45 protein-coding genes, 3 pseudogenes and 1 riboswitch are annotated in these 57,671 nt (G+C 61.7%); of the genes and pseudogenes, 26 read left to right on the forward strand and 22 right to left on the reverse strand.

What is annotated here, in order from left to right; all coding sequences use genetic code 11:
* Window positions 1-117: 117 nt before the first annotated feature.
* From M1E12_RS00005 to M1E12_RS00020, 4 genes are read left to right on the forward strand one after another with little or no spacing between them, the layout of a single operon-like run.
* Window positions 118-1,122 (forward strand): ABC transporter permease subunit, encoded by a 1,005-nt coding sequence (locus tag M1E12_RS00005; RefSeq protein ID WP_113460000.1) that lies wholly within the window; start codon window positions 118-120, stop codon window positions 1,120-1,122.
* A 14-nt stretch (window positions 1,123-1,136) separates the two neighbouring features.
* Window positions 1,137-2,045: an ABC transporter permease subunit gene (locus M1E12_RS00010; protein WP_113459999.1), complete on the forward strand. Its 909-nt coding sequence runs from the start codon at window positions 1,137-1,139 to the stop codon at window positions 2,043-2,045.
* A gap of 2 nt (window positions 2,046-2,047) precedes the next feature.
* Window positions 2,048-2,896, forward strand: a complete 849-nt coding sequence (locus M1E12_RS00015) for an ABC transporter ATP-binding protein (protein ID WP_113459998.1) — start codon at window positions 2,048-2,050, stop codon at window positions 2,894-2,896.
* Window positions 2,893-3,744, forward strand: coding sequence for a dipeptide ABC transporter ATP-binding protein (locus M1E12_RS00020; protein WP_136543200.1), 852 nt, complete (start codon window positions 2,893-2,895; stop codon window positions 3,742-3,744). Before M1E12_RS00015 ends, M1E12_RS00020 begins: the two co-directional genes overlap by 4 nt.
* A gap of 48 nt (window positions 3,745-3,792) precedes the next feature.
* Here M1E12_RS00020 and M1E12_RS00025 read toward each other — a convergent pair whose 3' ends face one another.
* Both M1E12_RS00025 and M1E12_RS00030 read right to left on the reverse strand, forming a co-directional pair.
* Window positions 3,793-5,493, reverse strand: a complete 1,701-nt coding sequence (locus M1E12_RS00025; protein ID WP_479563297.1) for an alpha/beta hydrolase — start codon at window positions 5,491-5,493, stop codon at window positions 3,793-3,795.
* 217 nt (window positions 5,494-5,710) lie between these two features.
* Window positions 5,711-6,181, reverse strand: coding sequence for an Lrp/AsnC family transcriptional regulator (locus M1E12_RS00030; RefSeq protein WP_113459995.1), 471 nt, complete (start codon window positions 6,179-6,181; stop codon window positions 5,711-5,713).
* Between the two features lie 169 nt (window positions 6,182-6,350).
* On the opposite strand from M1E12_RS00030, the gene M1E12_RS00035 reads away from it, so the two are divergent.
* Both M1E12_RS00035 and M1E12_RS00040 read left to right on the forward strand, forming a co-directional pair.
* A complete protein-coding gene (locus M1E12_RS00035) occupies window positions 6,351-7,523 on the forward strand; it encodes an amino acid aminotransferase (protein WP_479563298.1) in 1,173 nt (390 codons plus the stop codon).
* 4 nt (window positions 7,524-7,527) lie between these two features.
* On the forward strand, window positions 7,528-8,154 hold the full coding sequence (locus M1E12_RS00040) for a DUF6198 family protein (RefSeq protein ID WP_479563299.1): 627 nt from the start codon (window positions 7,528-7,530) through the stop codon (window positions 8,152-8,154).
* Between the two features lie 15 nt (window positions 8,155-8,169).
* Here M1E12_RS00040 and M1E12_RS00045 read toward each other — a convergent pair whose 3' ends face one another.
* The 3 genes from M1E12_RS00045 to M1E12_RS00055 form a co-directional block, all read right to left on the reverse strand.
* Window positions 8,170-8,922, reverse strand: a complete 753-nt coding sequence (locus M1E12_RS00045; RefSeq protein WP_479563300.1) for an ABC transporter ATP-binding protein — start codon at window positions 8,920-8,922, stop codon at window positions 8,170-8,172.
* On the reverse strand, window positions 8,916-9,980 hold the full coding sequence (locus tag M1E12_RS00050) for a FecCD family ABC transporter permease (protein ID WP_479563301.1): 1,065 nt from the start codon (window positions 9,978-9,980) through the stop codon (window positions 8,916-8,918). Before M1E12_RS00050 ends, M1E12_RS00045 begins: the two co-directional genes overlap by 7 nt.
* Window positions 9,981-10,048: 68 nt before the next feature.
* On the reverse strand, window positions 10,049-11,179 hold the full coding sequence (locus M1E12_RS00055; RefSeq protein ID WP_479564943.1) for an ABC transporter substrate-binding protein: 1,131 nt from the start codon (window positions 11,177-11,179) through the stop codon (window positions 10,049-10,051).
* A gap of 125 nt (window positions 11,180-11,304) precedes the next feature.
* Here M1E12_RS00055 and M1E12_RS00060 point away from each other — a divergent pair, with 125 nt between their 5' ends.
* From M1E12_RS00060 to M1E12_RS00075, 4 genes are all read left to right on the forward strand, one after another.
* The gene (locus M1E12_RS00060) at window positions 11,305-12,108 is read left to right on the forward strand and encodes a class I SAM-dependent methyltransferase (protein ID WP_479563302.1); all 804 of its coding nucleotides are present in this window, start codon (window positions 11,305-11,307) and stop codon (window positions 12,106-12,108) included.
* Window positions 12,109-12,246: 138 nt separating this feature from the next.
* Window positions 12,247-12,984: a GntR family transcriptional regulator gene (locus M1E12_RS00065; protein WP_479563303.1), complete on the forward strand. Its 738-nt coding sequence runs from the start codon at window positions 12,247-12,249 to the stop codon at window positions 12,982-12,984.
* Window positions 12,985-13,026: 42 nt separating this feature from the next.
* Window positions 13,027-13,782, forward strand: coding sequence for a 2-dehydro-3-deoxy-D-gluconate 5-dehydrogenase KduD (gene kduD / locus M1E12_RS00070; protein WP_479563304.1), 756 nt, complete (start codon window positions 13,027-13,029; stop codon window positions 13,780-13,782).
* Between the two features lie 32 nt (window positions 13,783-13,814).
* A complete protein-coding gene (locus M1E12_RS00075) occupies window positions 13,815-14,729 on the forward strand; it encodes a sugar kinase (protein WP_479563305.1) in 915 nt (304 codons plus the stop codon).
* 13 nt (window positions 14,730-14,742) lie between these two features.
* On the opposite strand, the gene M1E12_RS00080 is transcribed toward M1E12_RS00075, so the two are convergent.
* Window positions 14,743-14,913, reverse strand: coding sequence for a hypothetical protein (locus M1E12_RS00080; protein ID WP_167495069.1), 171 nt, complete (start codon window positions 14,911-14,913; stop codon window positions 14,743-14,745).
* A gap of 308 nt (window positions 14,914-15,221) precedes the next feature.
* Between M1E12_RS00080 and M1E12_RS00085 the strand changes: the two genes are divergently transcribed.
* Window positions 15,222-16,316, forward strand: a complete 1,095-nt coding sequence (locus M1E12_RS00085) for a PAS domain-containing protein (RefSeq protein ID WP_479563306.1) — start codon at window positions 15,222-15,224, stop codon at window positions 16,314-16,316.
* 21 nt (window positions 16,317-16,337) lie between these two features.
* Here the strand turns inward: M1E12_RS00085 and M1E12_RS00090 are convergent, their stop codons facing one another.
* Together M1E12_RS00090 and M1E12_RS00095 are read right to left on the reverse strand one after the other, a co-directional pair.
* Entirely contained in the window at window positions 16,338-17,630 is a 1,293-nt protein-coding gene (locus M1E12_RS00090) for a TadE/TadG family type IV pilus assembly protein (RefSeq protein ID WP_479563307.1), read from the reverse strand.
* 93 nt (window positions 17,631-17,723) lie between these two features.
* Window positions 17,724-18,131, reverse strand: coding sequence for a winged helix-turn-helix transcriptional regulator (locus tag M1E12_RS00095; protein WP_479564944.1), 408 nt, complete (start codon window positions 18,129-18,131; stop codon window positions 17,724-17,726).
* 180 nt (window positions 18,132-18,311) lie between these two features.
* Here M1E12_RS00095 and M1E12_RS00100 point away from each other — a divergent pair, with 180 nt between their 5' ends.
* From M1E12_RS00100 to atzF, 9 genes and pseudogenes are all read left to right on the forward strand, one after another.
* Window positions 18,312-19,211 carry an SDR family oxidoreductase gene (locus M1E12_RS00100; protein WP_479563308.1) on the forward strand — a complete coding sequence of 300 codons (900 nt, stop codon included), beginning with the start codon at window positions 18,312-18,314 and terminating at the stop codon, window positions 19,209-19,211.
* Between the two features lie 261 nt (window positions 19,212-19,472).
* A riboswitch (guanidine-I (ykkC/yxkD leader) is annotated at window positions 19,473-19,579 on the forward strand.
* 75 nt (window positions 19,580-19,654) lie between these two features.
* The gene (locus M1E12_RS00105; protein WP_479563309.1) at window positions 19,655-20,728 is read left to right on the forward strand and encodes a putative urea ABC transporter substrate-binding protein; all 1,074 of its coding nucleotides are present in this window, start codon (window positions 19,655-19,657) and stop codon (window positions 20,726-20,728) included.
* 71 nt (window positions 20,729-20,799) lie between these two features.
* Complete coding sequence (locus M1E12_RS00110; protein ID WP_113376864.1) at window positions 20,800-21,618, forward strand: ABC transporter permease; 819 nt, start codon at window positions 20,800-20,802, stop codon at window positions 21,616-21,618.
* Window positions 21,615-22,437: pseudogene (locus tag M1E12_RS00115) on the forward strand (ABC transporter ATP-binding protein); the annotation flags it as partial. The gene M1E12_RS00110 and the pseudogene M1E12_RS00115, both read left to right, overlap by 4 nt.
* A 4-nt stretch (window positions 22,438-22,441) precedes the next feature.
* Window positions 22,442-23,269 (forward strand): urea amidolyase associated protein UAAP1, encoded by an 828-nt coding sequence (locus M1E12_RS00120; protein ID WP_479563310.1) that lies wholly within the window; start codon window positions 22,442-22,444, stop codon window positions 23,267-23,269.
* A 14-nt stretch (window positions 23,270-23,283) separates the two neighbouring features.
* Window positions 23,284-23,937 (forward strand): urea amidolyase associated protein UAAP2, encoded by a 654-nt coding sequence (locus tag M1E12_RS00125; RefSeq protein WP_479563311.1) that lies wholly within the window; start codon window positions 23,284-23,286, stop codon window positions 23,935-23,937.
* Window positions 23,937-26,180, forward strand: a pseudogene (locus M1E12_RS00130) (5-oxoprolinase/urea amidolyase family protein); the annotation flags it as partial. The gene M1E12_RS00125 and the pseudogene M1E12_RS00130, both read left to right, overlap by 1 nt.
* A gap of 210 nt (window positions 26,181-26,390) precedes the next feature.
* Window positions 26,391-27,659: pseudogene (locus M1E12_RS00135) on the forward strand (carboxyltransferase domain-containing protein); the annotation flags it as partial.
* Window positions 27,659-29,458, forward strand: coding sequence for an allophanate hydrolase (atzF, locus tag M1E12_RS00140; RefSeq protein WP_479563312.1), 1,800 nt, complete (start codon window positions 27,659-27,661; stop codon window positions 29,456-29,458). The pseudogene M1E12_RS00135 and the gene atzF, both read left to right, overlap by 1 nt.
* Window positions 29,459-29,506: 48 nt before the next feature.
* Here the strand turns inward: atzF and M1E12_RS00145 are convergent, their stop codons facing one another.
* From M1E12_RS00145 to M1E12_RS00165, 5 genes are all read right to left on the reverse strand, one after another.
* Window positions 29,507-30,418: an SMP-30/gluconolactonase/LRE family protein gene (locus M1E12_RS00145; protein ID WP_479563313.1), complete on the reverse strand. Its 912-nt coding sequence runs from the start codon at window positions 30,416-30,418 to the stop codon at window positions 29,507-29,509.
* A 20-nt stretch (window positions 30,419-30,438) separates the two neighbouring features.
* Window positions 30,439-31,389 (reverse strand): ABC transporter permease, encoded by a 951-nt coding sequence (locus M1E12_RS00150; RefSeq protein ID WP_479563314.1) that lies wholly within the window; start codon window positions 31,387-31,389, stop codon window positions 30,439-30,441.
* Entirely contained in the window at window positions 31,386-32,333 is a 948-nt protein-coding gene (locus M1E12_RS00155) for an ABC transporter permease (RefSeq protein WP_479563315.1), read from the reverse strand. The genes M1E12_RS00150 and M1E12_RS00155 overlap by 4 nt, the downstream gene beginning before the upstream one ends.
* Window positions 32,330-33,796 carry a sugar ABC transporter ATP-binding protein gene (locus M1E12_RS00160; protein ID WP_479563316.1) on the reverse strand — a complete coding sequence of 489 codons (1,467 nt, stop codon included), beginning with the start codon at window positions 33,794-33,796 and terminating at the stop codon, window positions 32,330-32,332. Before M1E12_RS00160 ends, M1E12_RS00155 begins: the two co-directional genes overlap by 4 nt.
* Before the next feature lie 88 nt (window positions 33,797-33,884).
* Complete coding sequence (locus M1E12_RS00165) at window positions 33,885-34,901, reverse strand: ABC transporter substrate-binding protein (RefSeq protein ID WP_310240298.1); 1,017 nt, start codon at window positions 34,899-34,901, stop codon at window positions 33,885-33,887.
* 258 nt (window positions 34,902-35,159) lie between these two features.
* On the opposite strand from M1E12_RS00165, the gene M1E12_RS00170 reads away from it, so the two are divergent.
* Complete coding sequence (locus tag M1E12_RS00170; RefSeq protein ID WP_479563317.1) at window positions 35,160-36,404, forward strand: GAF domain-containing sensor histidine kinase; 1,245 nt, start codon at window positions 35,160-35,162, stop codon at window positions 36,402-36,404.
* A complete protein-coding gene (locus M1E12_RS00175) occupies window positions 36,401-37,123 on the forward strand; it encodes a response regulator transcription factor (RefSeq protein WP_054149007.1) in 723 nt (240 codons plus the stop codon). The genes M1E12_RS00170 and M1E12_RS00175 overlap by 4 nt, the downstream gene beginning before the upstream one ends.
* A 15-nt stretch (window positions 37,124-37,138) precedes the next feature.
* On the opposite strand, the gene sdhD is transcribed toward M1E12_RS00175, so the two are convergent.
* Window positions 37,139-37,522: a succinate dehydrogenase, hydrophobic membrane anchor protein gene (sdhD, locus tag M1E12_RS00180; protein WP_479563318.1), complete on the reverse strand. Its 384-nt coding sequence runs from the start codon at window positions 37,520-37,522 to the stop codon at window positions 37,139-37,141.
* Window positions 37,523-37,661: 139 nt separating this feature from the next.
* On the opposite strand from sdhD, the gene M1E12_RS00185 reads away from it, so the two are divergent.
* Complete coding sequence (locus M1E12_RS00185) at window positions 37,662-38,219, forward strand: regulatory protein RecX (RefSeq protein WP_479563319.1); 558 nt, start codon at window positions 37,662-37,664, stop codon at window positions 38,217-38,219.
* Window positions 38,220-38,235: 16 nt separating this feature from the next.
* Here M1E12_RS00185 and M1E12_RS00190 read toward each other — a convergent pair whose 3' ends face one another.
* The 8 genes from M1E12_RS00190 to M1E12_RS00225 form a co-directional block, all read right to left on the reverse strand.
* Entirely contained in the window at window positions 38,236-39,288 is a 1,053-nt protein-coding gene (locus tag M1E12_RS00190; protein ID WP_479563320.1) for an ornithine cyclodeaminase, read from the reverse strand.
* Window positions 39,289-39,477: 189 nt separating this feature from the next.
* A complete protein-coding gene (locus M1E12_RS00195; RefSeq protein ID WP_479563321.1) occupies window positions 39,478-40,758 on the reverse strand; it encodes a TRAP transporter large permease in 1,281 nt (426 codons plus the stop codon).
* Window positions 40,758-41,285, reverse strand: coding sequence for a TRAP transporter small permease (locus tag M1E12_RS00200; RefSeq protein WP_136543385.1), 528 nt, complete (start codon window positions 41,283-41,285; stop codon window positions 40,758-40,760). Before M1E12_RS00200 ends, M1E12_RS00195 begins: the two co-directional genes overlap by 1 nt.
* Window positions 41,286-41,350: 65 nt before the next feature.
* Window positions 41,351-42,325, reverse strand: coding sequence for a TRAP transporter substrate-binding protein (locus M1E12_RS00205; RefSeq protein ID WP_136543384.1), 975 nt, complete (start codon window positions 42,323-42,325; stop codon window positions 41,351-41,353).
* A gap of 61 nt (window positions 42,326-42,386) precedes the next feature.
* A complete protein-coding gene (locus M1E12_RS00210; protein WP_479563322.1) occupies window positions 42,387-43,265 on the reverse strand; it encodes an amidohydrolase family protein in 879 nt (292 codons plus the stop codon).
* On the reverse strand, window positions 43,262-44,401 hold the full coding sequence (locus M1E12_RS00215) for a mandelate racemase/muconate lactonizing enzyme family protein (protein ID WP_479563323.1): 1,140 nt from the start codon (window positions 44,399-44,401) through the stop codon (window positions 43,262-43,264). Before M1E12_RS00215 ends, M1E12_RS00210 begins: the two co-directional genes overlap by 4 nt.
* Before the next feature lie 16 nt (window positions 44,402-44,417).
* A complete protein-coding gene (gene kdgD / locus M1E12_RS00220) occupies window positions 44,418-45,323 on the reverse strand; it encodes a 5-dehydro-4-deoxyglucarate dehydratase (protein WP_310240312.1) in 906 nt (301 codons plus the stop codon).
* Between the two features lie 69 nt (window positions 45,324-45,392).
* Window positions 45,393-46,136: a FadR/GntR family transcriptional regulator gene (locus M1E12_RS00225; protein ID WP_113459963.1), complete on the reverse strand. Its 744-nt coding sequence runs from the start codon at window positions 46,134-46,136 to the stop codon at window positions 45,393-45,395.
* A gap of 149 nt (window positions 46,137-46,285) precedes the next feature.
* Here M1E12_RS00225 and M1E12_RS00230 point away from each other — a divergent pair, with 149 nt between their 5' ends.
* The 3 genes from M1E12_RS00230 to M1E12_RS00240 all read left to right on the forward strand — a co-directional run bounded on the left by M1E12_RS00230 (window position 46,286) and on the right by M1E12_RS00240 (window position 57,669).
* Complete coding sequence (locus M1E12_RS00230) at window positions 46,286-47,083, forward strand: NAD-dependent epimerase/dehydratase family protein (protein ID WP_479563324.1); 798 nt, start codon at window positions 46,286-46,288, stop codon at window positions 47,081-47,083.
* 309 nt (window positions 47,084-47,392) lie between these two features.
* A complete protein-coding gene (locus M1E12_RS00235; RefSeq protein WP_479563325.1) occupies window positions 47,393-55,780 on the forward strand; it encodes a T1SS-143 repeat domain-containing protein in 8,388 nt (2,795 codons plus the stop codon).
* 536 nt (window positions 55,781-56,316) lie between these two features.
* Entirely contained in the window at window positions 56,317-57,669 is a 1,353-nt protein-coding gene (locus tag M1E12_RS00240; protein WP_374725505.1) for a TolC family outer membrane protein, read from the forward strand.
* Window positions 57,670-57,671: the final 2 nt, after the last annotated feature.

Below are 57,671 nucleotides of genomic sequence, written 5' to 3' on the forward strand. Positions count from 1 at the left end.
GTCGTTGATGCGGGATCGTTCTCGCGTCATGCTCGAAGGCTCAGCGGAAGCGGTTCGGGTAACTGGGACGGCCATGGGGCCGCGGTTCGACCTCCTTAGAAACAACAGGTCTCACACATGTTTGGCTTTCTCCTGCGACGGCTCGCCGTCTTGATCCCGACCTTCATCGGTGTCTCGATCATTGCCTTCGCCTTCATCCGGCTTCTCCCCGGTGACCCGGTTGCGCTGCTTTCGGGCGAGCGCGTCATGTCGCCCGAGCGTCATGCGCAGATCAGCGCCCAGCTCGGCCTCGACCGCCCGGTGGTGGTTCAGTATTTCGATTATCTCGGCGGCGTTCTGACCGGTGACTTCGGCACCTCGATCGTCTCCAAGAGCCCGATCATCGACCAGTTTTTCGCGCTGTTTCCCGCGACCGTTGAACTCTCGCTCTGTGCGATCCTGATCGCCGTGGCGATCGGCGTTCCGGCCGGCATCATCGCAGCCATCAAGCGCGGCTCCTTCTTCGACCAGACCATGATGGGCATCGCTCTGGTCGGCTACTCCATGCCGATCTTCTGGTGGGGCCTGCTGCTGATCATCCTCTTCTCCGGCATCCTGCAATGGACGCCGGTTTCGGGGCGCATCTCGCTGATGTTCTTCTTCCCGCCGGTGACCGGCTTCATGCTGATCGACAGCCTGCTCTCGGGCCAGAAGGGCGCGTTCCTGTCTGCCGTCAGCCACCTGATCCTGCCGTCGATCGTGCTGGCAACCATTCCGCTCGCCGTCATCGCCCGTCAGACGCGCTCGGCCATGCTGGAAGTGCTGTCGGAAGACTACATCCGCACGGCGCGCGCCAAGGGTTTGTCGCCGTTCCGCGTCGTCAGCCTGCATGCGCTTCGCAATGCCATGATCCCGGTCATCACCACGATCGGTCTGCAGATCGGCGTCATGCTGGCAGGCGCGATCCTCACCGAAACCATCTTCTCCTGGCCGGGCATCGGCAAGTGGATGGTCGACAGCGTGTTCCGCCGTGACTACCCGGTCATCCAGGGAGGTCTCCTCCTGATCGCCGGCATCATCATGGTCGTGAACCTGATCGTCGACCTGCTCTACGGCCTGATCAACCCGCGCATCCGCCACTAGAAGGATAAAATCCCATGGCAGAGACAACATCCAGCCAGCCGGTTTCAAGCGCGCAGATGCGCCGCCAGATGTTGGCCGAATTCTGGTTCTACTTCTCCGAAAACCGCGGCGCCGTCATCGGCCTCGTGGTCTTCCTCGCCCTCGTCTTCATCGCCGTCTTCGCCGGTGTGATCGCCCCACACTCGCCCTTCGAGCAGTATCGCGAAGCGGTGCTGCTGCCGCCGGCCTGGCTGGAAGGTGGTAACTGGAGCTATCCGCTGGGTACCGATCCGGTCGGACGCGACATTCTCTCGCGCCTCATCTACGGCTCGCAGTACTCGCTCTTCATCGGCGTCTTCGTCACCACGCTGTCGCTGACAACGGGCATCATCATCGGCGTCATCGCCGGCTATTACGGTGGCTGGCTCGACACGGCGATCATGCGCCTGATGGACATCATCCTGGCCTTCCCGTCGCTGCTGCTTGCTCTGGTTCTCGTTGCCATTCTCGGGCCCGGCCTGACCAACGGCATGATCGCCATCGCACTCGTCCTGCAGCCGCACTTCGTCCGCCTGACGCGTGCTGCTGTGATGACGGAGAAGACGCGCGACTACGTCACGGCCGCCCGTCTTGCCGGTGCCAGCCCGCTTCGCCTGATGTTCAAGACGATCCTGCCGAACTGCATGGCGCCGCTGATCGTCCAGGCGACGCTGTCCTTCTCCAACGCGATCCTCGACGCAGCCGCGCTCGGCTTCCTCGGCATGGGCGCCCAGCCGCCGGCTCCCGAATGGGGCACGATGCTTGCAGAAGCTCGCGAGTTCATTCTGCGCGCCTGGTGGGTTGTCACCTTCCCGGGTCTTGCCATCCTGATCACCGTTCTCGCCATCAACCTCATGGGCGATGGCCTGCGCGATGCGCTTGATCCCAAGCTGAAGAGGTCCTGATCATGGCGCTTCTCGATATTCAGAACCTCACCGTCCAGTTCGAGACGGCCAATGGCTGGTTCAAGGCCGTAGACGGCGTTTCGCTTTCGGTCGAGCCGGGCGAAGTGCTTGCGATCGTGGGCGAAAGCGGCTCCGGCAAGTCGGTCGCCATGCTCGCCGTCATGGGCTTGCTGCCCTGGACGGCCAAGATCACCGCCGACAAGATGGAGTTCCAGGGTCGTGACATCCAGAAGATCTCGGCGGCCGAACGCCGCAAGCTGATCGGCAAGGACGTCGCCATGATCTTCCAGGAGCCGGTCGCCAGCCTCAACCCGTGCTTCACCGTCGGCTTCCAGATCGAGGAAGTCCTGCGCCTGCATATGGGCCTTGGAGCCAAAGAACGTCGCGAGCGCGCGATCGAGCTCTTCAAGCTGGTCGGCCTGCCGGATCCTGCCGAGCGGCTCAACCACTTCCCGCACCAGATGTCGGGCGGTCAGTGCCAGCGCGTGATGATCGCGATCGCCATCGCCTGCAACCCCAAGCTCCTGATCGCCGACGAGCCGACCACGGCACTCGACGTGACGATCCAGAAGCAGATCCTCGATCTCCTGATGCAGCTTCAGGCCGAGACCGGCATGGGCCTCATCATGATCACCCACGACATGGGCGTGGTCGCCGAGACCGCGGACCGCGTCATCGTCCAGTACAAGGGCAAGAAGATGGAGGAGGCCGACGTGCTCTCGCTCTTCGAAAGCCCGAAGAACCCCTATACCCGCGCGCTGCTTTCCGCCCTTCCGGAAAATGCCACCGGCGACCGCCTGACCACGGTTTCCGACTTCCTGGCCGCCGCTGAAACGGGAGGTGCAGCATGACCGAAGCGACACAAACCCCGATGCTCGAGATCCGCGACATCAAGCGCGACTACCGCGTGCCGCAGGGCCTGTTCAAGGATGACAAGATCGTCCACGCGGTGAAGGGTGTCTCCTTTAAGCTCGACAAGGGCAAGACGCTTGCGATCGTCGGAGAAAGTGGCTGCGGCAAGTCCACGCTCGCCCGCATTCTCACCTTCATCGACGAGCCGACGGCAGGCGAACTCCTGATCGACGGCCAGAAGGTCGACACGCGTCCGGGCCATCTGACAGCCGACATGCGCCAGAAGGTGCAGATCGTCTTCCAGAACCCCTATGGCTCGCTCAATCCGCGCCAGAAGATCGGCGACGTACTGGGTGAACCGCTGCTCATCAACACCAAGATGAGCGCAGCAGAGCGCCGGGATCGTGCCACCGAGATGCTGATCAAGGTCGGCCTCGGTCCGGAACACTATAACCGCTACCCGCACATGTTCTCCGGCGGCCAGCGTCAGCGTATCGCCATTGCCCGCGCGCTGATGCTCAATCCGAAGCTGCTGGTGCTCGACGAGCCGGTATCGGCACTCGACCTTTCGGTCCAGGCTCAGGTGCTGAACCTGCTCGCCGACCTGCAGGAAGAGTTCGGCCTGACTTACGTTTTCATCAGCCACGACCTCTCGGTCGTGCGCTACATCGCCGACGAGGTGATGGTGATGTATTACGGTGAGGCGGTCGAATACGGCACGCGCGATGCGGTCTTCGCCGATCCGCAGCACGAGTATACCCGCACGCTCTTTGCCGCGACGCCGCGTGCGGACGTGGAATCGATCCGGGCCCGCATGGCGAAGCGCAAGCTGGCCGTTGCCGGCTGAGTTATGGTTTGAGAGAGGGAGCGCCTTTGAGCGCGCTTCCTCTCGCGGTCAGTTCTGACGGGTCACCTGATGGACTGTGTCTTCGAGGATCTCGATCAGCTGCTGCCTGACTGCAGGCGGGCTTAGCGTATGATCGGTATTCTCCAGCAGGATATGCTTCAGGCTTGGAAAGGCGCTGTGGCCTGCCAGTGATTTGCCGAAGTAGAGGCGTTGCTGCTCCAGACTGCCGTCGGTGCGGCACGAGAGAAAGGTCACCGGCACCTTCCTTGCCTCCAGTTTCCGCAAGAGCGCAAACAGCTGGCCGCGCATTCGCCCGAGTTTGGTGAGCCCGCCGAGATAGGGCGATATCTGCCGTGAGACGCGGTCCCTGGCATGGCCTGCAATATTCTTGGCAGCCTTGGGGATATCCACCTTGCCGGACAGCACCCTCTTGTAGGTGCCGAGGCTGAAGGCGCGACGCTTGTAGTCGCTCAGCGGTCGCGCGCCAGCCATCAGGAGCGAGTCTACATCCTCATCCGGATCGAGAACAAGCCTCAGCTGATTGATCGAGATGATGCCGCCGACTTCAGGATTGTCGCCAGCCGCGTAGAGAGCCGAATGCGCGCCGCTACAGATGCCTGCCAGCAGGATCGGGCAGGTGCTGCGCGACCGGACATGGCGGATGACGTCATGCACGTCGCTGAGCTGCTCGCTGGAATAGACGACCTGCTGCTCCCCCGCGGGTCTTGCGGGGCTCTCCCCGATATTCGAGAGATCAACTCTAAGCGTCGCAATGCCCCGCTGCGCCAGACGCCGCGCCGTATCCACCCACAACCCGCCCCAGCCGATATGCGGCGCATAGGCCATGTTCAGAAAGATGATGACGGCCTTCGGGATCTCGGAGTTTGGCGCGCAGAAAATGCCGAACAAGCGCGAGTCGATAACCTCGACTAGTTCAGTAAATGCGCCGGCAGACAGCACCGCAGGTGCGTGAGCATCACTCCTGGCAGCGTCTGACGTTTCGCCCACCGCAATGGTCTGACTGAACCAGTCTCCGATCGTATCGATCAGGGACATCGGCATCGGCGAGGTCACCACGCCATCGAGCATCGCGCCATAGCCGGTGAAGTCGCTCATGTGCACCGAGGCGCCAGAGCGCCCGAGCTGATCGGCGAGCTCCCGATCGGTCCCGTTCTCCGGCCGCGCCAGGACAAGCGTCGGCAAGCCGGCTGGTAGGGTCTCGATAGAGACAGAAACCGATTTCATGTCGGCTGCCAAAGCCGGATCCATGATGAAGGAAGCCAAGACGGTTGAGCCGGCCGGATAGCCAAAATCGATACCGATTCCGTCTTCGATGACCTTCTCTCTCAGCGCGACCTCACGGAGGTAGCGTCGACCATTCAGTGCGGGCGCTGCAAGAACGTAGCCAGCCAACCCGTCATCCCGCTGGCCTGCGCGCAGCGCAACCGCGGCGCCGATGCCCATGCCATAATAGAGGATCCGGGTGCATCCGGTGCGCTCGCGGAGTTCCCGAGCCGCGCGCACTGCGCCCTCGACCCAGGTGTCGAAAGCCGCGCCATTCTCGACGGGCAGTGAATCGCCCTCGCCGGGATAGTCGAACCGGATCACCGGGTATCCCCGCCGCGCCAGATCTTCGGCAATCAGCCTGTGGAATTTCACCGTGCACAGCGCATCGAAGCCCCAGGGCTGGCAGAGCACAACGCCGGTCGTTCCGCCCGCAGGATGCACATGGCCGAGCATGCCATCCATCGTCACCGCCGTGGCGGGACATGTGGAATATCCGTGAGATTGGCCAGAAACTGAAGGCGCGCGGTTGGATTGCATCGCTGGAGCTACCGAATATCGAGGACGGCGGAATGTGCAGCCGTCACGCGCCGACAATGGGACGACATCTCTTAACAGATCAGCAAAACCGGCGCGAAATATGCGAAACTCGGAAAATATCGTGAGGCGCTGTGGCGTTTGTTCAGGGCAGATAACCGTATGAGATCTTGGGACTGTCGAACACCATGGTCGATCGGATGGTCTTGATCTCGGCCAACCTGTCGAATTCCTGCCAGATGAGCCGCTTGAAGTCGGCCATGTCCTTGACCGAGACCTTCAGCAGAAAATCGAAGTCGCCCGCCACCGCATGGATCTCGGTGACCTCGGCGAGCTTGCCCACATGATCGATGAAGCGCTCGCCCACCTGGGGTGTCGTTCGGTCCAGCGTGATCTCCACAAAGGCCTGCAGCCCGAGCCCGACACGAGGTGCATCCACGATGACAGCTTGCCGGATGATACCGCTGGAATAGAGCCGGGCCAGACGTCTCGACAACGGGGCTGCGGTCAAGCCGACGCGTTCGGCGAGTTCGGCGTTGTTCAGGCTCGCATCCTGCAGAAGGCAGGCGATGATCCTTCGATCGATCCTGTCCAAGTTGACGTGTTCAGCTTCCATTCACGCTCTCTCATTTCGGGCATTGCGCAAATTTCTATCGCCAGAGACGGGGATCTGGCAATACGGGTTAAGTTGACTTCCCTTCCCGCGCGAAATCCGCAGAGACTTTGCGCGGATTTATTGATATCTCTGATCCATCTGCACAATCGCTCTTCGCCGAAGGTTTCCGATGTTCGAAAAGCTCGCCTCACAGCCCAACGACCCGCTGCTCGCCTTGATCGGGCTCTACAATGCCGATCATCGGGCGGACAAGATTGACCTCGGCGTCGGTGTTTATCGCGACGATCTCGGGCGTACCCCGGTCATGCGCTCGGTGAAAGCCGCCGAGAGGGAGCTTCTGGAGAAGCAGGACAGCAAGTCCTATGTCGCACCGGAAGGCGACCGCGTGTTCCTCGAATTGCTCTGGGACCTCGTCGGTGGCAAGGGCCACGGCAAGTTTGCAGCCGGCGTCCAGACGCCCGGCGGCTCCGGCGCGCTTCGCCTCGCGTCCGACCTGATCGCACGCGCTGGCAGTGGTCGCCTGCATCTTGGTGTGCCGAGCTGGCCGAACCATGCGGGGATCTTCGGCGCCACCGGCCTTAACGTCGAGACATATCCATACTTCGACGTGCCGACCCAGGACGTGCGCTTTGCCAGCATGATGAAGGCATTGAGCAGCGCGCCCAGGGGCGATGCCGTTCTGATCCATGCCAGCTGCCATAACCCCACCGGCGCCACGCTGACATCGGCGCAATGGGAAGAACTGGCTGCCGTCATCGCAGAGCGCCGTCTCGTCCCCTTGATCGATTCCGCCTATCAGGGTTTCGGTGCCGGTATCGAGGAAGATGTCGCCGGCCTGCGCACGATCATTGCCGCCGCGCCCGAAGCCCTGATCGCCGTCTCCTGCTCCAAATCCTACGGCATTTATCGCGAACGCACCGGCGCCATCTTCGCGGTCGCAGAGACCCAGGAACAGGCCGATATTGCCCGCTCGAACCTCGTGACCATGGCACGCACGAGCTACTCCATGCCGCCGGACCACGGGGCCGCGGTCGTCCGGACAATCCTGTCGACAGACAGCCTGCGCCAGGACTGGATCGATGAGCTGAACAGCATGCGCGATCGTCTGAACGGTCTGCGCCGGGAACTGGCCGCAGCGCTTTCCGATGGCTGGCAACTCGCGCCCCAGATTGCCGAACAGCAGGGCATGTTCTCGCTGCTGCCGCTGAAGGAGGCCGATGTGCTGTCGCTGCGCAAGGAACACGGCATCTACATGCCGACGTCCGGGCGCATCAACATCGCGGGCCTGAAGAGCGAGGATATTCCGCGCGTTGCCCGTGTCCTGAAACCGCTTCTGGGCTGACACCATGACCACGACAACCGTGACCCAGGCGGGCGCCGAGCGCCACCGCCTCTACGAAGACGTGCTTGCGATGATCTCGGGCACGATGTTCGTATCGCTCGGTACGTTGATCTACACCGAGACCATGCTGACGGTCGGCTCGAGTGCCGGCCTCGCGCTGCTTCTGTCCTATGTCAGCGGCTGGGGCTTCGGCATCATCTTCTTCATCGTCAACCTGCCGTTCTACATCCTCGCGGTGAAGCGCATGGGCTGGGCCTTCACGCTCCGCACCTTCACGGCCGTGGCGCTCGTCTCCGTCCTGTCGAAGCTGAACAGCCAGTGGATCGATTTTTCCCATCTCGACCCGCTTTATGCCACCATCATTGGTGGCGGACTGATCGGCACGGGATTGTTGATGCTCTTCCGTCACCGCACCGGCCTCGGCGGCATCAATATTCTTGCGATGTATCTGCAGGAAAAGACAGGCCTGCGGGCTGGCTATTTCCAGCTCGGCGTCGACCTGACGATCCTCGCAATCGCCTTCTTCGTGCTTCCCGCCGATCGGTTGGCTCTTTCGGTGCTCGGGGCCGCCATCGCCAACCTGATCCTCGCGATCAACCACAAGCCCGGCCGCTACATGGGGCTGAGCTGAGGGTGCAGCGCGGCATCACGCCAGCGCTGCATCCACGATGACCAGCGGGCGCCCTTGCGTGCAGGCCTCGATTCGGGCATCCACGCGGTAGACGTCTCGAAGCAGGGCAGGGGTGATGACCTCGCCGGTGGCGCCGCTGGCAATCAACCGCCCGTCTGCAACCACAAGCGCATGGTCGCAGTAGCGCATCGCATGGTTCAGGTCATGCAGCGCGATCAGCACGGCAATACCGCTTTCGGCTGCAAGTGTCCGCATGAATTGCAACACTTCGATCTGCCGGAACAGGTCCAGAGCCGAGGTCGGCTCATCCATCAACAGCACCTCCGGCTTGCGCACGAGCGCCTGCGCGATGGCCACCAGCTGTCGCTGACCGCCGGAGAGTTCGCCAAGATCACGAAACGCCAGATCAGATATCCGCAGCGAGGCGAGGATCCGATCGATCTCGAGAAGCTCGCTGTCGGCCACTTTCCAGCCGGAGCCCTGCTTCGATGCGAGCAGGATGCTTTCGTAGACGGTCAGCACCGCATTGGCACCGGTGTCCTGCGGCATGTAACAGATTGGCCGCATGCTCTCTTCGCCGGAGAGGTGGACGACGCCTTCCCCCTTCAGCAGCCCCGCAATCCGCTTGAACAAGGTCGACTTGCCGGCCGCGTTTGGGCCGATCACGGCCGTCAGCATGCCGCCGGCGATATCGCCGGTCGTGATGTCGGTGAAGACGCGGTGCCGGCCATACTGAGCGCCGACCGCCTCGAGCCTGAGGGCTACCATGCCCGCCTCCTGTTGGTGAAAATGAGGGAGAAGAAGAAAGGCACGCCGACAAGGGCTGTGATCACGCCGATCGGCATGATGGCGCCGGGGATCAGCATTTTCGACACGACGGAGGTGACGGAGAGCAAGAGCGCACCGCAAAGCACGGAGCCCGGCAGGAAAAAGCGCTGATCTTCGCCCAGCAGCATGCGCGCGATATGCGGGCCGACAAGGCCGATGAAGCCGATCGTGCCGACGAAGGAAACAGGGATCGCCGCAAGCAGGCTGACGAGCAGCATGGTTTCGAGCCGAAGCGAGCGCACATTGACGCCGAAGGACGCTGCCTTGTCGTCACCCAGACGAAGCGCCGTCAGGGCCCAGGCGCGGCGGGCAAAGAGCGGCACGCAGAAGACGAGCACGGCGAAGGTGACGGCGACCTTGCCCCAGGTCGCTTTGGTGAGCGATCCCATGGTCCAGAAGACAACGGCGGCAAGCGCCTGTTCGGACGCGAGATACTCGAGCAGCGAGAGCAGCGCATTGAAGGTGAAGACCAGCGCGATACCGAGCAGCACGATCGTCTCGACCGTGACGCCACGCATGGTCGAGACGCCATAGATGAAGAGCGACGCGAGCATCGCCATCAGGAAGGCGTTGATCGGGACCATGTACTGCACAGCGGCCGGAAAGACGGCAACACCCGCAACGAGGCCGAGTGCGGCGCCGAAACCCGCCGCTGCGGAAATGCCGAGCGTGAAGGGGGAGGCGAGCGGATTGGCAAGGATCGTCTGCATCTGGGCGCCCGCAAGCGACAGACACGCGCCTACCGTCACGGCCATCAGCGCGATCGGCATGCGGATATCCCAGATAACGACGCGTAGCTGGTTGCCGGCCGAGGCTGGATCCCAGATCGTCGAGATGACTTCCGACAGCGTGTAGCGTGCAGGGCCGTAAGCCATGTCAACGGCAATCGACAGCACCAGACAGAGTGAAAGCCCGGCGAGGATCGCCAGGCGTTTTGCCGTGAGGCTGCGATAGGTGTCGCTGGAGGCCGGAAGGGCCGTTTCGACGGTGGTAGCCATAAGTGTTTTCCTGTCTTTCATGCCCCTGAGGGCAGGCGGCCGGCGGTTTCCCGCCGGCCGGATGGGTATCAGGAGCCAGCCTTCAGCGAGGCGAAGTAGCCGGGCTGGTAGTCCACCGGCAGGAAGCGATCATGCATTTCCTTGAAGGTGGCGTCGGCATCGAGATCCTTGAAAAGCTCAGGATGCAGCCACTTGGCGATCTGCTGTACGGCAACGAACTGGTATGGGCTGTTGTAGAACTGGTGCCAGATGGCATGGACGTTTCCGTCCTTCACCGCCTTGATGTCGGTGAAGCCGGGGCGCTTCATCAGTTCGGCCAGCTTACGCTCGGCCTCGGCCTTGTCGGCACCCGGGCCAACACCGATCCACTTGCCGCCGGGGACGTAGAGTTCCCAGTTCGAGCCGGTCACGATGACCTGGTCCGGGTTGGAGGCGATGATCTGCTCGGGGTTTACCGTGCCGAAGGTGCCGGGAATGATGTCCTTCGCCATGTTCACGCCACCGGCGAGTTCAACCATCTTGCCGAAGTTCTCGTTGCCGAAGGACATGCAGCAATCGTCGGAATAGCCGCCGGCGCGCTCCATGAAGACGACCGGCTTCTTGAGGTCGGACTGCTTGGCCAGCACGTCCGTTACCTTGGCGATCTGGTCGTCGTGGAATTTGACGAACTCTTCGGCGCGCTCTTCCTTGCCGAACAGCTTGCCGATGATGCGCATGGAATCGTCCGTGTGCTCCATCGGCTTTTCGCGGAAATCGATATAGACGAGCGGAATGCCGACGGCGGCGAGCTTCTCGATATAGCCGCTCTCTTCCGTCGCAGACTTCGCTTCCGTGTTCATGATGATCACGTCAGGCTTCAGCGCCACGGCCTGTTCGATGTCGAAAGTACCGTCCTTCATCCCGCCGAAGGTCGGGATCTGCTCCATCTCCGGAAACTTCTTCAGATAGATGTTGTAGCCGTCGAGATCGGCCTTCTTGAAGTCGTCGCGCCAGCCGACAACACGGCCAAAGGGCTTGTCGGTGTCGAGAGCGGCGGTGAAGTAGATCTGGCGGCCTTCGCCAAGGATCACGCGCTCGACCGGAACGTTCACCTCGACCTCACGTCCGGTGATATCCTTGATCTTTACCGTCTCGCCGGCGAGCGCGACGCCTGAGAAAAGGACAAGCGAAATCGCGGCGGCAGAAGCCACCCTCTCCATTTTGAACACGATCAGTTCTCCTGCTTGTGATTGTGAGGTGATCTATGTTTTTCTGAGTTTGACAGTCAAGAATTATCTTTTAGAAGTGTTCCAGCCTCTTTGCCCCGATCCGGAAGACGACGAAAATGCAAGCTGTTAACACCCTTTCCAACCATGACCTTCGCGACGAAATCAAAGCCTATTGGTCGCTCCGCGCCGAAACCTTCGACACGCAGCCGGGTCATGAGATCTTTTCCGAAGACGAACGCGCGGCCTGGCACGCGCTGTTTCGAAAGCATCTCGGAGAAGGGGAAGGCCGGGCGGCGCTCGATCTCGCCTGCGGCACCGCAGTGATTTCGCATTTGCTCGATGACCTCGGCTTCAAGGTCACCGGTTTGGACTGGGCCGAGCCCATGCTGGAGCGGGCTCGGGCGAAGGCAAAGGCCAGAGGCCGGCAGATCCGCTTCCTGATGGGCGACGCGGAACGCACGATGGAGGACGATGCCACCTATGACGTCATTACCAATCGCCACCTCGTCTGGACGCTTGTCGATCCGCTCGCCTGTTTCCGCGAATGGCACCGGGTCTTGAAGCCGGGTGGCAAGCTGCTGATCGTCGACGGGGATTTCGTCAACACGTCCAGGCTGACCCGTCTGCTGAAGACCGTCACCCGTCTCGCAAGCCGCCTCGGGCTCGCCCGCGATGCCATGCACGGCGCACCGAATTCAGATATGGCGGAGACGCACAATCGCATCCTCTCGCGCGTGCATTTCTCCGGCGGCGCCCATGCGCCGGCGGTGGCGGATCTGCTGAAAGAAGCCGGCTTCACGAAGATCACGATCGACCAGAACATGGGCGCGATCCACAAGGCACAGCGCAAGAACTTCTCCTTCTTCAAAGGCCTCGAGCGCGCCACCCAGCATCGCTACGCCATCTGCGCGGAAAAATAACTCCAGCTTTCCGCGAGACAGGCTGATTCTCCAGCGTGCAGCGCCCGCGGCAAGGGAGTGGGCGCGCCCACTTGCCGCTGCCTACGTTTACAACAATCCGCAACTGATATACTAGTGTGTCAATTGCGGGAGGAAGACATGGCGGCGGGCCAGGAGAGCGCATCAAGACTGCGGACAGTCCCTGCCGAGTCGCAGCGTGGGCGGACGCGATCGGGACGGGCTGCGGCACAGATCCATTCGGTTCTGCGGGATGAGATCGTCCGCATGGAACTGAAGCCTCTCGACATGCTCAACGAGAAGCAACTCGGTCAGCGGTTCGGCGTCAGCCGCACCCCCGTACGCGAGGCGTTGCTACGACTGGCGGACGAGGGGCTTGTCGAAATCTACCCGCAGTCCGGAACTTTTGTCTCGCGCATCCCGCGTCGAGCACTTTATGAGGCGATCCTGATCCGGAAGGCGCTCGAAGCGACCACGGTATCACTGGCGATCGCGGCAATCGGGCAGTCCGACACCTTGTCTGCGCTCGAGCAAAATCAACGCGCCCTCGTCGACGCGGCTGAAGCAGGCGACATTCCGCTCTTTCACAAGATCGACAGCGCCTTTCATCAACTGATTGCCGATATCGCCGGCTATCCCGGCATCTGGGCCGTCATCGCGCAGGTGAAGGTCCACATCGATCGCTACCGTTACATCACCCTGCCGCAGAAGGGGCGTCAGGAGATCGTCATTGCCGAGCACGCCGCCATCATCGAGGGCATCCGGCAACGAGACGACGCAGCGGCAGTTCTGGCAATGAGCCAGCACATCGGGCGCATGACCGAGGAATTGCAGGACATCGACCACCTCGATCCGACGCTCTTCATCGACGGGTCGTGAGGCCTGGGTCCCATCTTCAAACGAAATTTCCGGAGTTCAGCCATGAAGCCATCCTTCGATCTCTCCGGCCGCACGGCCATCGTCACCGGTGCCAACACCGGCATCGGCCAGGCCATCGCCGTGGCTCTCGCCGCAGCGGGAGCTGCCGTGCTCGGTGTTAGACGCTCCGCCATGGCAGACACGGAGCGGCAGATAGCCGACGTTGGCGGCCGCTTTGCCGCCTTTTCCGCCGATCTCTCGACCATCGAGCCCGTCGATGCCGTCGTCGAGGCTGCGATCTCGTCCTTCGGATCGGTCGACATACTCGTCAACAATGCCGGCATTATCCGCCGCGCCGATGCGATCGATTTCACGGAGGCCGATTGGGATGCCGTCATGGACGTCAATCTGAAGACGGCGTTCTTCCTCTCGCAGGCAGCGGCAAAGCGTATGATCCCGAACGGTCGCGGCAAAATCATCAACATCGCATCCATGCTGTCCTTCCAGGGTGGCATCCGCATCCCCTCCTACACCGCCTCGAAAAGCGGCCTGGCCGGACTGACAAGACTTTTGGCCTGCGAGTGGGCGGGCAAGGGCATCAATGTCAATGCCATCGCGCCCGGCTATTTCGTCACCAACAACACCACGGCGCTACGCGAGGATCCCAAGCGCTCGAGCGATATCCTCGGCCGCATTCCGGCAGGCCGCTGGGGAAATCCCGAAGAGCTCGGCGGCGCGGCGGTCTTCCTGGCGTCGGATGCCGCCGCCTATGTGCATGGGACGATCCTGCCGGTCGACGGCGGATGGCTGGCGCGCTAAGCAAGGCACGGAAGAAGAGTGGGGGCGAAAGCATGGGACGGATCGTATCGATTGGCGAATGCATGGGGGAGCTCTCGGAAACGGGAACACCCGGTGCCCTTAGCATGGGCTTCGCCGGCGATACGCTGAACACCGCCTACTATCTCCGCCGCAGTCTGGGCACAGACTGGCAGGTGGATTACCTCACCGCCATCGGCACAGACGGCCTGTCCGACAGGATGCTGGATTTCCTGACCGCCGAGGGCATTGGCACCGACCATGTTCGCCGTCTCTCCGACAAGACGATCGGGCTCTACTACATCACCCTGAAGGACGGGGAGCGCAGCTTCACCTATTGGCGCAACGACAGTGCGGCCAAAAGGCTCGCAAGCGATCCGTCTCTTCTCGCGCATGCCCTTGACGGTGCCGACATGGCCTATTGGTCGGGCATCACCCTGGCCATTCTGTCCAACCAGGATAGGCTGGCTCTCATCGAGGCTCTCAGCCAGTTTGCGGGCCGCGGTGGAACGGTGGTGTTCGATCCTAACCTGCGGCCGCGGCTCTGGGACAATCCGGAAACGATGCGTGGCTGGATCCACCGCGCCGCGGCGGTCAGCAATCTCTGCCTTCCCTCTTTCGAGGATGAGGCCACCTGGTTTGGCGACAACGACCCCGCAGCAACGATCAAGCGGTATCTGGCCGAGGGGTCCCGGCGCGTCTTGGTAAAAAACGGCGCGGCCGATGTGAGCTTCACCGATGGAGCCGGTCAGATATCGACTTGCGCCATCCCTCCCGTGGAGCGGGTCGTGGATACGACTGCGGCCGGCGACAGCTTCAATGCCGGTTTCCTGGCGGCCGAACTCTCTGGCGAAAGCGTCAGGGAGGCAATTGCCGCCGGCGCAAGGCTTGCAGGCAATGTGATCGGAGCTAAGGGGGCCTTGGTGCCCGAGGCGACGCGCCGATCTTGACGCGCCTGATGGCTCAGGCCGGAGCACCCGTTCCGCCGACCAGAGTGTAGTAGCCCCAGACGAGCACCAGAGCGGCAACAATCCCGACCCAGACCATGACCTTTTTCAAGGTCGGTGAGAGCGACTTCTGGGGCTTCGGCGGTTTCTGCTCGGGTGGGCGCTCGAATTTGATGACGTTCGACATTCCAGATTCTCTCGTGTTGCGCTTGGCGCTTTATGAGCTTCCTGCCATGTTCGCACCACCGCGACAAGAGTGCAGACATCGCCTTCTCGCGCACTCGCCGGACGAAAAGCCGCGGCGCAATCCATGGCCCACTAGCCTCGGGCATGGCCGTTTGTCGCAGGGTTGCGACATTGGTTTCACAAGTGTCACATGCCACTTGTCGACAGGCGCCGACGTCGCTAGCGTCCATCGATAAGTTTAGCCGGCGCAGGATCGTGCAGAGTCACGAAGCCTCTTTCAGCCGGCATGTTGGATACGACCAGACGACAATGAAACTCTTCCTAGAAACCTCCGCCCAGGCTGATGTCGGTACCAGTCAGGATGGTGATCTGTCCGCCGCTGCCCGCAAGTTTTCCGGCGTTTCCTCCGCACACTTTCTGAGGTTGGTCGAAGAGCGCGGCACCACCGGCTTCTGGACCTGTGATCTCGCAACCGGTCAATCCTCCGTCAGCCCGGGACTTCTGCGAGTGATTGGAGTTGAGACGCCGCAGCCATTCGCGATCATGGATCTCATCAATCAGGTTCATCCGGATGATCGCCTGCGGTGTGAAGATCTCTGGCCGCTCATTCGCTCGGGCGTACCCGTGAACCGCAGTTTCCGCATCATCCGTGGTGATCGGACGGTGCGGTGGGTCGAGTTCCGCTCCGAGGTGGTTCTCGACGCAGAGCAGCGCCCGGCCAGAGCGATCGGTTTGCTGCAGGATGTCTCGCAGGATCATGAAACCCGGCAGGCGCTCGAAGAGAGCCTGGGGCGCTACAGAGCACTGGTCGGTGCCGTCGCTGCCATGGAATGGCGCGCCACGGCATCCGGCGAACCTGTATTCTCACAAGGCTGGACCGTGCTGACCGGCCAGCGCGAAGCGGATGTTCTGAACGGCAGTTGGGTTGAAGCCATCCATCCGGAAGACCGGCAAGCGGTTATCACCGCCTGGAAGAACGCCGTCTCCAACCTCACCCCCTATGAGGCCTATCATCGCATAAAGATGACGAATGGCGATTATGAGTGGTTTCTCGCCCGCGCGGTTCCCATCCTGCATAAGAGCGGCCGCCTGCACGAGTGGCTCGGCATACTGATCCGCCAGCGTGGGCTCAAAGGCATCGACCCCGTGAACGCCTCTGCCGATAGCCTGCTGACGCCGATGCAGATCAGGGCCGGTCGCGCCATGCTCCAGTGGACGCTGGAGGATCTCTCCCAGCATTCCGGCGTCTCCATCTCGTCGATAAGACGGATAGAAGCCGAGGGAGAGCGGGCCACGCGTCCCGCCTCTCTCAACGCTATACGACAGGCCTTCGAACTGGAAGGATTGATCTTCAACGACGGCAACGGGGTCGCCCTGCAGCGCGCAGAGGGCAGGCGGCTCTGAGCGGTAGGCTTGAGGCCGTCCTCAGCTCGCAAGCCGCGGCGTCGACACGATCTTGAGGAACAGCGCGTTCATGGCGTCCTCGATACCCTGGCTCGGGCTGACCTCGAAATAGAGCCCCGGTGACGCACAGGACTGCATCCGCGTCGGGATCTCGCTCTGGAACGGGCTGATCCACTTCTTGTACCAGTCATTGGTCGGGAGCGGCAGATAGGTGGTGTATAGCACCGCGATCCGGTAGCCCTTGTTCTTCAGCACCTCGCACTGGGTGGTGTCGATGGGCTCCTGACAGCGCCCGCTGGTCGTCTTCTTGGTGCAGGTGCTGGGCTTGTAGGCATCGCCGACACCATCAGACACGAAGAACAGGATTTTTTCGGGGCTGCCCGCCGAGGCGCCAGTACCGGCAGTCCCCATGAGATTGCCGATGTTCTTCAGCGCGCGGTCGAAATCCGTCTGCTGGTCGTTGTCATAGCCCTGCCAGGGGATCGACATCAGGCCGATCTTGGATGCCTTCGTCTGCACCTGATCGAGGTTGTCGGTCAGCGACGAAACCTCAAGCAGCTTCGTATCTTCCGCCTTCTCGCCGAAGGTATAGACGGCCATGCGATACTGGTTGGAGCTCTTGCGCGACGCTTTGGCGGTATCCATCAGCGCTGCCGTCGCCTTTGCCACGACGTCGATGCGGATCGTTACGCCCAGCTTCTTGGCGAGATAATAGTAGCTGTTCTTGTCCTCGACGCCGTCTTTGACGATGTGGCAGGCAAAGGCACATTTGTCTTTTGTGTTGTCCACCATCTTCTTGACGTCGGCCGGAGTTGCCCCGACGCCCATGGATGGCGTGTTGTCGAGAAGAAGATAGAAGTCGCGGAAGGTGTCGGTCTGGAAGACGGCTTCGGCCCGGCCGGCGACCGTCACATCCTTCTGGCCGAGAACGCGGGCAAGTGTCGTCGGCACCTTCGCATCGAAGGTGAAAACCGCCTTGAGCTGCGTGCCGGTCTTTACTACGTCGACGTCGAAATTCTGGAGTTGATACTCCTCCGACATCTTGGCGTGCCCAATGAACACCTTCTTGGCATCCTCGATCGCCGCGGTAAGCTGGCCGTCCGATTTCATCTGCATTGCCTGCATCACACCGGCCGACGTTTCCGCGACAGCCGCAATCGCGGCTGCGTCCGCCGCAGCCTGCAGAGTGCTGCGCACCATCAAAGCATTGCTGATGTCGATCGCCAGCCCGCCGACCCCGATCAAGGGAACAAGCATCAAGGCCGTCATCACACCGAAGTTGCCGCTACGGTCGCGGATAAGTGTACCTAGCATAATTCACCCCCAGAAACTTGGGGTAAATTAGTGGGCTCTTGTGTCGATTCCGTTCATCTTCATGGTTACGAAAATGCTAGCCGCCTCATAGGCTCACGCAGCGGCAACCTTCTTCTTCGCCGGCGGGTTCTCCGCATCATAGACAGCCCGCGCCTCGCGAATGCGCCCGTGATGCTCCGCCGTCCATACCACCAGTGCCGCAACCGGCCCAAGCAGAGAGTACCCCAACTCCGTCAACCGATATTCGACGCTCGGTGGCTGCGTCGGGAAAACTTCCCGGTCGACCAGCCCGTCCCGTTGCAGGCTTCGCAGCGTTCCTGTCAGCATCGCCTGCGAGATGTCCGGTATGGCGCGCTTCAGTTCACCGAACCGGTGGGGCCTTAACCCGAGTGTCTGCAGGATGAGCGACGCCCATTTGTCGCCGATATGCGAGAAGACATCGCGCACCGGGCAATTCCCCGCATCGAACACGGTGTTGGTCGGTTCTCGCATCATCGCCATCGCGGTTCCGATCGCGGCGCTGAAGTCGAGTTGTGTCTTCGTGTGGGCAGTCATGGGTATCGTCCTCAGAACCTGGTTCTAAAAAACTGCCTACTTTACGGCAGATCGGCGATCTGAAATCTAGACCTAGTCTGAAATTTAAACCACCCCCAATTCTGGGGCAAATCGAACGGATCTGTCATGAAAGCCAAGTATCTCGTCACCGGCGCATCGGGCCATCTCGGCCGAAGCGTTCTGCACCACCTGCTGCATACCTCTGGCGTTGCCGCCGGCGATGTCATTGCAGCAAGCCGCAAGCCGGAACAGCTCGCGGAGCTTGCTGCACAGGGTGTGCAGGTTCGCCGTGTCGACTTCGATGATGCCGCATCCATGCAGACCGCCTTCGCCGACGCCGAAAAAGTCCTGATCATCAGCACCGATTCACTCGATCGACCCGGGCACCGCCTCGTGCAGCATCGCGCAGCGATTGCTGCGGCGGAAAAGGCAGGCGTCCAGCATCTTCTCTATACGTCGATGCCGGAGCCCGCCAATTCTCCGCTTCTCTTCGCGCCGGATCATGAAGGAACCGAAGCCGCAATCGAAGCAAGCACGGTGCCGGCCTGGACCATCCTGAGAAACAACTGGTACTTCGAAAATGTCATGATGAGTGCCGGACCTGCGCTCGCCTCCGGCCATTGGTATTCGGCCGCCGGGGACGGCAAGGTGGCGCATATCGCGCGCGACGACATTGGCCAGGCCATCGCTGCCGCATTGGTCGCCGCAGGAGGCGAGAAGAAGGTCTACACGCTGACGGGCGCATCCTCCTACACCCATCGGGACATGGCCGCTCTCATCTCCGCCGCGGCCGGCAAGGAGATCACGGTTGTCGACGTTCCCGTTGAGGGACTCGTGCAGGGCATGGTCGGCGCCGGTCTTCCGGAACCGGTCGCCCGCGTCTACGCCTCGATCGACACGATGATCGGCCATGGTGGGCTCTCGCGCATCACCAATGACTTCAAAACGCTTACCGGCCGCGAGCCGCAGCGCTTCGAAGCTTGGATCGAGAGCCAGGCACCGGCGTTGAAATCGATGATCGCCTGATCCCGCAATCGGCCCCCGCCAGGCCGATCCGGCGCTGCCATCGGCCACACGACGCACGCCGCGCAACCGCTCGTTCCCCTGAACGGGCGGTTTGTCGTTTGCAGCTGTGACGGATTTGCGCACCGCCAGAGACTGCCTCTTTCGCAGGCACGCCTGCTCGCGAGACATGCAGACTGACAGCGTGAAGCAGGCGGCGAGGGCCAATCCTCCTGCCAATCGGGCCTTTTTGCAACTTGGCACGCCCCTTGCTCCTCTACTGGCAGAGTTAGCCGCTAGGGTTCCGACGCAGCATGCGTGGCTGGTCCGAGAGCGGCTCCCGATGGAGAGACATCCCATCGGGTGCACGGCGGGACAAAAGCCCGGGAGACCTCGTAAGCCAAGGGATTGGCGGCGCGATGGTCCATGCCGATCCCTTTTCGAAGACGCAAAAGGGGAATTTCTACATGCAGACTGTCAAGACACTCCTGTCGATCACCGCACTGGCCGGCGCTCTCGCCCTCAGCCAGATGACACCGGCCGAAGCCGCGCCGAAGAAGGATTTCAAGGTCGCCTGGTCGATCTATGTCGGCTGGATGCCCTGGGGCTATGCCAACGACACCGGCATCGTGAAGAAATGGGCCGACAAATACGGCATCAACATCGAGGTCACGCAGTTCAACGACTACGTGGAATCGATGAACCAGTATACCGCCGGTGCCTTCGACGCGGTGACCCTCACCAACATGGACGGCCTGTCCATCCCCGCCGCCGGTGGCGTCGACACAACCGCCGTCATCGTCGGGGACTTTTCGAACGGCAATGACGCCCTTATCCTGAAGGACAAGGACAAGCTGGAGGACGTGAAGGGCCAGAACGTCAATCTCGTCGAGTTCTCGGTCTCCCACTATCTGCTCGCCCGCGCGCTCGAAAGCATCGGCTCCTCCGAGCGCGACGTAAAGGTGGTCAACACCTCGGATGCCGATATGGTCGCCGCCTATCAGACGCCTGACGTGACCGCTGTCGTGACCTGGAACCCGCTGGTCTCCACGATCCTGGAAGACGCCTCCGCGAAGAAGGTTTTCGACAGCTCGCAGATCCCGGGCGAGATCATCGACTTGATGGTCGCCAATACCGATGTGCTCAAGGACAATCCGGACTTCGGCAAGGCGCTGGCCGGGATCTGGTACGACACCATGGCCGTCATGACCGCCGATACCGAAGAAGGCAAGGCTGCCCGCACCGCGATGGGTGCGGCCTCGGGCACGGATCTAGGCGGCTTCGAAGCCCAGATGGCGGCCACGAAGCTCTTCGATAAGCCGGCTGATGCGGTCGCCTTCACGGCCTCCCCGGAGCTGTCGAAGACCATGGATCTCGTCCGCAACTTCCTCTTTGAGAAGGGGCTTCTCGGCAGCGGTGCGCCGTCTGCGGATGTCATCGGTATCGAGCTGGCGGACGGCTCGGTTCTTGGCGACAAGGAGAACGTCAAGTTCCGCTTCACCACCACCTACATGGACGCTGCCGCCAAGGGTGCGCTCTGAGGCCATGATCGCCACCCGGAGGATGATGTCTTCCGGGTGGCGGCTGCCTCCCTGAAATCCTGGAGTGGTCGATGCGCTGGATCAATGCTCATCCCGGAAATGGCGCGCGCCTGACGCTCGTGCTCTTGCCCTTCGTGCTGGTGCTTGGCGCCTACATGATCGGCTCGGCCGAACGGCTGGCTGACAACCCGAACGACAAGCTGCTACCCGGTTTCGCGGCCCTGTGGGACGGGATCAATCGGATGGCGTTCACGCCGGATGTGCGAACCGGCGAATATCTGCTTTGGTCCGACACCTGGGCGAGCCTCTGGCGGCTCTCCGTCGGGCTGGGGATTGCCACAGCGATCGCACTTCTGCTCGGGCTGGTGATCGGTATCCTGCCCTATGCGCGGGCAGCGCTTTCGCCATTTGTCGGCGCTATCTCGATGGTTCCGCCGCTGGCTCTTCTGCCGATCCTTTTCATCGTCATGGGGCTTGGCGAGGCCTCCAAGATCGCGCTGATCGTCATCGGCGTCGCACCGATCATGGTTCGCGATCTGGCGCTCACCGCCATCTCCCTGCCGCGTGAAATGATCGTCAAAGCCGAAACCCTCTCCGCCTCATCCTGGCAGATCGCACTGCGTGTGGTGCTGCCGCAGATCCTGCCGCGCCTGATCACCACACTCCGCCTGCAGCTTGGCCCCGCCTGGCTCTTCCTGATCGCGGCCGAAGCGATCTCCTCCGACAGCGGCCTTGGCTACCGCATTTTCCTCGTCCGTCGCTATCTCTCGATGGACGTCATCTTCCCCTATGTGCTCTGGATCACGCTTCTCGCGATCCTCACCGACATCCTGCTCGATCGCCTGCGCATCGCGGTCTTCCCTTGGTCCGAACTGGAGAAGGGCAAATGAGCGCGCTCTCCATAAAGAACCTCTGGAAGGAATATGGCGACCAGATCGTGCTGGAGAATGTCTCGATCGAGATCGAATCCAGAGCCTTCGTGGCACTCGTCGGCCCTTCCGGTTGCGGCAAGTCTACCTTCCTGCGCCTGCTGCTCGGCCAGGAGCGCCAGACCAAGGGTGAGATCCTGCTCGATGGTTTGGCCCTGCCGAAGGAGCCGGGGCCGGACCGCGGCGTCGTCTTTCAGCGCTACTCCGTCTTTCCGCATCTGACCGTGCTCGGCAATGTCATGCTCGGCAAGGAGCTGAAGGCATCCCGCTTCGCCGCCCGCCTGTTTGGCGCCGCGAAGCGCGCGGTCGAGGACGAAGCCCGCGCCATGATCGCGGCGGTCGGGCTTGCCGGCTCCGAGGACAAGTATCCGGCCCAGCTCTCCGGCGGCATGCAGCAGCGGCTGGCGCTCGCCCAGGCGCTGATCATGCGGCCCAAGGTTCTGCTGCTCGACGAACCCTTCGGCGCGCTCGATCCCGGGATCCGCGCGGAGATCCACACGCTGATGAAGAAGCTCTGGCACGAAGCGCCGATGACCGTCGTCATGGTCACCCATGACATGCGCGAGGCCTTCACGCTTGCGACCCGCGTCGTTGCCTTCGAGCGTCCCCGCGACCGCCCGGAGGAAAAGCTCCGCTACGGCGCGACGATCACCCGCGACATCGCCATCTGGCCGCCCCGCAAGGCGGGCGAGGCCTCCCTCTTTCGCCCCGACCGGGACGGCCCGGTCTCTTCAAAGGGTCAATAGCCGGGACGACCCGGCCAACGAAACCACTGGAGATGACAATGCATATCCGACGTTCCCCCGAAGAGATCGCCGCCAACCGGGCGCGCTACGAGGAGCATCAGAAGAAGGGGCTGGAATTCGCTCCGAAAGCGTTGCCGGCCAAGAGCGCAAAACCTGCACCCGCAATCGCTGCTAACACCATCGTGCACCAGGAAAAGCTGCCCGGCGGTTGGTATTGGTGGACTCGCGTCAAGGCCAACGAGACGCTGCGCATCGCGCTCGACGACGGTTTTTCGACCGTATCGGTCGTCGCCTGGAATGCCGAAGACCCGACGGAACGCATGAACCTGCCTGATACCGTCAAGGTGCAGTGGACCACCGGGCTTGGAAAGGGCCGTGTCATCTTCTCCGACATGGGCAAGGTCATGTTCTCGATCACCGAGGACAGTTCCGGCGCCCATGACGTTCTGATGGGCGGCTCGACCGCCTCCTCGAACGCGAAGAAATATGCCGGTCAGAACGGTCCGGCGCTGCGCAACACCCGCGACAACTTCGTGCTGATCGCCACAAAGGCCGGCCTCGACAAGCGCGATATTCCGGCAGCTCTCGCCCTTTTCGCACCCGTCCGTGTCGATGCCGATGGCAAATTCGAGTGGAAACCGGATCTCGTTGAAGATGGCGACTATGTCGATCTGCGCGCCGAGATGGACATGATCGTCGGCTTCTCGAATTGCCCGCATCCGCTCGATCCAAACTCGGTCTACGCCCCCAATCCCGTCAGCATCCTCAGGATCGCGGCCATTGAGCCAGCTGCTGATGATCTTTGCAGGACCGCGACTGCAGAAGCCATCCGTGGCTTTGAAAACAACGCTTTTGCGGCCCTGTGAGAGGAGAGGCGACCATGACCAGTTTTATCCAGACCTCTCCCGCCCGCACGCTCTCCAACTCCGCGCAGGATCACTATATCGCTGCCGAAGCCCCCTTCTCGACCTTCATCAAAAAGGGCCAGGTGGTGCGCATCGAGGACACCTATGGCCAGCAGGCCGTCGATACGCTCTTCTACAACGCCGATGATTTCTCCGAGCGCTATTCGAGCCAGGACACCATGCGCGAACAGGGGGCGGCCTATATCTCCACCGGCACCAAGGTGATCTCCAACGAAGGCCGGGTGATGCTGACGGTCACCGCCGACAGCTGCGGCCGGCACGATACCTCTGCCGGCGCCTGCTCCTGCGAGAGCAACACCGTCCGCTTTGGTCACTACACGAAATACCTGCATGCCTGCCGCGACAACTTCGTCATCGAGGTTTCCAAACATGGCATGAGCAAGCGCGACGTGGTGCCAAACATCAACTTCTTCATGAATGTGCCGATCGAACCCTCAGGCGAAATGACCATCGTTGACGGCATTTCCGCCCCGGGCGACTATGTCGAACTGAAGGCGGAGATGGACGTGCTGCTCGTCATCTCCAACTGCCCCCAGATCAACAACCCTTGCAACGGTTTCGATCCCACGCCGATCCGGGTGCTCGTCTGGGACGATGAGGCAGCCTGATGTTCAAGAAGGTTCTGATTGCCAATCGCGGCGAGATCGCCGTGCGCGTCATCAAGACGCTGCAGAGAATGGGGATCGCAAGCGTTGCGGTCTATTCCGATGCCGACAGGTTTTCGAAGGCCGTGCTGATGGCCGACGAGGCGGTACGCCTCGGGCCCGCACCCGCCAGCGAAAGCTATCTCAACGTCGACGCCGTGATTGCCGCCTGCCGTGAGACCGGTGCGCAAGCCGTCCATCCGGGCTATGGCTTCCTCTCGGAGAACATCGGCTTTGCCGAGCGGCTCAAGGCGGAAGGCATTACTTTCATCGGCCCGACGCCGGAAAACATCTCCGCCTTCGGCCTGAAGCACACGGCCCGCGAACTGGCCAAGGCGAGCGGCGTGCCGCTCTTGCCCGGCTCCGGCCTGCTCGACAGCCGGGAAGAGGCGCTCTCCGCAGCGGAGCAGATCGGCTATCCGGTGATGCTGAAGTCGACAGCGGGCGGCGGCGGGATCGGCATGCAGCTCTGCGACGATGCGGAGGCTCTTGCCGCTGCCTTCGACACCGTCCAGCGCACGGCAAAATCCAGTTTCGGCGACGCCCGGGTCTATCTCGAACGCTTCGTCTCCAAGGCCCGCCATGTCGAGGTGCAGATCTTCGGCGACGGCAAGGGGAGGGTGATTGCGCTTGGTGAACGCGACTGTTCGCTCCAGCGCCGGAACCAGAAGGTGATCGAGGAAACGCCTGCCCCGGGTCTGTCCGATGCCCTGCGCCAGCGTCTGCATGCCGCCGCCGTGTCGCTCGGCCAGCAGGTCGCTTACGCCTCCGCCGGCACCGTTGAATTCATCTATGACCCCGCCCGAGAGGAGTTCTATTTCCTCGAGGTGAACACGCGTCTGCAGGTCGAGCATCCGGTGACGGAAGCCGTCTTCGGTGTGGATCTGGTCGAATGGATGATCCGCCAGGCCGCCGGCGAAGATGTGCCGACGGGCAAGGAAAACCTGGTGCCGACAGGTGCCGCGATCGAGGCGCGCGTCTATGCCGAAATGCCCCATGCCGGCTTCCGCCCGAGTGCCGGGCTGCTGACCGAAGTTGTCTTCCCCGAGGGCGTCCGTGTCGACGGCTGGGTGGAAACGGGAACCGAAGTCACGCCCTTCTACGATCCCATGCTGGCCAAGGTGATCGTGTCGGGCGCGGATCGGGAGACGGCCATTGCGGCCTTGTCCTCCGCGCTGGAAGAAACCTCGCTAGCCGGCATCGAGACCAATCTCGAATACCTCAAGGCCATCGCCGCCTCCGATCTGTTTCGAAGCGGCGATGTTGCGACCACGGCCTTGAAGGATTTCGAATTCATACCGGATGTCGTCGAGGTGATCGCTCCCGGTGCGCAGTCGAGCCTGCAGGAGCTGCCGGGCCGCCTCGGCCTCTGGCATGTCGGCGTGCCGCCCTCGGGCCCGATGGACGAACGCTCCTTCCGCCATGCCAACCGGCTGGTCGGAAACCACGATCATATTGCGGCCCTGGAGCTCACCGTGTCCGGGCCGGTGCTGAAATTCTTCTCCGATACCGTGATCGCGCTCGCCGGCGCGGTCATGCCGATGAAGCTCGACGGCGTCGAGGTACCCCATAATCAGGCGATCCACATCAAGGCCGGCCAGACGCTGGCTATCGGCAACATCACCGGTGCCGGCCAGCGCGCTTATCTGGCGGTCTCCGGCGGCTTCGATGCCCCCTTGGTCATGGGCTCTCGCGCCACCTTTGGCCTCGGTCAGTTCGGCGGCAATGCCACCGGCACCTTGCGTGCCGGCCATGTCTTACGCTTGGCCCGCCGGAACCAGAACAATGTCCTGCCGACAACCGAGCCGGCGGAACTGACCCGCCAATGGTCAGTCGGCGTGCTCTACGGCCCACATGGTGCGCCCGACTTCTTCGTCGAAGAGGATATCGAGACACTGTTCTCGACCGACTACGAAGTGCATTTCAACTCGGCACGCACAGGTGTCCGCCTGATCGGTCCGGCACCCAAATGGGCACGCACCGATGGCGGCGAGGCGGGGCTCCACCCCTCCAACCTGCATGATAATGCCTATGCGATCGGCGCGATCGATTTCACCGGGGACATGCCGATCGTCCTCGGCCCCGATGGCCCAAGCCTCGGCGGCTTCGTCTGCCCGGCGGTCATCGCCCGCGATGAGCAGTGGAAGATGGGCCAGTTCAAGCCGGGGGATAAGATCCGGTTTCATGCGGTGACGCGCGCGGAGGATGGTGTGCTTTCCACAGGTGCCGTGCCCGGTTTACCCCCCTCTGTCCTGCCGGACATCTCCCCCACAAGGGGGGAGAGCGAGGAGGCTGCCGTCTCGCCTGCCGCTTCGGTTGAGTTGGAGGCAAGCGCATCTGCAGTATCGGGCGAGGCCGGCGTTGTGCCAGTCTCCCCCCTTGTGGGGGAGATGCCCGGCAGGGCAGAGGGGGGTAAGGCTCGGCACACCGCCTTCGGCACCCCCATCCTCGCCTCGAACGACACTGGCCCCATCCCCGTCGTCTATCGCCGCCAGGGGGATGACAACCTGCTGGTCGAATACGGCCCGATGCAGCTCGATATAGGCATCCGCATGCGCGTCCATCTGCTGATGCAGGCGGTGAAGGAGGCGAGGCTTCAGGGCCTGATCGATCTGACGCCCGGCATCCGCTCGCTGCAGATCCACTATGACAGCACCAAGCTGTCGCGCTCGAAACTCTTGGCCGCCCTCGCCGAGATCGAGAAAAGCCTGCCTCCGGTCTCCGCCGTCAAGGTGCCGAGCCGGACCGTCTGGCTGCCGCTGTCCTGGAATGATCCGGATGCGGAACTGGCCATGCGCAAGTATCAGGAACTCGTCCGCCCCAATGCGCCCTGGTGCCCCTCCAACATCGAGTTCATCCGCCGCATCAACGGGCTCCCCGACGAGCAGGCGGTGAAGGACACGATCTTCAACGCCTCCTATCTCGTAATGGGCCTCGGCGATGTCTATCTCGGCGCGCCGGTTGCCACCCCCATCGATCCCCGCCACCGGCTGGTGACGACGAAGTACAATCCAGCCCGCACCTGGACGCCTGAGAACGCCGTCGGCATCGGCGGCGCCTATATGTGCATCTATGGCATGGAAGGGCCGGGGGGCTATCAGCTTTTCGGGCGCACGATCCAAGTCTGGAACACCTGGCGACAGACGCAAGTCTTTGCCAAGGACAAGCCCTGGCTGCTCGACTTCTTCGACCAGATCCGCTTCTTCCCCGTCTCCCACGAAGAACTGACGGAAGCCCGCGCCGCCTTCCCGCACGGCGGCTATCCGATCCGCATCGAGGAGGGCACCTTCTCCTATGCCGACTACGAGGCGGAGATGGCCCGCAATGCAGAGAGCATCGGCGCCTTCAAGCAGGGACAGCAGGCGGCCTTCGAGGCGGAGCGAAAGCGCTGGAAGGCCGAGGGGCTCGATAGTTTCCAGGTCGATGACGGAGCGGGCGCAAGCCTCGGCGGCGATATCCCCGAAGGCTGCTTCGGGGTGGAAAGCGCCGTGCCCGGCAATGTCTGGAAACTGCTGGTCGAGGAAGGCCAGTCCGTGCAGGCTGGGGATACGCTTGCCATCATCGAGTCGATGAAAATGGAAATCACCGTCACCGCCCATGCTGCCGGCCGCGTCCGGGATCTGCGTGCCGGGCCGGGTCGCAACGTCAAGGCCGGCGATGTCCTGGTCATCTTGGAGGATCTGTAATGCTGCCGACTATTCTCGATCTCGCTTCGCTCAGGGTCGCCTATGCCAGCGGGCTGACCCCGCTCGATCTCGCCGAGGAGGTGATCGCCCGCCGCAAGGCCTCCGACGATCCGGCCGTCTTCATCACCCAGACGCCGGACGAGGATGTGCGGGCCGCCGCAAGGGCCCTGATGGAGCACGCGCCGGCGCCGAACAGTCTGCCGCTCTGGGGCGTGCCCTTCGCGGTGAAGGACAACATTGACGTCGCTGGCCTGCCGACCACCGCCGCCTGCCCGGCCTTCGCTTACCAGCCGGAGAAGGACGCAACAGTCGTTGCAAGACTGAAGGCTGCGGGTGCCATTGTCATCGGCAAGACGAATCTCGACCAGTTCGCGACAGGCCTCAACGGCACGCGGTCTCCTTATGGTGCGCCGCGCTCTGTCTTTGACAAGGCCTATGTCTCCGGTGGCTCCTCGTCGGGCTCGGCGGTCACGGTCGCGGCCGGGCTCGCAAGTTTTGCGCTCGGCACCGATACCGCAGGCTCCGGCCGCGTGCCCGCCGCCTTCAACAATCTTGTCGGCATCAAGCCGACGCCCGGCCTGGTGCCGAATGTCGGCGTCGTGCCGGCCTGCCGCAGTGTCGATGTCGTCACGGTCTTTGCTGCAACCGTCGGCGACGGCGTCGCGATCCGCAAGGTGATGGATGGCTATGACGCCGGTGATCCCTATTCCCGCAAGGCGTCGCCAGTGGCCCTACCGGGTTCAGGCCTGCGCATCGGTGTGCTCGACGGTGCCGAGCGCGAATTCTTCGGAAACAAGGCGGTGGAGGCGCTCTATGATCAGGCAATCGAGCGGGCAAAATCGCTTGGCGCAACCATCGTCCCCTTCGACTACGCGCCGTTCCGCCAGGCCGCCGAACTGCTCTATAACGGCCCCTGGGTCGCCGAGCGTCTCGCAGCGGTAAAGGAGTTCATCGGCACCAATGCCGATGATTTCGATCCGACCGTGCGCACCATCATCGAGGGTGCCAGGGGTTACGACGCGGTCGCGGCATTCGAGGGCCAGTATAAGCTCGGCCAATTCCGCCAGAAGGCGCTTGCCGAATGGGAGAAGCTCGATGTCCTCATGCTGCCGACCTCGCCGACCACCTATACGGTCGAGGCGATGCTCGCAGACCCGATTGTCAAGAACAGTCATTTCGGTCGCTATACCAACTTCGCCAATCTCTTTGGTTATGCGGCAATTGCCGTGCCGGGCGGTTTTGGTTCGGATGGTCTGCCCAGCGGCGTCACCTTCTTCGGCCCCTCCTTCTCAGACGATGCGCTGGCCTCCTTTGCCGACGCCATGCACCGCGCTGCCCAATCCGGCATGGGCAAGGACAAGACTGCAGCCCTGCCGGAAGCCTCCAAGGTTGCCGAAACGGACGATGGCCTAGTCACCATCATGGTCGTCGGCGCGCACCTGACCGGCATGCCGCTGAACCACGAGTTGACGGGCCCCGGCGGCAAGCTGGTGAAAACCTGCCGCACGGCCAGCGACTACCGCCTCTTTGTCCTGCCCAACACTACACCACCCAAGCCGGGCCTGATCCGCGAGCCGGGCTTTGCCGGTAAGGGGCTGGAGGTGGAAGTCTGGAAGGTGACGCCCGCTGCCTTCGGCCGCTTCGTCCAGAACATTCCCGCACCGCTCGGCATCGGCAAGGTGACGCTCGACGACGGGTCCCAAGTGTCCGGCTTCCTCTGCGAACCCTATGCCATCCAGGGCGCGCAGGAAGTCACGGATCTCGGCGGCTGGCGCGCCTATATCGCTTCGAGGAAGTGATCGTCTGTTGGCGCCTACCTGACGCAGGCGCCAATACGACACTTCGACTTATGGAACCTGTGCCCCGCGCGTCGCGGTGTAGATCGCATAGAGCGAGGTCGACGCGGTGATGAACAGGCGGTTCTTGCGTGGGCCGCCAAAGGTGAGGTTGGCCACCGCCTGGGGCACCAGGATCTTGCCGAGAAGCGTGCCGTCGGGATGGAAGCAATGTACGCCGTCGGCGGCACTCGACCAGAGATTCCCCTCGACATCCGTCCGCACACCGTCGGGAATGCCCTTGTCGATATGGGCGAAGACCCGCCCATTCGTCAGTTGCTTTCCATCTTTGACATCGAACACCCTGATATGGCGCGGGGCGTCCGGCTTATGGCTGGCGCCGGAATCGGCGACGTAGAGCAGGCGCTCGTCCGGCGAAAAGCAAAGACCGTTCGGCTGCAGGAAATCGTCGACCACGACGGTGAGTTCGCCGTTCACAGGATCGAGCCGGTAGACATTGCGACTAGGCTGTTCCTCGTCTGCCTTGTAGCCCTCGTAATCCGAGAGAATGCCGTAGGATGGATCGCTGAACCAGACACTGCCGTCGGACTTGACCACCACGTCATTCGGCGAGTTCAGCCGCTTGCCCTGGTAGCGATCCGCCAGCGTCGTGATCGTCCCGTCGATTTCTGTGCGGATGACGCGGCGCCCGCCATGCTCGCAGGAGACGAGCCGTCCCTCGCGGTCGCGGGTATTACCGTTGATGAAATTGGACGGCGCGCGATAGACCGATGTGCCAGCCCCCTCGATCCAGCGCAACACGCGTTCGTTGGGAATGTCGCTGAACAAGAGATAGCCGCCATCATTGAACCAAACGGGACCCTCGGCCCATCGGCAGCCGGTATAGAGCTCATCGAGCGCGGCACTGGACACGAGCAGGTCGCGGAAGCGGGGGTCGCGGATCTCGTAATGCGGGTTTTCCATGGGACGATCCTGGCAATGCTTCAGGTTTTGCCGGTGCTGCGCGTGGTTGGCAGCATGATGACGGCGATGATGATGAGACCGGTGAGAATGAGGCGGATGCCGGCTCCAAAGCCGTAGGTGTTCAGCATGGAAACGACAAGGAACATGAAGAGCGAGGCGCCCCATATCCCCGGAACATTCGAGTTGCCGCCGGCAACCGCCGTGCCGCCGATCACGACGACGGCAATCGACATCAGGAGATATTCCGTACCCATGTTGAGCGCCGCACCGCCGGAGAAGCTGGCGAGCAGATAGCCGCAGAGCGAGGCGAGCACGGCGCAGAGGAGGTAGGTGACAAGCCGCGTGCCGTCGATCGGGATGCCAGCCATGCGCGCAGCGCGAATGCTCTGGCCGATCGCGGCAATTGAGCGGCCATAGACGGTGCGGTTCAGCACGTACCACACGATGACGGAGAGCGCGAAGGCAACGATAGCGACATTCGGGACGCCTGCCGTCGAGGAAGTGGTGAAGTCGGCAAGCCAGCCCGGCGGCTTGATGCGCAAGCCGCGGTTCGTCCAGATGGCCGTCGACTGAACGATGAAACTCATCGACAGCGTTGCGATGATCGGCGGAATGCGGAGCAGTTTGATCAGCGCGTAATTGCCGATCCCGATCGCAATGCCGACGGCGATCGCGACCAGCAAGCCCATAACGATCATGCCGTTTTCGACATTCATCACCTTCAGCGACACGGTCGCTGCCAGCGTCATGTTGGCGGGAACGGACAGGTCGATATTGCCGGGACCGAGCGTGATCACCAGCATCTGACCGAGACCGACCAGCACCGAAAAGGCGCCAAAGGTGAGGGCCGCCTGCGCGAGCCCGACAGTGCTCGCCCCGCCGGTAAACAAGATGGTGATCAGGAACACGCTGGCGGCCGCGATGAAGGACCAGATCCAGGTGCGGGAAAAGAGCGTGGCAAATGTGGTCATGCTTTCACCCTCCGGCCTTCGGCGCGATTGAGGGCAAGACGCAGCGTCAGCACCAGGATCAGGATCGCACCCTGCGCACCGATCTGCCAATCCGGCGAGATCCTGAGGAAAGACAGGAAGGACCCTGCCAGTGTCAGTGTCAGCGCACCGATGACGGCTCCGATCGGGGAGACGCGACCGCCGACGAATTCACCGCCGCCGAGAATGACGCCGGCGATCGAAAGCAGCGTGTAGCGCAGCGCGATGTTGGCATCCGCTGAGGTGGTGAGCCCCACCAGTGCCATGCCGGCAAGCACCGCGAAGAAACCGGCGAGGCCGTAGACAGCCGCCCGAGCCCCGATAATCGACCAGCCGGCGCGCGCGACGGAGCGCGTGTTGCCGCCAACGCCGCGCAAGACGACGCCGAAGGAAGAGCGCATGATCAGGTAATGGCTGACGACTGCGATCAGGATGCTGGCGACGATCGCCATCGGCACGAGCGGCGGCTTCACCGTCATGATCGCGCGGATCCAGCCGGGCGCCTCGCCGCCGGGGGCAGGCAGGATCAGCACGGCAAGGCCGCCCCAGACGAAGCTCATGCCGAGCGTGACCACGATCGAGGGCAGGTCCCTCAGATAGATCATGACGCCGAGAAGGGCGTAGACGCCGATCGCCGCCATCAGGATCAGAATGCCCAGCAGGGGAGAAGACTGCAGGAAGGTCGCGGTCACGCAAGCGACGAAGCTGACGAAGGTGCCCATCGACAGATCGAGGTCATTGACCGTCATGATCAGCATCTGGGCAATCGTCGCCAGTGCGATCGGGACGGCCAGATTGAACAGCAGATTGAGCCCCGTATAGCTCATCGCCCGTGGCTGCAGATAGAAGACGGCGGCGAGCAGCCCGACCAGCGACAGGGCCGGGATCAACAGGCGCAGGCCGTCAGAAGAGAAATACTTCGTCATGCCGCCTCCTGGAAGGATGCCGCCAGAATGTTCTCTTCGGTCACTGCGTCACCTTTGAGCTCGGCAACGATGATGCCGTTGTTGAAAACGTAGACGCGGTCGCAAAGGCAGACCTCATCCATCTCGGTCGAGTACCAGACAAAGGTACGCCCCTGATCGGCTTCCTGGCGCAGGATCGCATAGACCTCCTGCTTGGTACCGAAGTCGACGCCGCGCATCGGGTCGTCCATCAGCACTACCGGCGCCCGTCCGGCCAGCGCGCGCGCAAAAAGCACCTTCTGCTGATTGCCGCCGGAGAGCGACAGGATGGGATTGTCCATGTCGGGCGTGCGGATGCCGATCCGGTCTTTCCAGGTTTGGCCAAGCGTCTCCTCGCGCGCGAAGTCGAGGCTCTGCAGGCGCGACAGATCCGGCAGCATGCCGATGCTGAGGTTTCTCAAGATGCTCCAGAGCGTGAAGGTTCCGTTGACGGCGCGATCGCCGGCGACGAAGGCAACGGCCGGATCGGCGGCTCGCAGCCAGTTGCCGGTCTTCGCCTCGAAGAGCCCGACCAGCATATCCGTCTGGCCATGCCCACCGAGACCGGCAAACCCCACGATTTCGCCTTTCCTGGCCTCGAATGCCAGACCGCGTCCGCGCACCGGTGCCGCAGAAAGAACCGTTTCGGTTAGGGCTCGATCGGAGGATTGGCGCGCCTGGCGTGCCTTGACGACGCTGCCCATGGCCTCGATCAGACCGTGCTCCGAGAACTCCTCGGCCGGCCTCTGGCTCACCACCTTGCCGTCCTTCATGACGACGATGCGACTGGAGACCGAGAGGATTTCACCCAGGATATGCGAGATGAACAGGATCGAGCCGCCGCCGCGCACGAAGCGCTCGACATAGGCGAGCAACTGCTCGGCGAGCCGCGCGTCGAGCGAAGACGTCGGCTCGTCCAGGATGACAAGGCGAACCGGGCTTCCGATCTCGCAGAAGGTGATTGCGATCTCCACCATCTGCCGCTCGGCGATGGTGAGATTGCCGACGGCCTCATGGCTGTCGATGGTGTGTCCGGGGAAAATCTCGTCGAGCTTGCTCTCGATCAGAGCAGCACCGCGCTTTCGCCAGCCCCAGCCTTTCAGGCTGCGATGCATGACGCGCGTATTCTCAACGATCGTCAGGTTGGGGCAGAGCGACAGCTCCTGGAAGACACAGCGGATGCCGGCATCGCGTGCCGCATTGATGCTGTGCCCGCCGCTGCCGTGACCATATCGGATCTCACCCTCATGCGGTGTCAGTCCGCCATTGATGACATTGACGATGGTCGACTTGCCGGCGCCGTTGTGGCCCACCAGACCGACGCATTCACCGGCGCCGATCTCGAGCGTGACCCCGTCCAGCGCCTTCACGGCACCGAAACTCACACGCGCATCGGTTACACTGACGACGGGACGCCCACCGCCCGGATCGAGCATGGCATTCATGCAGAAATACTCTTCGCTTTGGAAGCCAAAGGACAGGTCCCACACCGCCCGGCCCGAAGGCCGGACGGTCCGGGGAGGTTTCGGTCGATTACATCGCCGAGGAGATCACCTTCTGTGCGTCTTCGAGCGAATACTCGACATTGGCGACGCCGCCGGCCTGGGTGTTGGCCAGGTTGGCTTCCAGATTGTCCTGGTCAATGCGCAGGAAGGGAACGACGAGGTCCTTCTTCACGTCCTTGCCGTCAAGGATCTGCTGCGCGACCCAGAAGGCAAGCGTGGATACGCCAGGCGCGATCGAGACGGACATGGTCTCGTAGCCATTGGCGTCCTTCTGCTCCTTCCACCACTTCAACTCGTCTTCGCGATTGCCCATGACGATGACGGGCATCGGACGGTTGGCGGCAGCGATCGCCTGGGCTGCACCATAGCCATCACCACCCTGCGTCACGACGCCGACCAGTTCCGGCAGGCTCGGCAGGATGCCAGCCACGGCTTTCTGCGCCACGTCCTGCGCCCAGTCGCCATGCACGGAGCCGACGATCTTGAACTGCGGGAACTGCTCGACACCGGCATGAATGCCGGCCGAGATCTCGTCATCGACGAAGACGCCGGCAAGGCCGCGGATCTCGAGCAGATTGCCGCCCTCGGGCAGGCGCTTGGAGAGGTATTCCACCTGGCTGCGGCCCATTTCCTTGAAATCGACGGCGATGCGCCAGGCGCAGGGTTCGGTGACGATGCCGTCGAAGGAGACGACGGTGATGCCGGCGTCGCAGGCTTCCTTGACGGCACCGTTGAGAGCCGTCGGAGAGGCGGCGTTGATGACGATGGCGTCATAGCCCTGCAGGATCATGTTCTGGATCTGGGCTGCCTGTTCGGTAGCCTGGTTTTCAGCCGTGGTGAAGGCGTCGGCGGCTGCCACCTGTCCGGCCTTCACGGCTTCGCCGGTGACTTTCTCCCAGCTGGTCAGCATGGCCTGGCGCCAGGAATTGCCGGCATAATTATTCGAAAGGGCAATCTTCTTGCCCGAGGTATCGGCCATTGCGGGCATGGATGTGGCGAGAAGGCACAGTGCCGCGCTCGCCAGAAGGTATCTGCTGGTCTTCATGATCTCACTCCCTGTTGTCCGGCACTCGTAGCGCCGGTTTCCTCCAAACAGCCGGGCGTGCCCCGGTCTGAATTCCCCGCCGAGTTCCTCTTCTCGGCAGGGAGGAGGATGGATGGATTGGCCGATCCTGTACAGGTTGCCGTCGGCAGGACGTTTGCGGGATTTACGAGAAATGCTGCGGGATCCCGCAGGACGACCGGCCTATCGAGATGTGTTATGAAGGAGATGCGGCCGTGGGAGTGGCCGATGGAGGACGCCATGCTCAAGATCGCGCCGTCAGCGCTGCTCGATCACTATCTCGGCATTTCCAGGCTTCTGGCCGGGCAGCTTGACTTCCGCTCGGCGATCAAGGCCGTGGGCGTGGAAGTATCCCATATTGTCCCCCATGACCACCTCGATGTCTGCATCACCATGGTCAACGGTCTCTATCACACGGCTTACGAGACCGGGCTCGATACCTTCTGGGGGCAGACCACCCCCGCCCCGGTCGCCAGCAGCCCCATCCGCGCGCTCCTCTGGGGTGAGATCGATTTCCTGCTGACGGATGATGCCCAGCAGGAGACGCGCTACCACGTCGATACGCCGTTCACGCGCCCGATCTTCGAGCACAATCTGCGCAGCCGTATCCACGTGCCACTGAAAGTGGGCGGTGAGGTGATCGGCGCGCTCAGCTGTTCGTCCCATGCGGTCGGCGTCTACACGCAAGAGGATGTGGCCAATGCCCAGTCGATCGCCGACCTGCTGGCACCCTATTTCTTCGCGCTCCGCGCCGCCGAACAAGCCAAACAATCGGCCATCATCGAGGCCGAGGCGCGCGTACGCGAAGAGGGCTTGCGCGCCGGTGCCTTGAGCCTGACCGAGGCACTGGAACGCGAGCGGCAGCGCATCGGCATGGATCTGCATGACCAGACGCTGGCTGACCTCACCCGCCTGTCGCGGCGCATCGATCGGCTGATGCAGGAAGGGGAGGTGAAGGGCGAGGCGCTGGAGCCGGTGGCTCGCAGCCTGCAGCATTGCATGCAGGACCTTCGCGAGATCATCGAGGAGGCGAAGCCCTCCGTGCTGCAGCTCTTCGGTTTTGCCCACGCCATAGAGAACCACCTCGACCGAGCGGTTCGGGATCAGGGATCGCAGCTCGACTGGAGCCTCAGCGATGACACGGACGGCCTGATCGACACGATCGACCAGTCAGTCCGGATCGCCCTGTTCCGGATCACACAGGAGGCGATCAACAATGCGGTTCGCCACGCCCAGGCCAGCGTTCTGGACCTCAGGCTGAAAAGCACGGCCCATGCGCTGACGATCGAAGTGGCCGACGACGGGCAGGGCCTGTCCCGCTCTGATCGCAGCGCCGGCGGCGGCATCGAAAACATGGTGACGCGGGCGCGGCTGATCTCCGCCAAGCTGACGCTCGGCGCCGCGCGCGACGGACGCGGCACGGTGATGCGGGTGCAGATGCCGCTCACGCTCGCTAAGGCAGGCCTGTTGGAGGGCATCACGTGAAGGTACTCATCGTCGAAGACGATCCCCTGCATCGGTCTTATCTTCTGGAAGCCGTCTGCGCTGCCCTGCCGGAATGCGACAAGGTTATCGAAGCCGGCAATGGTGCGGAAGGCGAGCGCCTCGCGCGCGACCACAAGTCCGCCCATGTCGTCATGGACCTGCAGATGAATGCCCGCAACGGCATCGAGGCAGCGCGCACCATCTGGAAGGAACGCCCTGATACCCGCATCCTCTTCTGGTCGAACTATTCGGACGAGGCTTATGTGCGCGGCGTCTCCCGCATCGTTCCGGATGGCGCGGCCTACGGCTACGTGCTCAAATCGGCCTCCGACGAACGCCTGAAGCTCGCGCTGCGCAGCATCTTCGTCGAGGCGCAATGCGTCATCGACCGCGAGGTGCGCGGGATGCAGCAGAAGAGCCTGGGCCAGGTGCGGGGCTTCAGCGACAGCGAATACGAGATCCTCGTCGACATCGCGCTCGGCCTCACCGACCGGACCATCGCCCGCCGCAGAGGCCTCTCGATCCGCAGCGTCCAGAACCGCCTTCAGCAGCTCTACGAGAAGCTCGGCGTCTACCAGATGTCGGTCGAAGACAGCGACGAGGGCCGCTTCAATCTGCGGGCAAGGGCGGTAACGGTCGCGCTGCTGCGCAAGCTCTTGAACTACAGCGCGCTTGAACGCGCTGAAGCGGAGCTGGCAGAGTGGCTTCGGTCACACTGAAGCGCCGTTTTGGCCTCAGGGCTGCACCGCGAGGAACATGATCCGGATCACCGCGATGACGGCCAGCAGGCAGCATCCCCAGCTGAAAACCCAGTTGAGGAGGAGGAGTGCATAACGCAGCACGGTCGTGTGCACATAGTCCTCGATGATGACCCGCATTCCGAGCGCCATATGGGTGGCATTGATCAGCAGGAAGGCGACGAGCGCCGGCCCGATCCACAGGGACCCGATGGCATTCAGTACGACCGGATAAGGCTGGCCGAAGACCGGCATCAGCACGACCATCAGATAAGGCGTGAGAAAGAAGAGCGCGAGACCGCTGAGCCGTTCCTTCACGAAAGTGGCGGTGCCGGATTTGGCACTCCCGAGCCCGCGTACGAGACCAAGTGGTGTCGTCATGATGTGTGTCCCCTGCCGGATGATGCGAGAATACAAGGCAGCCCCAATGCGCGCCGAACCACCCGTCCGCAGGACGGTTCCATCGCGACGGGAAAAAAATCGCGTTGACGATCCTCCGCGAAGTTGGGAGACGGAGACCATGGACGATCCGTCGAACACAGCCGAAGACCAGCCGACGCCACGCATGTTGGCCTGGGCGAAGAATTCGGCCGCCTATCGCCTCGCCAAGCGCATGATGACAGAGCGCGAACTCGCTGACGCCATCAGGCGCAAGGCGCGCAGCAAGTTCGAGGATATCAGTGAGGCGCAGCTAAACGCGCTCGCCGAGGCGGCCCTTGCCTTCGGGCGCAGCATGAAGGCGTTGGACGATCAGAATTACGCCGAAATCCGTGCCAGCTCGGCGGCCCGCAGCGGTCGCTCCAAGCGGGCGATCGCGCGCAAACTGTCGGAAAAGGGTGTCGAGCGAAGCATCGTGGAGTCCGTGCTTCAGGACGCCGATGATCTGCGCTCGGCCGTTGTCTATGCCCGCAAGAAGGCCTTCGGCCCCTTCCGTCGTCCGGACCTGGAGCCGGATGATGCCCGTTGGACAAAGGAGATCGCCTCCTTCGCCCGCCAGGGCTTCGGCTTTGATCTCGCAAAGCGGGTCCTCGACCTGGATCGGGACGAGGCAGAGGAAATCCTGCTTCGCCCAGCGTGATCCAAGGGGCCAGCGCTCAGTCCTTGGCCCGCTGGAGCATGCCGAACAGATCGCGCGGATCATCCGGATCGGCGATCAGATCCACCGGCTGGAAGAAGCTTGTCCCGCGAACACGATCGCGCACATAGCGAAGGGCAGAAAAGTCCTCGATGGCAAAGCCGACGCTGTCGAAGAGAGTGATCTGCTTCTCGCTGGTGCGGCCTTGGCTCTGTCCCGTCACGACCTGCCAGAGCTCCGTCACCGGGTAATCCGGATCCATCTGCTGGATCTCGCCCTCGATCCGGGTCTGCGGCGGATATTCGACGAAGGTGTCGGCACGCGAGAGGATGTCGCGATGCAGTTCCGTCTTGCCCGGGCAGTCACCACCGATGGCGTTGATGTGCACGCCCGCGCCGACCATGTTGTCGGTGAGGATCGTCGCATATTGCTTGTCGGCGGTGCAGGTCGTGATGATCTGGGCGCCCTCGATCGCCGCTTGCGAGGTCTCGCAGGCCGTCACATGCAGGCCAGACCCTTCCAGATTGCGCCGCGTCTTTTCCGTCGCCCTGGGATCGATGTCGAAGAGGCGCAGATGGGTGATGCCGAGCACAGCCTTCATCGCAAGCGCCTGAAATTCCGCCTGGGCACCATTGCCGATCATGGCCATCGTCGTGGCCCCCTTCGGCGCCAGATGCCGCGCCGCCATGGCAGAGGTCGCGGCCGTGCGTAGCGCGGTCAAAAGCGTCATCTCGGTCAAGAGGACCGGATAGCCGGTCGAAACATCCGCAAGCAGGCCAAAAGCCGTCACCGTCTGCAGACCCTCGGCCATGTTCTTCGGATGGCCGTTCACATATTTGAACGAATAGATCTCGCCGTCCGAGGTCGGCATCAGCTCGATCACACCTTCGCGCGAATGGGAAGCGACGCGTGGCGTCTTATCGAATAGCTCCCAGCGCTTGAAATCCTCTTCGATGACATCGGTCAACTCGTTGAGAACGCGCTCGATGCCGATGTGATGTACGAGCCGCATCATGTTCTCGACGCTGACGAAGGGGACGAGGGCTTTTTCCGAAGGCGCTGGCGCTGTCATGATCCACCGTTTGAGGACGAAATTGGAGCCAGTCTAGCGATGGTCCAGGTTCGTCGAAACGGCGATAATCTGCCGATATGCGCAGTCGGATGAGCAAATTGCTACGTGCCGCTGTCCAATCTGCTGGGAAGCTTCCAAAAAGACAGGGGCCGAAGCCCCTGCCAAGTTTGCCTTCGGGAGGATGGCCGATCACTTGAACTGTGCGGGCAGCCAGAGCGACAGTTCCGGAATGAAGGTCACCATCAGGAGGACCGCAACGCAGGCGCCGAAGAATGGCCAGATGGTCTGCATCGCTTCACGGATGGAAATCTTGCCCACGGCACAGCCGACGAAAAGCACGGTGCCCACCGGCGGAGTGATCAGACCGATGCCGGCATTGAGGATCATGATCACGCCGAAATGTACGGGGTCGATGCCGAAGGCCTGAACGATCGGCAGGAATACTGGTGTCGTGATGATCACGAGCGGCGCCATGTCCATGAAGGTGCCGAGCACGAGCAGGGCAACCGTGATCAGGAGCAGCACCACCATCGGATTGTCGGAGACCGATTTCACCAGCTGTATCAGCGTGACCTGAACCTGCAGGAAGGACATGAGCCAGGCAAAGGCGGCAGCCATGCCGATGACCAGCAGCACCAGAGACGTGGTTTTCACGGCACCCAGGATAGCTTCGATGAAGCCGCTCCAGTCGAGTTCGCGATAGACAAGGACAGCAACGAGAAAGGCATAGATGACGGCGATGCACGAGCTTTCGGTCGCGGTAAAGACGCCGGAGCGGACACCGCCGAAGATGATAGCGATCAGCAGGAGCCCCGGCAGTGCCGCGAAAAAGAACACCAGCAGCTTTCCGAAACCGGGGAAGGGTTCGGACGGATAGCCGCGCTTGCGGGCAACGACATAAGCCGTGACCATGAGCGCGATCGTCAGGAGAATGCCGGGGATGATGCCCGCGGTGAAGAGGTCGGCGACCGAGACCGTACCTCCGGCCGATATCGAATAAAGGATCATGTTGTGGGACGGCGGGATCATCAGCGCGATCAGGGCCGAACTGATCGTCACGTTGACGGCATAGCCGCGGTCATAGCCGCGCGCGGCCATCTGCGGCACCATCAGACCACCGATCGCGGAAGCGTCTGCCACGGCTGAGCCGGAAATGCCGCCGAACAGGGTGGAAGAAACGATGTTCACTTGCCCGAGCCCACCCCGCAGATGACCGACGAAGCCGGAGGCGAAGCGCACGAGACGATAGGCAATGCCGCCTCGAACCATCAGGTCGCCGGCGAAGATGAAGAACGGGATCGCCATCATCGCGAACACGTTCATTCCCGAATTCAGCTGCTGGAAGATGACGATCGGCGGAATGCCGAGATAAAGCACGGTGGCGAGCGACGCGATGCCGAGGCAAAACGCGATCGGCATGCCGAGAACCATGAGAGCGCCGAAGGTGCCGAAGAGGATCGTATAGGCCATCAGAGCACCTCGGCCTGAGCAGTTTCGTCAGCGGTCGCGACAGGCGCGCCGATCAAGGTGTCGATGAAGCGCTCCAGCGCGAAGATCGAAATCAGTGCGCCGCCGACAATCAGCGGGATGAAATCGATGCCGCCTGGCCAGCCGAGCACGGGAATACGTGCCGTCCATGTGCCGATCGCCAATTGCGTTCCGTAAAACGACATGGCGCCGCCGAAGACGCAGATCAGGCCGAGCGTGATCAGATCCATCAGCCGCTGGATGCCGGGCCGCATGTTGTAGCGGACGATATCGAGGCCAAGGTGAACGCTTTCGCGCACACCGACGGCAGCGCCAAGCAGGATGAACCAGGACATCAATTGTAGCGAGAGGGGTTCCGACCAGCTCGGTGTGTCGTTCAGCACGTAACGACCAAAGACCTGCCAACCGATGATCAGGGTCATCAGCACCACCCCGAGGCCGGCCGTGTAGAGGCAGATGAGGCTCAGCCAGCTGAGCCCGGGCCGGATGGCCCGCATGAAACGCGACATGGATCCCTCCGAAATCCAGGATAAGAAAAAACCGGCCGCATCGGGGATGCGGCCGGTCCATGTGGTTACTTGACGGCGCGAACGCGCTCGACGAGTTCCTTCATCTTCGGATCAGTGACGAACTTGTCGTAGACCGGCTGCATGGCGGCTACGAATTCTTCCTTGTTCGGCGTGATAATGTTTGCGCCCGACGCACGGATCTTCTCTTCCGCAGCCTTTTCGCGCGCCTGCCAGAGCTCGCGCATCTTGCCGACCGACTCCTTGGCCGCCTCGCGCAGGATCTTCTGGTCTTCCGGCGTCAGCTTGTCCCAGGTGATCTTCGAGATCGCCAGGATTTCCGGCGTCAGCGAGTGCTCGGTCAGCGTATAGTTCTTGGCCACCTCAAAGTGACGCGAGGACTCATACGAGGGCCAGTTGTTTTCCGCCGCGTCCACCACGCCGGTCTCGAGCGAGGAGTAGACCTCGCCGAAGGGCATCGGGGTCGGGTTGGCACCGAACGCCTCCATCATCGCGATCCAGAGATCGGACTGCTGGACGCGCACCTTCATGCCCTTGAGGTCGGCAAGGCTGTTGATCGGCGTCTTGGTCGAATAGAAGGAGCGAGCGCCGGAATCGTAGAAGGCAAGTCCGATCAGGCCATGCGGCTCGAAGGCGGCGAGTACTTCGTCACCGATCTCGCCATCGACCACCTTGTGCATGTGTTCGGTGTCGCGGAACAGGAAGGGCAGGCCGAAGACGACGGTTTCGGGCACGAGGTTGTTGAACGGCGCGCTGTTGACGCGGTTCATGTCGATGACGCCGAAGCGGGTCTGCTCGATCGTATCCTTTTCCGAGCCGAGCGCGGCGTTGTTCATCACCTGAATGGCGATGCGGCCATTCGTGCGTTCCTTGACCAGCTCGCCCATGAACTTGACGGCATCGACGGTGGGATAGCCATCCGGATGGATATCGGCAGAGCGTAGCGTGATTTCCTGGGCGAAGGCAGCACCCGCGCCAAAGGTGAGCCCCATCGCGAGGCTAAGCATTGCGGCAGTCTTCATTGGTCTTCCTCCTCTTTGATTGAGCCGCCGGAACCTCCCGTTTCGGCGGATTGCAGTCCGGCTACCTGCCTGCAGCAGGCGCGATAGCGAAAAGTTCTTCCGGATTGTCCACGAGCGCGAGACGGCGAGCCTTCTCGTCGGGCAACCAGCCAAGCACGGTATCGGCGAGCGCGGCATCATCGGGATAGTCGGCCTGGGCGCGCGCCATGTTGTGGGGCCAGTTGGTGCCCCATACGATCCGCTCCGGCGCATGCGCAGCAATTGCGCGAGCAACCGCCGCGACATCGGCGAATTCAGGTCCGCCGGATTTCGACGATTCATAGACGCCCGCGAACTTGAACCAGCAGCGCCCACCGTCGATTAGACGCTTGGTCGCCAGCACCTGCGGACTGTCCGGTGTCACGCCGCAAAAGAACTTGCCGTGATGATCCAGCACCCACCGTGACTTGAGTTTCGAGAGCCGTTCCTCGTAATCGAGAATATCGCTGCCATCGAACTGGATGGCGATCATCCAGTCCCGGCTGGCGGCGATGGCATCCACTTCTTCGAGCTTGGTCAGGTTGGCCGCCCCGCCCGGCAGATTCATGATGCGCGCGCCGCGGACGCGGGCCGCAGACAAGCGGTCGAGTTCGGCTTCGCTGATGGTGGCGTCGATCATCGCCACGCCCCAGGCGATATCCCCGAACCGTTCGAGGCAAGCGACGAGATTGTTGTTGTCCAGCTGATGCGCCATGCCCTGGGTGACGATGACGCGCTCGATTCCGATCCAGTCCATGAACTGGCGATACTGCTCCGGCGTCGGCAGGTCGCCGGCCGGAAGCCCGGGGCCGCCAGGCAGGGCGGGGAAGCCGGGCATGTAGGCATGCATCTGCGTATCGATCGCGCCCTTGGGCAGGGTGATCGACGGCTTGGCGCCGGAGAGGGGGCGGATCAGGCTCATGCCTCGTCCTTCATCTTGAATTCCTGGAGTGCATCCCGATTGATCTCGATGCCAAGCCCGGGAGCATTGGGGATCGCGACCACACCATTCTCATGTTCGATCGGTGTCTGAATGACGGCCTGGCGGAAAGGATTGTCCGTGCGGTCAAATTCCAGGATCGGCTCGATCGGGTTGACGCGGACCGGATCCGGCACCATTGCCGCGATGAACTGCAGGGCCGCCGCGATATGGACGGCCGTACCCCAGACATGCGGCACGACACGAACCCCATGCATCGCCGCGAGATCCGCCACACGCTTTGCCTCGGTAAAACCGCCGACACCGGCAAGGTCGGGCTGCACGATGTCGATCGCGCGGCTTTCGATCGGCTCCTTCATCCCCCAGCGGCTATGCCAGGTCTCGCCACCCGCGACCGGGATCGGCTGCTTGCTCCGCACTTCGCGATAGGCGGCGAGTTGCTCGGGCACGACAGGCTCCTCGAACCAGTCGAGGCCATACTCTGCGGCCCGGCGCCCGAACTCGACGGCTTCCAGCACGCCATAGCCGTGATTGGCATCCGCCATCAGGCGCATGTCCGAACCCGCAGCGTCACGGGCCGCACGGATTACGCGCAGATCTTCCTCTATGCCGAAGCCGACCTTGATCTTGGACGCGTGGAAACCCTGCGAGCGATAGAGCGCGATATCCTTCGCATTGTCTTCGACACGATCCACGCCGTCACGCTTGAAGCTGCCTGTCGCATAGGCCTTCACGCTGTCGCGGAACCGGCCGCCGAGCAGCGTCGAAACCGATGCGTCGAAATGCTTGCCTTTGATATCCCAGAGCGCGATGTCGATGCCCGATAGCGCCGTGAGTGTCAGACCGCGTTGCCCCTGATCACGCAACGCATTGTAGAGGACCGCCCAGATCTTCTCGGTCTCCAGCGGGTTCATGCCGATCAGCCAGTTGCGATAGGCCGCAACCACTGCCGCATTCGGTCGGGCCGGGCCGAGGCATTCGCCCCAGCCGGTCAGTCCGTTGTCGCAGATGATCTCCACGAGCACATGCGCCCGCCGATCGAAGCGCATGGAAGCGCTCTGGAACGGCACCGAGAGCCGGTGCTCGAGAAGATGGGTGCGAACCTCTGCGATCTTCATGACGCGCGCCCTCTGCTCAGCGCTTCCACGGCGCGATAAGCTTGGCCATCATCTCTTCTTCTTCTGCCGTGAGATCGTCGAGGGGAGGACGCACCTTCCCGGCGGCAAAGCCCTGAAGGCGCACGCCGGCCTTCACGGCCGAGACAGCATAACCCTTGCGTCGGCTGCGGATGGCCATGAACGGGTAGAAGAAGTCCTTGAGGATCGTCTCGCAGCGCTCGCGCTCACCGGCGCGCAGGGCCTTGTAGAAGTCGACGGCCAGCCCCGGCACGAAGTTGAAGACGGCAGACGAATAGGTCGTGAAGCCGGCACCAAGATAGGCTTCGGCAAAGAGTTCCGCTGTCGGCATGCCGCCCAGATAGGTGAGCCGGTCGCCCATGGTCGCGGTAATCTGGCGAACCAGGCCAATATCCCCGGTGCCGTCCTTGAAGCCAATCAGGTTGGGGCATTCGTCGCACAGGCGCTGCAGCGTCTCGACCCCAAGAACCGAATTGTCGCGATTATAGACCATGACGCCGATGCCGACCGACTGGCAGATGCGCTTGACGTGCTGGTACATGCCCTCCTGCGGGGCATCGATCAGATAATGGGGCAGGAGAAGGATGCCGTCCGCGCCGACTTTCTCCACGGACCGCGCGATCTCGACTGCGATGTCAGTGCCATAGCCACAGCCGGAGACGATCGCGGTCTTGCCGGCGGCTTCCTTGGCTGCAGCGACGATGCGAGGAACTTCCGATGGCGTCAGCGAAAAGAACTCGCCCGTCCCGCCGGCTGCAAACAGCACGGGCGCATCAAAACCGGACAGCCACTCCACATGTTCGGCATAGCTGTCGGACTTGAAATTCCCTGCATCGTCGAAATGCGTGACAGGGAAGGAGAGCAGGCCGGCGCCGAGCGCGGCCTTGATGTCTTGCGGCGTCATGTTCGAATGTCCTCTCTTGGCCTCCTCCGGCCAAGTTGTCATACGTATTATCGACGCCTATGTCAAATGTTATCGTACAGGTTGGCGCTGTTCTCGCAAAAGTGCCCGGTAGCGGCTCTGGCTGCCGCGCAGATGGCGTCGCATGGCGTCGCGTGCAGCCTCCTCGTCGCCAAGCGAAATCGCCTCGACGATGTCGGCATGTTCGGCATCGATCAGGCGCAGATAAGCGGACTGATCTTCCTCGCTGTCTTCATCGCGCAAGGCGGCACGCGGGATGACATTCTTGCCAATCATGGCGAGGAATTCGCGGAAGCGCGGATTGTTGGTGGCCTCGGCGATGGCCAGGTGCAGAGCGAAATCGGCTTCGGTCGTCGATTGCCCGGCCTCGAGACAGGCGCGAACGGCATAATGCCGTTCCAGGATCACCTCTTCCTGTGCCGGAGAGCGGCGGAGGGCTGCAAGGCCTGCGGCTTCCACCTCGACGGCGGTCCTGAGTTCCAGGAGCTCTATCATCGAGGAAACGCGGGCCGGATCGATATTGCCGATCAAAAGCGGAGCAGGTGGCGGGTCCTGGGGCGTCAGCACGAAGACCCCGGCGCCCTGGCGGGCTTCGACCAGCCGGTCGGCCCTGAGCGAGGCGATGGCTTCACGCACAACGGTGCGGGACACGCCATGGGCTTCCGAGAGTTGCGCCTCGCTTGGCAGCTTGCTCCCGGGCGGAAACTGGCCGGCGGCGATCGCCTTTCTCAGCGTGTCTCCGAGCCTTTGCACCAGGGTTCCCGCACCCGTTTCGGTTCTCGCCTGTAGCGCCATGCCCGTTTCCCCGCCCGATCTTCTGGACCGCGATATTCCATCGTGAAGCCGGGTTTGACCAGCCTGTCCTCGCAAAGGTCTACGATATTGACCGGGTTCGATCAACCTGTATGATAAGTTGGCAAATCATATCTGAGGAGGAGAACGGCGTGAAGAGACTGTTGCTGACGGGAGCTGCCGGCGGACTGGGCAGCGAGATGCGTGGGCGCTTGAAGGGGCTCGCGGAGATCGTCAGGGTCTCTGACATCGTGGATCTCGGTCCGGTCGCAGATCATGAGGAAGCTTTTGTCTGCGATCTGGGCGACCGGTCCGCCGTAGACAGGCTCGTTGAGGGCTGCGACGGCATCATCCATCTCGGCGGCATCTCTGTCGAGGACAAGTTCTCGAAGATCATGAATGCCAATCTGCTCGGCCTCTACAATCTCTATGAAGCCGCGCGCGCCAATGGCATGCCGCGGATCCTCTTTGCGAGCTCCAACCACACGATCGGCTTTTATCGTCAGGACGAATATCTGGATCATGAGGCGCCACTGCGGCCCGATGGTCTCTATGGCGTGTCAAAATGCTTCGGTGAGGCGCTCGCCCGCATGTATTTCGAGAAGTTCGGCCAGGAGACGGCGCTGGTGCGCATCGGCAGCTGCATGGAAAAGCCGAAAAACCACCGCATGCTCTCCACCTGGATGAGCTATGACGACTTCCTCTCGATGATCGAGTGCATCTTCCGCGCCCCGCGCCTCGGCTGCCCGATCATCTGGGGCTGCTCGAACAACGACACCCGCTGGTGGGACAATTCCCACGTCTCCTATCTGGGCTGGCATCCGAAGGACAATGCCGAACGCTTCCGGGCCGAGATCGACGAGGCAATGCCCAAACCAAGACCTGATGACCCGATCGCCATTTACCAGGGTGGCCCCTTCGTCAACGATCCCATCTTCTCCGAAGACTGATTGCAGAACCGATCGGCCCGGCCACAAGCAACTTAGGATGTCATCTGGCCGGGAGTTGTGCTGTCGTGTCTGCTTGCCACCTGAGAGCTTCCCCAGAGCTATCGCGGAAGGCTGAGGAGGTCGCCGCGGAAATCTGGTAAAAATTGAGTAAATTGCAGAAATAAAAGGGTTTTTCGGCCCGAACTTAACTTCTTTTTCAATAATGGTCGCTTGAAGCATAACCGGTTATATCTTCAAGGTTAAGAAACCGTTGCACCCGCCCCGGCATCGCGATTTAACTGCGATCAACTTGTTAAGGGGTGAGTTACCATGTCCATCGAAGATCCGCGCCTGTCCAGCATCGACAATACTTCCGCAGCTGACGATTTCGACTCTGCGGTCGAACAGCATCTGGGTTTCGCCAGCGAGACCGTAGAAGGCATTGAAGTCGCTCAGGCGGAAACGCCCGACGCCGGTCGCACCGACCGCCTGCCGAGCCAGGCACCGGTCCAGGCGGCCGCAGCCGTCATCCCGACCGAAGTCACGCCGAACGCCGAGAACGTGGTCACGCTCCCGGCCGGCATCGAGCTCGACAACCTCGAATTCGAAGTCGACGGGGCAAATCTGGTCCTCATCCTCGCCGACGGCACCGAGATCGTCGTCATCGGCGGCGCAGCCAACATCCCGACTTTCGTGATAGGCGATGTTGAGCTTCCGCAGGTCGCTCTCTTCGCCGCGCTGGAAGGCTCGAACATCAACGTCGCAGCCGGCCCGGACGGCACCTTCACCGCTCAAGGCACGCCGGACGCGAGCCGCAACCTCGTCGACAATCCGATCGACGCAGCGCCTGAAGACTTCGCGCTCGCGGATCTCCTGGAAGACACGAGCTTCGGCGACGAGCTGCGCACTGGTGTCATTCTGGGTGCAGATGCATCGGACACCGAGCCCACCTTCCTCGGCGCGACTGCCGGCCTTGTCGACGATGATTTCGTCGATGGCGGCAACTTGAATGATGGTGCAAACGGCAACTTCAGCTTCCGAGGGTCCCTCGGTATCAACTGGGGTCCCGACAACGCCAACGGCCTCGGCAACACGGGCCTCACGCTCGCCAACGATCGTGGCGTGGCATTCACGCCGGCAACACTCAGCGCACTCGCTGCTCAGGGTTATACGTCGGACGGCGTTGCACTCGTTTATGAACTGTCGGCAAACGGGACAGTGCTCACTGCCTATAAAGACAATGGCGAAGGCGAGGGCGAGGAAGTCTTCACAGTCTCAGTCTCCGATATCGCCACAAACGGCTCTTACACGTTCACGCTGATCGGTAATCTCGATCATCCGGACGGTCAGTCTGAGAACAACATTGTCATCCAGTTCCCCTTCACCGCTCAGGACAGCGACGGCAGCCGCGCTTCGTCGAGCTTCTCGGTGACGGTCAATGACGACAGCCCGGTTATCGATGGTGAAGCTGATGCGAGCGGGCCCGTATCGGAAGATTACCTGAAGAACGGGAACCCCGAGGTTGAGAATCCCGAAGAGCTTTCGAACTCTGTTCACCGCGACCTCGGGATCCGTTGGGGCGCGGACAATGATCTCAAGTCTGAAGCTATCGTAGATGGCGAGCCAACAGGCGACGATCCAATCGGTCGTACCTTGGCTTTTGCCGGCCTCGATACCTCATCGACGTCTGGCGATATCATTGCCGCTATCTCGGATCTGGCGGGTCTGACGTCTGATAACGAGACGCTGCAGTATTATATCGACTACGCGAGAGATAGCGAAGGCAACTGGAACGGCGGGTACGTTCTCGTTGCTTACAAGGAGACCGTTGAGGGCGAGCAAGCCGCAAAGTCATTTATGGCCGAGGGCAGTGAGTATCCGGCAGGGACCGTTTTCACCATCACGCTTGATCCGACCTCGGAGACCGGTAGCTACACGTTCACGCTGATCGGCAATCTTGATCACGCCGCTCCACCCGAGGGCGCTGGTGACAATGGTGGTGATGTTCCGTCCCCCATGCTGTTGTCGGAACTGCCAGGTGCCGACGAAGTGTTGAGCCTGAACATTCCCTTCACGGCAACGGACGCGGACGGCGATAGCGCTCGTGGCAGCTTTACGGTCGATGTGATCGACGACGTTCCTGTTCAGAGCGGTTGCAACCTCGTCTTCACCGTAGACGAAGACGACATCAACACTGGCCTGTCGACCGGCACAAGCCCGAACGATACTGCACGCTGGGACAACTCCTATACGGGTGACCCGAACGTCGGAGACGATCGCGGCCCGGCCTATATCAGCGGCTCCCTGGAGCGCCTCGTGAAGCCTGGTGCCGATGGCCCGGTCTCCTTCTCTTTCGTGACGGGTGAGGCAGCCGAAGCTGCACTGGAAACTCTGACCGAACTCGGCCTGTCCTCGCAGAGTGACGCGTTGAGCTACCGAATTGTCGGCAATGCGCTGGAAGCGTATGTCGCCGGCGGCGAAGGTGGCGCAGAACGCGTTGTCTTCTCGTTGACCGTGCAGCCTGGCGGTAAATTTGAATTCAAGCTTTTCGACCAGCTCGATCACGACGCGCCGGGTGATGATGGGCTTGCGTATCGCCATAATACCCCTCAGTCCGATGAGAATTTCGACCTCCAGGATGTTCTCGACCGTGTCGAGGTCACCGACATCAATTTCGGCGCACTGATCAAGGCAACCGATGGTGACGGAGATAGCGTCACTCTCGACGACGTCTTCTCGATCGGGATCCGTGATGATGTTCCGGAAGTTGACGCGCGTGCAACCGGCGGGCGACTGATCGTAGACGAGACCGCAGGTTCCGACGCTGGCGATGACGAGACAAGCAGCGAAGCGGTGACTGCGCTTTTCAGCGGCGTGGGCCTGCCAGGAAATGACCCTGACATGACGCGCCAGTATGCCACTCAGACTGGCATGGTCACGGCCGTCGTGAAGGAAGGTGCCGATGACACGGCCAGCGTGACCTGGGCGCTCAAGCTGGTCGCCGGAAACGGCACCTACTCGGGGCTGCAGACGACGGACGGTCGCGACATCTACCTCTTCATCGAGAACGGGCTGGTCGTCGGCCGCTATGACAAGCCGAACGATGGCGATAATGACATTCGTCAGCCAGGACAGGCAGATCCGGATCCGGCTGCCTTTGCAATCCACATTGCAAACGACGGCACGCTGTCGATGGTCCAGTATGTCTCGATCAAGCACGACGATCCGAAGGATTCGGACGAAAGCAATGACGCGTCGGACGGCGATCGCCGCACAAGCGAAGAGACCCTGGCGAACAAGATCTTCGCAGAAGTCACCGTCGAAGATTTTGACGGCGATAAGGCGACTGACACGGTCGAAATCGGCAGCAAGATTGTGTTCGAAGATGACGGTCCGAGGATCGACATCATTGCGACAAACGAAGGTGACGTGGTTCTGACGACGCAGGACGGCGAAACGATCGGTGACCGTGTCAACGATACTGCCGTAAGCAGCGCTGCCTTTGGTGGTGTTTTCTCGATAGCATCGAAGTCCTTCGGTGCAGATGGCGCAGGTAAGGTGACGGTCAGCTACGCGTTGAGCGTCACTGACTCGGCCTCCGGCCTCAAGAGCGATGGCCGTGATATCACGCTCGTGATGTCGAGGGACGGCAAGGTTCTCGGCAAGACCTCGGCGGGCACGGTATTCCAGATCGAGGTTGACGCCTCTGGTAAGGTCACCCTTACCCAGTTCAAGGAAATCGACCACGACGAATCCGACTCCTCAAACTACGCAGACGACCTGAAGTCTTTGGCAGATAACCTGGTCAAGCTGACTGCCACCGCGACGATCACCGATGGTGATGGCGACAAGCATGTCGACAGCGCTTGGATCGATCTGGGTGGCAACATTAAGTTTGCCGATCACGGGCCGGCAGTTGCGACATCGGCTTCTCTCGTCCGTCTGGTTGTCGACGAGGACGGCCTCTCGACGGCAGCGGCAGACTCGGCGGCTGCGATCGCAAATGGCACCGCGATTGCCGGAGATGGTGTCGCAAGTAAGTCTGTCAGCGTTGCATCCCTCATGTCGTTCTTCAACTTTGGTGCTGACGGCGCTCACGCCACCGAAGCGATCTCTCTGAAGGCGGCAACCAATGAACCGACCGGGCTGACCTCTCAGGGCAAGCCGATCCTGATTTCGGTAAGCAGCGATGGCAAGACGTTGACCGGCACGGCTGACGGCCGAGAGGTCTTCACCCTCAAGCTGAACGCGCAGGGTACCTCCTATACGTTCGAACTGAAGGACCAGATCGACCACCCGACGTTGAACAATGTCGCATCGGGTTCGGATGGCGCATTCAACGACGCCGAGAACCTGCTCAGCAGCGGTACGCCGTCTTCGCTTCTCGATCTCTCGCAGTTCATCGTCGGCAAGGACGGCGACGGCGATACCGTGACGCTCACGGCCGGCAAGTTCGTGATTGATGTCCGCGACGACATCCCGACGGCCAATGGCTCCATAGATGAGGTGAAGATCGACACGCCGCAGATCGTCGCACCGACGGAGGCCAAGGTTGCCAACTTCGTCCTCGTTCTCGATACATCGGGTAGCGTGAATGTTGAGCAGTTCCAGATACAGGTGAAGAACTTCCTGGAAAATCTAGCGGCCACAGGCGCAAAGGATGTGCGTGTCCATATCGTCGAGTTCAGCGGAGATGCGGAGCCTGTCGGGACCTATGATCTCATCCGTAACGGCACAAAGGATTTGGGCGCTCTTGATGACGCGTTGAGCGACATCACTGGTCTCAGAAGCGGCGGGAACACCAACTATGAAGCGGGTATGCGTGAGGCTCTTCAGTGGATCGAAGGCATTCCAGCTCGAGTTCTGGATGTCGATGGCCGCACCGATGATTTCGATGCAAGCGTGGGCGGCTCCCGGGACGAAGCCTACATCCTCTTCAACGGTTCTACCCAGGTCGCGATGGTGTCCGGCTGGACGTCTAGCACCGAGCTTGGTGATGCCGAGGGAAGCCTGACATTTGGATGGGGCGTTGACGGCCAAAACCTGAGCGGAAGCGAGCGTCTGCGTTTCGATTTCGGCGCGTTCAACAACTATGATGGTGCCGGCGAGTATGCGAATCTCGGCAACTTCGACGGCGTCCCAGTCACCAGCGCACAGTTCAAGCTGGAGGACAAAGTTTCGAATGGATCGACCACGTTCAGCTACACGGTTCATTTCACAGATGGAACGTCGCCGGCAAATGGCAGCCAGACCGTAAATGGCATTGGCACCCTGACTATTACCGCGCCTGCCGGTAAGCAGATCGCCTACATCGAATTCGCGGCCACCAATGGTTTCGGCGATGTGGATCTGGAGAAGGTCACCACCGCTCCCGACGGCCCGCTTGCAAACGCTGATGTCAACGAGTTGATCTTCCTTTCGGATGGTGAACCGAATCGGAATGAAACGGAATGGTGGGATACCTCCGCTAGCAAGGCTCTGGAACAGATCAAGGACGAGATCGCGAAGATCGAGAGCGGGGCCAATGCGCCTGGCGATCACGCCTTCACGATCCAGGCCTATGGCATCAAGCCAACCGGCAACAACCTCACGAACCTCGGTAAGGTCGAAGGCGATGGCGGGGTTGCTGAAAACCTGACTCCTGGCAACACACTGAGCGGGGAATATGCCTCCACGTTCGCCGGTCTGGCCGGCACGCCCGGCTCGGCAGCACCGACCAGCGCGAACTTCAATCTATCTCCTCTCGTCAGCGTTGGGGCAGACGAGGGGCTGACCTTCAGCCTGAAATCCGGCACCTCAGGCCTTCCGGTCCTCCAGTCTGGCGGTGTGACGCTGGTTTACGCCGTTGCGAACAATATCCTGACTGCGACAGCGGGCCTGAACGGTCCGACGGTCTTCACGCTGTCCTTGGCGCCAAATGGCTCGGGCACCTTCACGCTCAACAAGCCGATCGATGGTCAGGGCGACCGCGACATCGACTTCTCCTCGCTCATCCAGGCGCAGGACTTCGATGGCGATGCCGTGTCGCTTGCCGCAGGCAAGTTCGTGGTCACGGTGGATGGTGCGCCGTCGGGTGCGCCGCAGACCTTTGAAACCAAGGAAGACGAAAGCGTCAGCGGAACCATTGCGGCGATTATCGGGGATGATGGAGTAGGCCAGAATGGCTTCTCCTTGGTCACCGGTCCGGCAAACGGCTCGTTGTCCCTGAACAAAGAGACGGGCGAGTTCACCTACATTCCGAAGTCGAACTGGAGCGGCACCGAGACCTTCTCTGTAACCGTCACGGACGACGACGGTGACGTGTCCGCTCCGATCGTTGTGACGGTGATTGTAGCGGCAGTTGCGGATGCTCCTTCGCTGACGGTGTCATCGGCGATTGCAGATGAAGACACGGGGATTTTCTTGTCTGTCTCTTCCAGCCTGACGGATACGGACGGCTCCGAGACCCTGAAGCTCGAGATTCTCGATATTCCGGTTGGCGCCAAGCTGACGGGTGCCTCTGGTCAGACCTTCACGGCGACGGCTGGTTCGACGACGGCAAACATCACCGGTTGGAACCTGTCGCAGCTGAAGATCACGCCTCCGGCGAACTCGGATGCCGACTTCACGCTGAAGGTCCGTGCGACCTCGACGGAAGCTGTCGGTGGCGACACGGAAGTTGTGACGAAGGATCTTGCAGTGTCGGTCACCGCCGTTGCGGATGCTCCGTCCCTGACGGTCTCTTCGGCGAGCGGCAATGAAGACACGGCGATTTCCTTGTCTGTCTCTTCCAGCCTAACGGATACGGACGGCTCTGAGACCCTGAAGCTCGAGATTCTCGATATTCCGGTTGGCGCCAAGCTGACGGGAGCATCGGGTCAGACCTTCACGGCGACTGCAGGTTCGACGACCGCGAACATCACTGGTTGGAACCTGTCGCTGCTTAAGATCACGCCTCCTGCGAACTCGGATGCCGACTTCACGCTGAAGGTCCGTGCGACCTCGACGGAAGCTGTCGGTGGCGACACGGAAGTTGTGACGAAGGATCTTGCAGTGTCGGTCACCGCCGTTGCGGATGCTCCGTCCCTGACGGTCTCTTCGGCGAGCGGCAATGAAGACACGGCGATTTCCTTGTCTGTCTCTTCCAGCCTAACGGATACGGACGGCTCTGAGACCCTGAAGCTCGAGATTCTCGATATTCCGGTTGGCGCCAAGCTGACGGGAGCATCGGGTCAGACCTTCACGGCGACTGCAGGTTCGACGACCGCGAACATCACTGGTTGGAACCTGTCGCAGCTGAAGATCACGCCTCCGGCGAACTCGGATGCCGACTTCACGCTGAAGGTCCGTGCGACCTCGACGGAAGCTGTCGGTGGCGACACGGAAGTTGTGACGAAGAACCTTTCTGTCAACGTTAACCCTGTAGATGACTTCGTCGGAACACTTTTGGGTAGAGATGTGACCGTAAGTGGTTCGGTGGACGACGAAGGCAGCTATACTACTGTTGATCCATCGAAGAGCGACTACTGGGTTTTCTACGCGCAAGCAGGGCAGACGGTTTCAATTGCCGTCGATCGCAGCGAAAATGCATTTGATCCTGCGCTCTGGTTGTTCAAGGGAAAATTCACCAACCCATCCGCCACACTCGGAAACTCGCTGAACACGACAGACTCGGGTTACGTTGGAACTGCGGACGATAACGTCGATAAGCCAGGTCCCTGGGGGGATCCGCGCTTTACGTTCACCGCCACCACGTCCGGCTTTTACACGGTTATCGTTGTAAACAATGACAGTGGTAACTCGGGGGATGGGCGTTTCGATTACACGCTGACGATTACAGGAAACAGCACGCCTCCGACCGCCGCCGACCCCATCGTCCTCGACCTCGACCACAACGGCTTCGCCTTCTCGTCGATCGACAACGGCGTCACCTTCGACATCGATGCCGATGGCAAGGCTGATCAGATCGCCTGGACCAGCGACGATGGCATTCTCGCCTATGACGTCGATGGCAACGGCCTGATCGACAACGGCTCGGAAATCTTCACGCCCGATTTCAACGGCGGGAAATTTGCGAGCGGCGTGGCCGCTCTGGCCTCGCTCGACTCGAATGGCGACGGCAAGATCGACAGCAGCGATACGGTCTTCGGCGACCTGACGATCTGGGTCGATGCCAACAACAATGGCGTCAGCGACGAAGGCGAGCTTTCGAGCCTGTCTGATCACGGTGTCACCAGCATCTCGCTCACGACGGACCAGACGACTGGCGAGGAAGACGGCCAGACGATCTTCGCCGAGGGTGAGTTCACCTTCGCCGACGGCTCGACCGGCAACTTCGTGGAAGTCGGCTTCGACACGATCTTCGGATCGGAGCCGGAAGGCCTGACGCTGCATGGCGGCCTGGGCGAGGTGGTGATGACCGGCAGCGCCGGCGCCGACACCTTCGTCTTTGACGGTACCGCTCTTGATGAGCTCGACGTGGCCGACGTCATCACCGACTTCAGCTCTGAAGAAGGCGATGTGCTCGACGTGACGGCCCTTCTCGACAGCCTGCTGGGCGAGCAGCCGGATGCGAGTGTCGAGACCCATCTGCGCGCCACGGTCGATGACGGCAACACCACCGTCAGCGTCCAGACCGGCGAAGACACCTGGAAGGATGTGGTCGTGCTTCAGAACCACGACACCGCCATCAAGGTCCTCTTCGACGACAAGCATACGACGGTCACGCCGCACGAATAAAACGTATAGTATACAACTGAGGAAAGGGCGCCGCTTCGGCGCCCTTTTCGTTTTCGCGGCGGAAGCAATGGCTTGATTACTTTCCCGCGATTCGGAAGGACTCGGAGATTTGCAGTAAATGCCCATTCGGCCTCGTAGGCCGATGTCGCAGTGTTGCGCGCGAGAGACACTATGTTCAGAACTTGGGCATTCGAGCTCACAAAGTCTGGAACTTTATCGCAAGGTTAACTTCGCAGTTCCGCAAAATGATTCGATGGCGGGGTAGTGACCGCGACAGATGCAATGGAGTCGGGCCCGTTTTGGAGTATTTCCTTCCTCCGAATGTCGAAAAACCTTGATTCTTTTTCAACAGATCAAAATTGGGTGCATCTTTTGGACAGGCCGATTGGACTTCCCAGCGACAGTTGCCCCGGTATATAACGGCCGCCAAGGAAGATTTGGGTAGGGGCAGACCGTTGTTTACCAAAAAGACTTTATTTGCAGCCTTGTACACCTCGGCAGCCTTCGCCATTGCGTCGGTTTCGCCCGCAAGCGCGATGTCGCTGCAGGAGGCCATCCAGAAGGCGCTCACCACCAATCCGCAGATCTCGCAGGCGGTTCAGAACCGCGAAGCCGTCGAGTTCGAGCTGCGCCAGGCCCGCGGCCTCTACCTGCCGTCGATCGATCTCGAGGCAAGCGTGGGAAAGCGCCGGCTGTCGAACGACAGCACCGGGACGGCGACGCGGGACTATGACATCTACAACTCCTCCGAGGTCGGCCTGACGGTCACCCAGCGCCTGCTCGATGGCGGCGGTCGTCGCGCCCAGGTCGATCAGCAAGCCTCCCGCGTCGATGGCGCCTCCTTCCGCGTTCTCGAGCGTTCGGAAACGGTCGCGCTGCAGGTCGTGCAGGATTATCTCGAATATATCCTGCAGGCGAAGATCGTCGGCGTTGCCCAGCAGAACGTTTCCTTCCACAATGGTATCCTGTCCGACATCAATCAGGGCATCTCCGGTGGCGCGCTGACGGAAGTTGACGCCGTCCAGGGTCGTGAGCGTCTCGCCGCTGCCCAGGCCCGTTTGCGCGAGGCCAAGGAAGAGCTGGAACTCACCAAGATCCGCTTCCTGAAGACGGTCGGTGAGCCGATCACCAATGCCAAGGTGCCGGGCTCCGTCGCCAAGTTCATCCCGCGCTCGCTGCAGGAAGCGATCGCAACCGCCAAGGCCAACAATCCGCGCATCTATTCGGCCCGCGCCGATATCGATGCGGCTGATGCTGCCGTGCGCGCCGCCCGCTCCAACTATGCACCGACGGTCGATCTCGAAGGCCGCGCCAGCGTCGGCAACGATGTCGGCACGAACGAAGGCAACACCAACGACGTGCAGGTTCGTCTGGTGGCCCGCTGGAACCTCTATCGCGGCGGCATCGACCAGGCCCGCGAGCAGGAGCAGATCCGTCGTGCCAGCGAGCAGCGTTATGCATCCGACCAGGTCCATCGCGAAATCGAAGAGTCGGTTCGCTCCGCCTGGAACGAGCGTAGCAGCCGCGGCGAACTCTCGCAGATCCTGAATTCGCAGTCGTCGCAGAATGCCCAGCTCGTCTCGTCCTATAGCGAGCAGTTCAAGATCGGCCAGCGTTCGCTGCTCGACGTTCTCGACGCGCAGAACACCCGCTTCAACACCAGCATCGTTGCCGAAACGGCCCGTGTTGCAGCGCTCTTTGCCGAATACAAGATCCTTGCAGCCTCTGGCTCGCTGTTGAAGACGATGAACGTGAAGCCGGTCGGTCAGACCGATGCTTATGCACGCAACGAGTTTTCCGTGAAGACAACCCCGAATGGGGCCTATGTCGAGCGGGATCCGCGGCAAAAGGCAGGAATTCCGATGGACCTCCTGGCGCCGCTCCAGTAAAC

The sequence above is a fragment of the Rhizobium sp. K33 genome (assembly GCF_056501445.1).

What these genes read in the sequence shown, in the direction of transcription:
- M1E12_RS00005 (WP_113460000.1), top strand. Translation starts at nt 118, where the DNA reads ATGTTTGGCTTTCTCCTGCGACGGCTCGCCGTCTTGATCCCGACCTTC.
- M1E12_RS00010 (WP_113459999.1), top strand. Translation starts at nt 1,137, where the DNA reads ATGGCAGAGACAACATCCAGCCAGCCGGTTTCAAGCGCGCAGATGCGC.
- M1E12_RS00015 (WP_113459998.1), top strand. Translation starts at nt 2,048, where the DNA reads ATGGCGCTTCTCGATATTCAGAACCTCACCGTCCAGTTCGAGACGGCC.
- M1E12_RS00020 (WP_136543200.1), top strand. Translation starts at nt 2,893, where the DNA reads ATGACCGAAGCGACACAAACCCCGATGCTCGAGATCCGCGACATCAAG.
- M1E12_RS00025 (WP_479563297.1), bottom strand. Translation starts at nt 5,493, where the DNA reads ATGGATGGCATGCTCGGCCATGTGCATCCTGCGGGCGGAACGACCGGC.
- M1E12_RS00030 (WP_113459995.1), bottom strand. Translation starts at nt 6,181, where the DNA reads ATGGAAGCTGAACACGTCAACTTGGACAGGATCGATCGAAGGATCATC.
- M1E12_RS00035 (WP_479563298.1), top strand. Translation starts at nt 6,351, where the DNA reads ATGTTCGAAAAGCTCGCCTCACAGCCCAACGACCCGCTGCTCGCCTTG.
- M1E12_RS00040 (WP_479563299.1), top strand. Translation starts at nt 7,528, where the DNA reads ATGACCACGACAACCGTGACCCAGGCGGGCGCCGAGCGCCACCGCCTC.
- M1E12_RS00045 (WP_479563300.1), bottom strand. Translation starts at nt 8,922, where the DNA reads ATGGTAGCCCTCAGGCTCGAGGCGGTCGGCGCTCAGTATGGCCGGCAC.
- M1E12_RS00050 (WP_479563301.1), bottom strand. Translation starts at nt 9,980, where the DNA reads ATGGCTACCACCGTCGAAACGGCCCTTCCGGCCTCCAGCGACACCTAT.
- M1E12_RS00055 (WP_479564943.1), bottom strand. Translation starts at nt 11,179, where the DNA reads ATGGAGAGGGTGGCTTCTGCCGCCGCGATTTCGCTTGTCCTTTTCTCA.
- M1E12_RS00060 (WP_479563302.1), top strand. Translation starts at nt 11,305, where the DNA reads ATGCAAGCTGTTAACACCCTTTCCAACCATGACCTTCGCGACGAAATC.
- M1E12_RS00065 (WP_479563303.1), top strand. Translation starts at nt 12,247, where the DNA reads ATGGCGGCGGGCCAGGAGAGCGCATCAAGACTGCGGACAGTCCCTGCC.
- kduD (WP_479563304.1), top strand. Translation starts at nt 13,027, where the DNA reads ATGAAGCCATCCTTCGATCTCTCCGGCCGCACGGCCATCGTCACCGGT.
- M1E12_RS00075 (WP_479563305.1), top strand. Translation starts at nt 13,815, where the DNA reads ATGGGACGGATCGTATCGATTGGCGAATGCATGGGGGAGCTCTCGGAA.
- M1E12_RS00080 (WP_167495069.1), bottom strand. Translation starts at nt 14,913, where the DNA reads ATGTCGAACGTCATCAAATTCGAGCGCCCACCCGAGCAGAAACCGCCG.
- M1E12_RS00085 (WP_479563306.1), top strand. Translation starts at nt 15,222, where the DNA reads ATGAAACTCTTCCTAGAAACCTCCGCCCAGGCTGATGTCGGTACCAGT.
- M1E12_RS00090 (WP_479563307.1), bottom strand. Translation starts at nt 17,630, where the DNA reads ATGCTAGGTACACTTATCCGCGACCGTAGCGGCAACTTCGGTGTGATG.
- M1E12_RS00095 (WP_479564944.1), bottom strand. Translation starts at nt 18,131, where the DNA reads ATGGCGATGATGCGAGAACCGACCAACACCGTGTTCGATGCGGGGAAT.
- M1E12_RS00100 (WP_479563308.1), top strand. Translation starts at nt 18,312, where the DNA reads ATGAAAGCCAAGTATCTCGTCACCGGCGCATCGGGCCATCTCGGCCGA.
- M1E12_RS00105 (WP_479563309.1), top strand. Translation starts at nt 19,655, where the DNA reads ATGCAGACTGTCAAGACACTCCTGTCGATCACCGCACTGGCCGGCGCT.
- M1E12_RS00110 (WP_113376864.1), top strand. Translation starts at nt 20,800, where the DNA reads ATGCGCTGGATCAATGCTCATCCCGGAAATGGCGCGCGCCTGACGCTC.
- M1E12_RS00120 (WP_479563310.1), top strand. Translation starts at nt 22,442, where the DNA reads ATGCATATCCGACGTTCCCCCGAAGAGATCGCCGCCAACCGGGCGCGC.
- M1E12_RS00125 (WP_479563311.1), top strand. Translation starts at nt 23,284, where the DNA reads ATGACCAGTTTTATCCAGACCTCTCCCGCCCGCACGCTCTCCAACTCC.
- atzF (WP_479563312.1), top strand. Translation starts at nt 27,659, where the DNA reads ATGCTGCCGACTATTCTCGATCTCGCTTCGCTCAGGGTCGCCTATGCC.
- M1E12_RS00145 (WP_479563313.1), bottom strand. Translation starts at nt 30,418, where the DNA reads ATGGAAAACCCGCATTACGAGATCCGCGACCCCCGCTTCCGCGACCTG.
- M1E12_RS00150 (WP_479563314.1), bottom strand. Translation starts at nt 31,389, where the DNA reads ATGACCACATTTGCCACGCTCTTTTCCCGCACCTGGATCTGGTCCTTC.
- M1E12_RS00155 (WP_479563315.1), bottom strand. Translation starts at nt 32,333, where the DNA reads ATGACGAAGTATTTCTCTTCTGACGGCCTGCGCCTGTTGATCCCGGCC.
- M1E12_RS00160 (WP_479563316.1), bottom strand. Translation starts at nt 33,796, where the DNA reads ATGAATGCCATGCTCGATCCGGGCGGTGGGCGTCCCGTCGTCAGTGTA.
- M1E12_RS00165 (WP_310240298.1), bottom strand. Translation starts at nt 34,901, where the DNA reads ATGAAGACCAGCAGATACCTTCTGGCGAGCGCGGCACTGTGCCTTCTC.
- M1E12_RS00170 (WP_479563317.1), top strand. Translation starts at nt 35,160, where the DNA reads ATGCTCAAGATCGCGCCGTCAGCGCTGCTCGATCACTATCTCGGCATT.
- sdhD (WP_479563318.1), bottom strand. Translation starts at nt 37,522, where the DNA reads ATGACGACACCACTTGGTCTCGTACGCGGGCTCGGGAGTGCCAAATCC.
- M1E12_RS00185 (WP_479563319.1), top strand. Translation starts at nt 37,662, where the DNA reads ATGGACGATCCGTCGAACACAGCCGAAGACCAGCCGACGCCACGCATG.
- M1E12_RS00190 (WP_479563320.1), bottom strand. Translation starts at nt 39,288, where the DNA reads ATGACAGCGCCAGCGCCTTCGGAAAAAGCCCTCGTCCCCTTCGTCAGC.
- M1E12_RS00195 (WP_479563321.1), bottom strand. Translation starts at nt 40,758, where the DNA reads ATGGCCTATACGATCCTCTTCGGCACCTTCGGCGCTCTCATGGTTCTC.
- M1E12_RS00200 (WP_136543385.1), bottom strand. Translation starts at nt 41,285, where the DNA reads ATGTCGCGTTTCATGCGGGCCATCCGGCCCGGGCTCAGCTGGCTGAGC.
- M1E12_RS00205 (WP_136543384.1), bottom strand. Translation starts at nt 42,325, where the DNA reads ATGAAGACTGCCGCAATGCTTAGCCTCGCGATGGGGCTCACCTTTGGC.
- M1E12_RS00210 (WP_479563322.1), bottom strand. Translation starts at nt 43,265, where the DNA reads ATGAGCCTGATCCGCCCCCTCTCCGGCGCCAAGCCGTCGATCACCCTG.
- M1E12_RS00215 (WP_479563323.1), bottom strand. Translation starts at nt 44,401, where the DNA reads ATGAAGATCGCAGAGGTTCGCACCCATCTTCTCGAGCACCGGCTCTCG.
- kdgD (WP_310240312.1), bottom strand. Translation starts at nt 45,323, where the DNA reads ATGACGCCGCAAGACATCAAGGCCGCGCTCGGCGCCGGCCTGCTCTCC.
- M1E12_RS00225 (WP_113459963.1), bottom strand. Translation starts at nt 46,136, where the DNA reads ATGGCGCTACAGGCGAGAACCGAAACGGGTGCGGGAACCCTGGTGCAA.
- M1E12_RS00235 (WP_479563325.1), top strand. Translation starts at nt 47,393, where the DNA reads ATGTCCATCGAAGATCCGCGCCTGTCCAGCATCGACAATACTTCCGCA.
- M1E12_RS00240 (WP_374725505.1), top strand. Translation starts at nt 56,317, where the DNA reads ATGTCGCTGCAGGAGGCCATCCAGAAGGCGCTCACCACCAATCCGCAG.